The sequence below is a fragment of the Nitrosomonas nitrosa genome (genome assembly GCF_003051105.1).
Classification (GTDB): Bacteria; Pseudomonadota; Gammaproteobacteria; order Burkholderiales; family Nitrosomonadaceae; genus Nitrosomonas; species Nitrosomonas nitrosa.
The window spans coordinates 1-57,671 of the sequence record NZ_QAOO01000004.1 but is presented as its reverse complement, the minus strand read 5'-3'; the positions used below and the strand labels follow the sequence as shown (position 1 = coordinate 57,671).

The 57,671-nt window shown below is 47.9% G+C and carries 49 protein-coding genes, 2 pseudogenes and 1 CRISPR repeat array (1 of these 52 running past the window's edge); of the genes and pseudogenes, 46 read left to right on the top strand and 5 right to left on the bottom strand.

The features are described from left to right. Positions 1 to 359: the end of a ChaN family lipoprotein gene (locus tag C8R30_RS02835; protein WP_107784286.1), read on the top strand. The gene continues 892 nt to the left of window position 1, outside the view; 359 of the gene's 1,251 nt are visible here — the last part of the coding sequence; its start codon lies off the left edge, out of view; its stop codon occupies positions 357 to 359. Positions 360 to 499: 140 nt separating this feature from the next. On the opposite strand, the gene C8R30_RS02830 is transcribed toward C8R30_RS02835, so the two are convergent. From C8R30_RS02830 to nadB, 4 genes are all read right to left on the bottom strand, one after another. Then, on the bottom strand, positions 500 to 1,879 hold the full coding sequence (locus C8R30_RS02830; protein WP_107784287.1) for a sigma 54-interacting transcriptional regulator: 1,380 nt from the start codon (positions 1,877 to 1,879) through the stop codon (positions 500 to 502). Between the two features lie 11 nt (positions 1,880 to 1,890). After that, positions 1,891 to 2,436 carry a hypothetical protein gene (locus C8R30_RS02825; protein WP_107789500.1) on the bottom strand — a complete coding sequence of 182 codons (546 nt, stop codon included), beginning with the start codon at positions 2,434 to 2,436 and terminating at the stop codon, positions 1,891 to 1,893. Continuing rightward, entirely contained in the window at positions 2,433 to 3,944 is a 1,512-nt protein-coding gene (locus tag C8R30_RS02820; RefSeq protein WP_107789499.1) for a HAMP domain-containing sensor histidine kinase, read from the bottom strand. The genes C8R30_RS02825 and C8R30_RS02820 overlap by 4 nt, the downstream gene beginning before the upstream one ends. 181 nt (positions 3,945 to 4,125) lie before the next feature. Next, positions 4,126 to 5,736, bottom strand: coding sequence for an L-aspartate oxidase (gene nadB / locus C8R30_RS02815; protein WP_107784288.1), 1,611 nt, complete (start codon positions 5,734 to 5,736; stop codon positions 4,126 to 4,128). 266 nt (positions 5,737 to 6,002) lie between these two features. Here nadB and rpoE point away from each other — a divergent pair, with 266 nt between their 5' ends. The 20 genes from rpoE (at position 6,003) to C8R30_RS02715 (ending at position 25,379) form a co-directional block, all read left to right on the top strand. Beyond that, a complete protein-coding gene (rpoE, locus tag C8R30_RS02810) occupies positions 6,003 to 6,605 on the top strand; it encodes an RNA polymerase sigma factor RpoE (protein ID WP_090668344.1) in 603 nt (200 codons plus the stop codon). A 15-nt stretch (positions 6,606 to 6,620) separates the two neighbouring features. Continuing rightward, a complete protein-coding gene (locus C8R30_RS02805; RefSeq protein ID WP_107784289.1) occupies positions 6,621 to 7,154 on the top strand; it encodes a sigma-E factor negative regulatory protein in 534 nt (177 codons plus the stop codon). 154 nt (positions 7,155 to 7,308) lie between these two features. Beyond that, positions 7,309 to 8,709, top strand: a complete 1,401-nt coding sequence (locus tag C8R30_RS02800; protein ID WP_090668336.1) for a DegQ family serine endoprotease — start codon at positions 7,309 to 7,311, stop codon at positions 8,707 to 8,709. A 20-nt stretch (positions 8,710 to 8,729) separates the two neighbouring features. Next, entirely contained in the window at positions 8,730 to 8,987 is a 258-nt protein-coding gene (locus C8R30_RS02795) for a glutaredoxin family protein (RefSeq protein WP_107784290.1), read from the top strand. Positions 8,988 to 9,084: 97 nt separating this feature from the next. Beyond that, the gene (gene lepA / locus C8R30_RS02790) at positions 9,085 to 10,875 is read left to right on the top strand and encodes a translation elongation factor 4 (protein WP_107784291.1); all 1,791 of its coding nucleotides are present in this window, start codon (positions 9,085 to 9,087) and stop codon (positions 10,873 to 10,875) included. Between the two features lie 95 nt (positions 10,876 to 10,970). Continuing rightward, complete coding sequence (gene lepB / locus C8R30_RS02785) at positions 10,971 to 11,774, top strand: signal peptidase I (protein WP_090668330.1); 804 nt, start codon at positions 10,971 to 10,973, stop codon at positions 11,772 to 11,774. Between the two features lie 32 nt (positions 11,775 to 11,806). Then, positions 11,807 to 12,181, top strand: coding sequence for a DUF4845 domain-containing protein (locus tag C8R30_RS02780; protein ID WP_107784292.1), 375 nt, complete (start codon positions 11,807 to 11,809; stop codon positions 12,179 to 12,181). Continuing rightward, positions 12,178 to 12,897, top strand: a complete 720-nt coding sequence (rnc, locus tag C8R30_RS02775) for a ribonuclease III (RefSeq protein WP_090668323.1) — start codon at positions 12,178 to 12,180, stop codon at positions 12,895 to 12,897. Before C8R30_RS02780 ends, rnc begins: the two co-directional genes overlap by 4 nt. Before the next feature lie 183 nt (positions 12,898 to 13,080). Then, positions 13,081 to 13,995, top strand: coding sequence for a GTPase Era (gene era / locus C8R30_RS02770; protein WP_420812385.1), 915 nt, complete (start codon positions 13,081 to 13,083; stop codon positions 13,993 to 13,995). A gap of 76 nt (positions 13,996 to 14,071) precedes the next feature. Then, positions 14,072 to 14,797: a pyridoxine 5'-phosphate synthase gene (gene pdxJ / locus C8R30_RS02765; RefSeq protein ID WP_090668321.1), complete on the top strand. Its 726-nt coding sequence runs from the start codon at positions 14,072 to 14,074 to the stop codon at positions 14,795 to 14,797. After that, entirely contained in the window at positions 14,794 to 15,174 is a 381-nt protein-coding gene (acpS, locus tag C8R30_RS02760) for a holo-ACP synthase (RefSeq protein ID WP_090668318.1), read from the top strand. The genes pdxJ and acpS overlap by 4 nt, the downstream gene beginning before the upstream one ends. Then, complete coding sequence (gene nagZ, locus C8R30_RS02755) at positions 15,174 to 16,220, top strand: beta-N-acetylhexosaminidase (protein ID WP_107789498.1); 1,047 nt, start codon at positions 15,174 to 15,176, stop codon at positions 16,218 to 16,220. The genes acpS and nagZ overlap by 1 nt, the downstream gene beginning before the upstream one ends. Before the next feature lie 131 nt (positions 16,221 to 16,351). Continuing rightward, on the top strand, positions 16,352 to 17,809 hold the full coding sequence (lpdA, locus tag C8R30_RS02750; RefSeq protein WP_107789497.1) for a dihydrolipoyl dehydrogenase: 1,458 nt from the start codon (positions 16,352 to 16,354) through the stop codon (positions 17,807 to 17,809). A gap of 285 nt (positions 17,810 to 18,094) precedes the next feature. Continuing rightward, a complete protein-coding gene (locus tag C8R30_RS02745) occupies positions 18,095 to 19,207 on the top strand; it encodes a hypothetical protein (protein ID WP_107784297.1) in 1,113 nt (370 codons plus the stop codon). Between the two features lie 819 nt (positions 19,208 to 20,026). Next, a complete protein-coding gene (locus tag C8R30_RS02740; RefSeq protein ID WP_107784393.1) occupies positions 20,027 to 20,293 on the top strand; it encodes a MalT transcriptional regulator family protein in 267 nt (88 codons plus the stop codon). Positions 20,294 to 20,977: 684 nt separating this feature from the next. Further along, positions 20,978 to 22,093 (top strand): hypothetical protein, encoded by a 1,116-nt coding sequence (locus C8R30_RS02735; protein WP_090668476.1) that lies wholly within the window; start codon positions 20,978 to 20,980, stop codon positions 22,091 to 22,093. Positions 22,094 to 22,269: 176 nt separating this feature from the next. Further along, positions 22,270 to 22,617 carry a hypothetical protein gene (locus C8R30_RS02730; RefSeq protein ID WP_239654154.1) on the top strand — a complete coding sequence of 116 codons (348 nt, stop codon included), beginning with the start codon at positions 22,270 to 22,272 and terminating at the stop codon, positions 22,615 to 22,617. Positions 22,618 to 22,830: 213 nt separating this feature from the next. After that, complete coding sequence (locus C8R30_RS02725; RefSeq protein WP_090668474.1) at positions 22,831 to 23,523, top strand: C39 family peptidase; 693 nt, start codon at positions 22,831 to 22,833, stop codon at positions 23,521 to 23,523. A gap of 19 nt (positions 23,524 to 23,542) precedes the next feature. Continuing rightward, positions 23,543 to 24,010, top strand: coding sequence for a hypothetical protein (locus tag C8R30_RS02720; RefSeq protein WP_090668304.1), 468 nt, complete (start codon positions 23,543 to 23,545; stop codon positions 24,008 to 24,010). A gap of 25 nt (positions 24,011 to 24,035) precedes the next feature. After that, positions 24,036 to 25,379 carry a hypothetical protein gene (locus C8R30_RS02715; protein WP_090668301.1) on the top strand — a complete coding sequence of 448 codons (1,344 nt, stop codon included), beginning with the start codon at positions 24,036 to 24,038 and terminating at the stop codon, positions 25,377 to 25,379. Positions 25,380 to 25,696: 317 nt separating this feature from the next. Here C8R30_RS02715 and C8R30_RS02710 read toward each other — a convergent pair whose 3' ends face one another. Further along, complete coding sequence (locus C8R30_RS02710; protein WP_090668298.1) at positions 25,697 to 26,170, bottom strand: hypothetical protein; 474 nt, start codon at positions 26,168 to 26,170, stop codon at positions 25,697 to 25,699. A 127-nt stretch (positions 26,171 to 26,297) separates the two neighbouring features. Between C8R30_RS02710 and C8R30_RS02705 the strand changes: the two genes are divergently transcribed. The 25 genes and pseudogenes from C8R30_RS02705 (at position 26,298) to C8R30_RS16625 (ending at position 57,420) form a co-directional block, all read left to right on the top strand. Beyond that, entirely contained in the window at positions 26,298 to 29,039 is a 2,742-nt protein-coding gene (locus tag C8R30_RS02705; protein WP_107789496.1) for a PD-(D/E)XK nuclease family protein, read from the top strand. Further along, the gene (locus C8R30_RS02700; RefSeq protein ID WP_219908812.1) at positions 28,993 to 32,463 is read left to right on the top strand and encodes a UvrD-helicase domain-containing protein; all 3,471 of its coding nucleotides are present in this window, start codon (positions 28,993 to 28,995) and stop codon (positions 32,461 to 32,463) included. Before C8R30_RS02705 ends, C8R30_RS02700 begins: the two co-directional genes overlap by 47 nt. Before the next feature lie 288 nt (positions 32,464 to 32,751). Next, the gene (locus C8R30_RS02695; RefSeq protein ID WP_107789494.1) at positions 32,752 to 33,153 is read left to right on the top strand and encodes an HI0074 family nucleotidyltransferase substrate-binding subunit; all 402 of its coding nucleotides are present in this window, start codon (positions 32,752 to 32,754) and stop codon (positions 33,151 to 33,153) included. Further along, a complete protein-coding gene (locus tag C8R30_RS02690; RefSeq protein WP_107789493.1) occupies positions 33,132 to 33,500 on the top strand; it encodes a nucleotidyltransferase domain-containing protein in 369 nt (122 codons plus the stop codon). The genes C8R30_RS02695 and C8R30_RS02690 overlap by 22 nt, the downstream gene beginning before the upstream one ends. Positions 33,501 to 33,538: 38 nt before the next feature. Further along, on the top strand, positions 33,539 to 34,984 hold the full coding sequence (locus C8R30_RS16365) for an SEC-C metal-binding domain-containing protein (RefSeq protein ID WP_107789492.1): 1,446 nt from the start codon (positions 33,539 to 33,541) through the stop codon (positions 34,982 to 34,984). 396 nt (positions 34,985 to 35,380) lie between these two features. Continuing rightward, positions 35,381 to 35,545 (top strand): annotated as a pseudogene (locus C8R30_RS02680) (WCX domain-containing protein); the annotation flags it as partial. A 51-nt stretch (positions 35,546 to 35,596) separates the two neighbouring features. After that, positions 35,597 to 35,854: an HIRAN domain-containing protein gene (locus C8R30_RS16070; RefSeq protein ID WP_218143440.1), complete on the top strand. Its 258-nt coding sequence runs from the start codon at positions 35,597 to 35,599 to the stop codon at positions 35,852 to 35,854. A gap of 209 nt (positions 35,855 to 36,063) precedes the next feature. Continuing rightward, entirely contained in the window at positions 36,064 to 37,011 is a 948-nt protein-coding gene (gene cas1f / locus C8R30_RS02670; RefSeq protein WP_107789490.1) for a type I-F CRISPR-associated endonuclease Cas1f, read from the top strand. A gap of 251 nt (positions 37,012 to 37,262) precedes the next feature. Further along, positions 37,263 to 40,625, top strand: coding sequence for a type I-F CRISPR-associated helicase Cas3f (cas3f, locus tag C8R30_RS02665; protein WP_107789489.1), 3,363 nt, complete (start codon positions 37,263 to 37,265; stop codon positions 40,623 to 40,625). Between the two features lie 32 nt (positions 40,626 to 40,657). Continuing rightward, a complete protein-coding gene (gene csy1 / locus C8R30_RS02660; protein ID WP_107789488.1) occupies positions 40,658 to 41,908 on the top strand; it encodes a type I-F CRISPR-associated protein Csy1 in 1,251 nt (416 codons plus the stop codon). After that, positions 41,905 to 42,804, top strand: coding sequence for a type I-F CRISPR-associated protein Csy2 (gene csy2 / locus C8R30_RS02655; RefSeq protein WP_219908811.1), 900 nt, complete (start codon positions 41,905 to 41,907; stop codon positions 42,802 to 42,804). The genes csy1 and csy2 overlap by 4 nt, the downstream gene beginning before the upstream one ends. Positions 42,805 to 42,806: 2 nt before the next feature. Next, positions 42,807 to 43,832, top strand: coding sequence for a type I-F CRISPR-associated protein Csy3 (csy3, locus tag C8R30_RS02650; protein WP_107789487.1), 1,026 nt, complete (start codon positions 42,807 to 42,809; stop codon positions 43,830 to 43,832). 3 nt (positions 43,833 to 43,835) lie between these two features. Then, positions 43,836 to 44,480, top strand: a complete 645-nt coding sequence (gene cas6f / locus C8R30_RS02645; RefSeq protein ID WP_107789486.1) for a type I-F CRISPR-associated endoribonuclease Cas6/Csy4 — start codon at positions 43,836 to 43,838, stop codon at positions 44,478 to 44,480. Positions 44,481 to 44,621: 141 nt separating this feature from the next. Continuing rightward, positions 44,622 to 44,849, top strand: coding sequence for an AbrB/MazE/SpoVT family DNA-binding domain-containing protein (locus C8R30_RS02640; RefSeq protein ID WP_090668268.1), 228 nt, complete (start codon positions 44,622 to 44,624; stop codon positions 44,847 to 44,849). A gap of 94 nt (positions 44,850 to 44,943) precedes the next feature. After that, a complete protein-coding gene (locus C8R30_RS02635; RefSeq protein ID WP_218143439.1) occupies positions 44,944 to 45,261 on the top strand; it encodes a type II toxin-antitoxin system VapC family toxin in 318 nt (105 codons plus the stop codon). A gap of 138 nt (positions 45,262 to 45,399) precedes the next feature. Next, the gene (locus C8R30_RS02630) at positions 45,400 to 45,816 is read left to right on the top strand and encodes a TA system antitoxin ParD family protein (protein WP_090668265.1); all 417 of its coding nucleotides are present in this window, start codon (positions 45,400 to 45,402) and stop codon (positions 45,814 to 45,816) included. Beyond that, positions 45,813 to 46,397, top strand: a complete 585-nt coding sequence (locus C8R30_RS02625) for an ATPase (protein ID WP_090668262.1) — start codon at positions 45,813 to 45,815, stop codon at positions 46,395 to 46,397. The genes C8R30_RS02630 and C8R30_RS02625 overlap by 4 nt, the downstream gene beginning before the upstream one ends. Before the next feature lie 138 nt (positions 46,398 to 46,535). Beyond that, positions 46,536 to 54,070: direct repeats of the CRISPR family, unit length 28 nt; unit sequence GTTCGCTGCCGCACAGGCAGCTTAGAAA. A 15-nt stretch (positions 54,071 to 54,085) separates the two neighbouring features. After that, a pseudogene (locus C8R30_RS02620) lies at positions 54,086 to 54,895 on the top strand (phage portal protein family protein); the annotation flags it as partial. 186 nt (positions 54,896 to 55,081) lie between these two features. Next, positions 55,082 to 55,972, top strand: a complete 891-nt coding sequence (locus C8R30_RS02615) for a phage head morphogenesis protein (protein WP_107789485.1) — start codon at positions 55,082 to 55,084, stop codon at positions 55,970 to 55,972. 18 nt (positions 55,973 to 55,990) lie between these two features. Continuing rightward, positions 55,991 to 56,290, top strand: a complete 300-nt coding sequence (locus tag C8R30_RS02610) for a hypothetical protein (protein ID WP_107789484.1) — start codon at positions 55,991 to 55,993, stop codon at positions 56,288 to 56,290. Between the two features lie 91 nt (positions 56,291 to 56,381). Beyond that, entirely contained in the window at positions 56,382 to 56,633 is a 252-nt protein-coding gene (locus tag C8R30_RS02605; RefSeq protein WP_107789483.1) for a hypothetical protein, read from the top strand. Then, positions 56,608 to 56,922: a phage virion morphogenesis family protein gene (locus C8R30_RS02600; protein WP_107789482.1), complete on the top strand. Its 315-nt coding sequence runs from the start codon at positions 56,608 to 56,610 to the stop codon at positions 56,920 to 56,922. Before C8R30_RS02605 ends, C8R30_RS02600 begins: the two co-directional genes overlap by 26 nt. Positions 56,923 to 56,969: 47 nt before the next feature. Further along, entirely contained in the window at positions 56,970 to 57,176 is a 207-nt protein-coding gene (locus C8R30_RS02595; protein ID WP_090669741.1) for a 2-oxoisovalerate dehydrogenase, read from the top strand. Further along, positions 57,173 to 57,301, top strand: coding sequence for a hypothetical protein (locus C8R30_RS16360; RefSeq protein ID WP_258191920.1), 129 nt, complete (start codon positions 57,173 to 57,175; stop codon positions 57,299 to 57,301). Before C8R30_RS02595 ends, C8R30_RS16360 begins: the two co-directional genes overlap by 4 nt. After that, positions 57,262 to 57,420, top strand: a complete 159-nt coding sequence (locus tag C8R30_RS16625) for a hypothetical protein (protein ID WP_420812383.1) — start codon at positions 57,262 to 57,264, stop codon at positions 57,418 to 57,420. Before C8R30_RS16360 ends, C8R30_RS16625 begins: the two co-directional genes overlap by 40 nt. Positions 57,421 to 57,671 lie beyond the last annotated feature (251 nt).

The following is a 57,671-nucleotide window of genomic DNA, read 5'->3' as shown; positions in this document are numbered from 1 at the left end:
GGGATACGGATAGACCTTGCCGGCAGTTGGCTGCAGGCTATGCCGATGCCGTTTTTGGCGTTGCACCCTATGCGGCTGAAATCGCTCCCTCACGCCAGCGGTTGGGTATCCGCTATGAAATTGCATTGGAAGCAGGCGGTGCCCGTGTGTTACAGGTCGAAAAAGGCAGCATTGCTGAGGCGGCCAATATGTTGGAAAACGATATAATTACTGAGATCGCGGGGTTATCGGTAAAAGAGATGGGCGATATTATCGCCGTTGTTAAGCGTCATGCCCCCGGTACCTGGTTACCACTCAGAGTTAAACGGGGTGAGGACGAAATAGAAATTGTTGCCAAATTTCCTGCTTTAACGGAATGACAGAACAGCTTTTATGCTAGCGGACAGTGAATTTTTTAGCGAACTTTGGCTTTCACAGCTCAGATAGGGGATTACTCTTATGCGTTAGCTAGCATAAATGGCTGCCCTGGTTCTAATTTCTTGAGTCGCTAACGGTATATTCAGCAAACCCCTCTGCTTTTTTCTTGCTGTTTGTAAAGCGTAAAATCAAGCTGATGCCGTTGGAGCAGTTTGTAGAATTCTGTTCGATTACGTTTAGCGAGTCTGGCGGCTTGCGTCACGTTGCCAGAGGTGATTTTCAGCAACCGTACAAGATAGTCTCTTTCAAACTGCTTGCGCGCTTCTTCGAACGATACAAGTTCGGTTTCTTCCATATGCATCGCATCATAAACGAGTTTATGAGAAATGAGCGGATTGGCGCTCAGTACGACACTTTGTTCTATTACGTTCATCAATTGCCGTACATTGCCCGGCCACGCGGCGCTGAGTAGAAGGTTGATGGCTTCCGGTGAGAAACCATTAATTTCTTTCTCATATTTTTCAGCAAAAGTACGCAAAAAATGATTGGCGAGTAGCGGGATATCTTCGCGACGCTGAGCGAGCGAAGGTATCGTCAAACCAACGACGTAGAGCCGATAGTACAGATCTTCACGAAAATTACCGGATAGTATTTCAGCCTTGAGATCACGATGGGTGGCGGAAATAACTCGGACATCGATGGGGATGGTTTGCGTGGAACCAACAGGCCGGATAACGCGTTCCTGTAGTGCGTGAAGTAATTTTACTTGCAGAAGCAGCGGCATGTCGCCGATTTCATCGAGGAACAAAGTGCCGCCCTCGGCTAATTGGAACAAACCCTTATGATCTTTGACCGCTCCTGTGAAAGCACCTTTAACGTGCCCAAACAGCTCTGATTCCAACAATTGTTCTGGGATGGCGGCGCAATTGATTGTGACGAAGGGTTGACAGCAACGCTTGGATGCATGGTGTATGGCGCGCGCAAACAACTCTTTTCCCACACCACTTTCACCAAATAGCAGAACACTCGCGTTACCTTCTGCCACTCGTTCAACTTTGGTGAGGATATCCTCCATTTCTGCATTTTGCGTAATAATTTCTTTTCGCCAGCTGGTTTGTGATCCATCGCCCACTTCCCCGCTGCCATTACTGCAAGTCAGCCTGAGCGCTTGATTGATTTGATCAAGCAAAGTTTTTGGATCATAGGGTTTGGTGAGATAACCGAAGATTCCGCGTTGAACGGCACTGACCGCATCAGGGATAGTGCCATAGGCGGTTAGAATAATGACCGGTAGCGTAGGGATGACACGGTGGATATGTTCAAAGAGTGCCATACCGTCCATTCCGCTCATCTGCATATCGCTGATGACGAGATGGGGTCGAGCAATATCCAAACAATTCAGTGCGGCTTCAGCGCTGGTCGCGATGATAATTTCGAAACCTGCCGCTGTTAAACGGATCGAAAGTAGTTCGAGTAGATCGTTATCGTCGTCGACAAGTAAAATTTTCTTTTGTTGTATCATATATTTATAACTCAAGGCGTGATTCTTCGAATAGGATTTCTTTCCATGCTTTTGATCGCATCTATTCTTTTCTGTAAGGTTTGAGCTTGTTCTTCCGTATTTTTTAATTTGTACAATAAATTTCTCATACTAGCTCTTGCCGTTTGTTGTTCCGTAAGCAGCGCGATCAATAATTCTCTAAAGCTTGCCAGACTCGGCGATAAACTGATTTCTTGTGGCCAATCGCTCAACAAGGCAAGGGCAGCTTGAATGTCGGTGTGCGCTGTATTGGGCATGCTGATTAGCAAAATATATTTCAGACGTTCTCCTGCATCGGTACTGTCTTTGAAATGATTTTTAGCATAATTGTATTCCCAAGCTAATTGAAAGACCTTCTTCTCGAGTAAAAAGCCATGATATCGCATTAACTCGCCAATAGCGTTATCATCATTGAGCTCCTCACTCTGCGGAGTTTGCTCGGTAAGAATGTCAGGAGGCTGGCGCTCGGTTAGCGCTGTACAACCTGTCAGAACGAGACCCAATGCCAATATCAATTTCAATCCAGTAGAGATGTTCATGGTTGAGTCTCAGGGTCTTGGATGGGTAAGGTAAGACGAAAATGTGCACCTTGCACAGCATGCTCAATAAGCTCGATATTTCCCCCATGCGCAAGCGCATATTCCCGTGCAATGGACAACCCAAGCCCTGTTCCGCGGATGTGACTATTCGGTATTCCACGCCCCTGATAGAAAGGCTCGAATATTTTGGCTTTTTCGCTAGCATCAATACCTATACCATTATCGATGACATCAACTTGAATGATTTCATCGATTTGTTTTGCAGCAATCTTGATGCAGCTTTCTTGCGGGGAAAATTTAATGGCATTCGATACCAGATTATCGACAATAATGCTGACTTTTTGCCGGTCACATTCGAGTAATAGTTTGGGGCAATCTAAATCGATTTTTATTTTTCTGCTCATGATGGAAAGATTTTGGTCTTTAAGTACATTAGCGATAATTTGAGCAAGATTAGCCTGTTGTTTAAGGAGCGCAGATTTGTCGGATTGAAGCGCGCTGAAACTTAATAAATCCTCAATGCGCTTTTGTAATTGGATACTGCTGGTATGCAAGATACTAGCGATTTGTTGCTGTTTTCTGTTTAGATTACCTGCGACGCCTTCCGCCAGGAGGTTGGCACCTTCACGAATGGCGGTAAGCGGGGTTTTAAGCTCATGGGAGACATGCCGTAAGAATTGAATTTTTTGCTCTTCCAATTTGAGTAATCGGCGGCGCATCCAATCTAAGCGTGAGCCTAAATATTTTAGATTCTCAGGGCCATTGACCCGTACAACGTTTGAGAGCTTGCCTTGCCCCATATTATAAATGGCTTCATCAATTTGACGAAGAGGGCGAGCAATGAAAATCGAAAAAATCAGGGCGAGTAGGATGACAAACGGGATGAGTATGAGTAATTCCAATTCCACCAGTGTACGAGCTTGTGTTGCCATTTCGCTCATTTCATTTACCTTTTTCCCTATCACTTCATAATTTTTTGTAGAGAAATCCTGTGCGAGAATGAGTAGAGAAGCGAATCGTTCGAGTAAATCGGGAAAATTCTCTGGGGTGTCATATAAAGTCAGGACCTCGCGAAAAATTGTTGTTTCAAATAGCCGCAATTTCTCCAAGAACAGATGTTGTTCGAGATGGGGTGAAATTTCTAGAAGTTTGAGTGCGATTTTCTCAAAATTGGCGTGTGCTTCAAAATAACTCTCAAGCAAGGACAAATCTTCTAGGATATGCGCGTGCTGGATACTGCGCTCCATGACGATGATCTCGTCGATCAAGATACTGCTGCCATGAGTCATTTGCGTTGCTTGGTAAATTGTCGTGCGGCTATGCTCTGCAAGTTGATCGATGCGTATGGCACTATAAACGAGTGCAATGATGAGCGGTAAGCCAACTATCGAGAAACCTAACAAAATCAATTTCAGGAAAGATTTTGGGTTATGTCGAAACTCTGTATGGTGGATAACCTCTGGTTGATTATCCAATTTTGATGTGACAGAATTTGCTGAAATTCTCATTACATCTATCCTTTATGCATTCAATTAGGCTTGCTTTGCGTTTGTAAAGATCTTGTCCGAGCGATAGCTAGCAGGTGCTGCTTTTCATTATACCGAGGTGGACGTGCTTACTTGTAGAACGTGTCTGAGACAAGCAATAGATTGTTGATTTTACATCATTAGTTGAGTTGGATGGCAGGTATTATTGGAGAGATTTACCTTCCTTCCGGTGTAAGATTGTATTGTGAGCTTGAGGTAAGGTATTGGGGTAATCGCGGCTATAGTGCAGACCGCGGCTTTCATGACGCAACATCGCGCTTTGTACTATCAAATCGGCTGTCGTCACTAGATTGCGTAATTCAAGTAAATCACTGCTTACTCTGAAATTAGTGTAGTACTCATTGATTTCTTCATGTAACAGATTGATCCGGTGTTGAGCGCGCTGTAAGCGTTTGTTGGTACGAACGATACCGACGTAGCTCCACATGAAACGACGTAATTCATCCCAGTTATGTGAAATTACGATTTCCTCATCTGCATCGGTAACACGGCTCTCATCCCATTTGGGGAGTGAAACAAAAGGAATGGGTGTTTGGTTGAGGATATCTTTGGTGGCAGCTAAACCGAATACCAAGCATTCCAGCAAAGAATTGCTGGCTAAGCGATTTGCTCCATGCAAGCCCGTATGAGCGGTTTCGCCGATTGCGTACAAGTTGTTAAGATCTGTCTTGCCATTCTGATCGGTAACGATACCGCCACAAGTGTAATGGGCTGCGGGAACGACCGGGATAGGTTGGCGCGTGATATCGATCCCTAGTTCAAGGCATCGGGCATAGATGGTAGGGAAATGCTGCTTGAGAAACTCTGGTGATTTATGTGAAATATCCAAATATACGCAATCAAGGCCCCGCTTTTTCATCTCAAAATCGATAGCACGTGCCACAATGTCTCGTGGTGCTAGTTCTGCCCGTTCATCATGCTTAGGCATGAAGCGTTCGCCATCAGGTAGCTTTAGCAAGCCACCTTCACCCCTGACGGCTTCACTGATTAAGAAAGATTTGGCATGAGGATGATAAAGACAGGTAGGGTGAAATTGGATAAACTCCATGTTAGCGATTCTGCAACCTGCCCGCCACCCCATCGCGATACCGTCGCCTGTGGCGATATCTGGATTGGTTGTATAAAGATAAACTTTACCTGCGCCCCCCGTTGCCAACACCGTATTGTGGGCGGCGATCGTATGGATTTTATCGGCCTTGATATCTAATACATAAGCTCCATAACATCTGTCGGCTGGTGTGGCGGCATGATGAGGCAATTTAGAACTCACGATGAGATCAACAGCGATATGATGCTCAAGGATGACGATATTGGGGTGTGTACAAACCTTTTCACTCAAGGTTAACTGGACCGCTTTGCCAGTAGCATCATTGGTATGGATTACACGACGGACGCTATGCCCCCCTTCTTGCGTGAGGTGGTAACCTGTCTGGCTATTGTTGTCTCGCGTAAATCTGACGCCTTGAGAAATGAGCCAGCGGACCGCCTCGGGCCCTTTTTCAACGACATAACGCGTAATGGCTTTATCACATAATCCGGCGCCGGCAACCAAGGTGTCATGAATATGGGCATCGGAGGAGTCTTCCATTGACAGAACTGCGGCTATACCACCTTGTGCCCAGCTGGTAGAGCTATCGTGTATTGTTTTTTTTGTAACGATTGCTACCTTCTGATGTTGAGCAAGATTGAGTGCGAGTGTTAATCCGGCTAAACCGCTACCGATAATCAGTGTGTCGAAATGATGTTGTGGCATTGAATAATTGATATTTTGATTTATTTTACAAGCAGAGAATGAAACGATCTTTCAATCATAACTCAAACGCCAAGTTTTTCGTGGAAACGGATAGTACGAATGTAGTGAACTTATCAAGAAGGTTGATTGTCTTTAGACAGATTCAGGATAGTTCACGGTGGTTCCCCGAACGAGGTATACTTTGGTTTGCCTATCACTCATTCTGGAATTTGAGTGATACGTAGTGTGCATAAAGCAATCTATTCATTTTAATTCGGGGAAGTGGCATGGGTGATCGTGAAATCGATCAACAATTAGTGGAGCGTGTACAGCAGGGCGATAAACATGCTTTTGATTTGCTAGTCATTAAGTATCAAAGAAAGCTAGCACGCTTATTATCACAATTTATTCGTGATGCCGCTGAAGTCGAAGATATCGCTCAAGAGACGTTTATCAAAGCTTATCGTGCGTTACCATCGTTTCGTGGTGATAGCGCCTTTTATACTTGGCTGTATCGGATTGGTATTAATACCGCTAAAAATTTTCTTGTATCCCAAGGGAGAAAGGTCCCTACGACAGTAAATGATTTTGATAACGAAGATGCGGAAAATTTTGAGGAAGCGAGTAAATTACGAGAGGTAAGTACACCTGAGAGTGAACTGATGAGCAAACAAATTGCTCAAACCGTTAATCAATCATTAGATACACTGCCTGAAGAACTAAGAACAGCAATTGTTTTAAGAGAAATTGAAGGTTTAAGTTATGAGGAGATTGCGAACATTATGAATTGTCCTATCGGTACAGTTCGTTCACGTATTTTTCGCGCACGCGAGGCCATAGCTGAGAAATTACGGCCTTTATTGGGTACAGGTAAAGATAAGAGGTGGTAATGAAGGGGTAGCAATATGAAAAATAAAATATCTGAATTGATGGATGGTGAGCTAGATACAGTCAATGCTGAAGAAATTATTTTGGCATTAAAAAAACAGGAAGATTTGTTACGTGAATGGGAAACTTACCACGTAATCAGCGATATGCTGCGACAACCGGCAGTGTCAATGCAGGTCGATGTGGCGAGGCGGGTGAGTGAGCGATTGGCGGAAGAACCTATCTTGTTTATGCCAAGCATGTTTAAGCTTTATAAACGAAAGATTGTTACACTTTCTGCAGCGGCTTCCTTCGTTATTTTGGCGAGTGGATGGCTGGTAATGCAAGCATCCGAGATGAAACGAGAAGTGCTCGTCGCAGAAAAAGTAAATAACAAAGCAGTCATTCAAGTCGATCATCCGTTAACTTTTCAACCAACTCCGGCTTTTACTCTTCCACTCATCCCTCAACATTCTGGCGATTATCCATTGATCCATAGAGGGTTTTCATCTCATACCATCATGCATACACCGGTAACAGGTGTTTATCAAGTCGAAGATCAACATGAATGACGGATTGATCGGTAGAGAGCGTGCATGACAAATAGTGGATTACTCACCTTGGTGTCGAGGTTCATTGTTTAGGCAGGAGTTCATTGATATTGCAACTTAGCTAAATCAAGTAAAGATCTTTTCAATCATTCCTTTCGTTATCAAGAGAAGCGACATGCAAAAATTCGTTTTACTGTGCTTATTGTTCATTTCTTCACTCAACATCACGCATGCAAAAGAATTACCCGATTTTACGGGGTTAGTTGAGGAGTACGGAGAAGCTGTTGTCAATATCAGTACAGTCCAGACTCAGCAAATTGCAGGAGGTCAGATTTTCCCAGAAATTCCTAATCTTCCGGAAGATTCCCCTTTTTTCGAATTTTTTCGCAGATATATGCAGCCCTTTTCAGGCCCAAGAAAATATGAATCCAAGTCGCTTGGCTCAGGATTTATTATTAGCAAAGACGGCTATATTTTGACGAATGCGCATGTGGTTGAATCTGCTAATGAGATCACTGTAAAGCTAAATGATAAAAGAGAGTTTAGTGCGGAAGTGATAGGAACAGACCGTAAGACGGATGTGGCGCTCATCAAAATTGACGCAAAGAATTTGCCTGTTGTGACGCAAGGTGATCCAGATAGGCTCAAAGTGGGGGAATGGGTGGTTGCAATCGGTTCTCCTTTTGGTTTTGAAAACAGCGTGACCGCAGGCATAGTAAGCGCAAAAGGGCGTTCTCTTGCTCAGGAAAATTATGTGCCTTTTATTCAGACGGATGTCGCCATCAATCCCGGTAACTCTGGTGGTCCCTTATTCAACATGAGAGGAGAAGTGGTCGGCATTAACTCACAGATCTATAGCCGGACGGGGGGATTTATGGGACTATCCTTTGCGATCCCGATCAATGTGGCAACGGACATAGCGAACCAACTCAAGGCGCATGGTAAAGTCTCGCGCGGTAAAATTGGTGTCATGATTCAAGAAATGACCGAAGAGCTTGCTGAATCTTTTGGTCTATCGAAAGCCCAGGGTGCATTGGTTGTTTCGGTGGAAAAAGATGGTCCCGCTGATAAAGCTGGTATTGAAATTCGGGATGTCATTTTGAAGTTCGGCGACAAAGCTATTGAAGTTTCAAGTGATTTACCGCGTATCGTGGGCAATACCAAGCCGAACACTAAAGTACCCGTGCAAGTCTGGCGTAATGGAACAACAAAGAACATAGCCGTAATTATTGGAGAAATGCCTTCCGAAGAAGGCGAGCGCAGCAGAAAACAGGGTAAAAAAATACCTGATACGTCAAATCGTCTTGGTCTTGCCCTCAGTGAGCTTGCTGACGGGCAGAAAAAACAACTTGGAATTGAGGGGGGATTGTTAGTCGAAGAAGTGCAGCATGCTGGTGTTGCCGCCCGGGCGGGTATACGGCAAGGTGACATCATTCTCGGATTCAACAATCAAGACATCAAAACAATCAGGCAATTTAATCAATTACTCGAAAAAGTCGAAAAAGGAAGAAATATCGCGCTATTGATAAAAAGAGGGGATATGACCACTTTTATCACGATGAAACTTGAGCGCTAAAAAACCCGATGCTTAATTCAATGGGAGTGAACAGACTAATCGTATATGGGCGTGAGGAGTGTCACCTGTGCCAGGAGATGATCGCATCGCTGCAAGCGCTACAGAAACAAATCCATTTTGAATTTCAAATGATCGATATAGACAATGATCCCGATTTGGTCCGTTTATTCAACGACCGGGTGCCTGTGTTGGTATCGGCGGCCCCAGCGCATGAGGAAATTTGTCATTATCATCTCGATGTTGCTGCGCTAGATGCTTATTTTGCTAAAATTCGATAGAATGCTGTCGGTTAGCGGTAACCGACACTTTTTGTTTGAAAGTGATTATCCATAACATTCCTGCAAACACTACTTCATATATAAAGCATCCAATCGAATGCAGCACATTCGTAATTTTTCTATTATCGCCCACATTGATCATGGTAAATCTACTTTAGCCGATCGCATTATCCAGTTTTGTGGGGGGTTGTCTGATCGGGAAATGGAAGAGCAAGTGCTCGATTCCATGGAATTGGAGCGTGAACGCGGCATAACAATCAAAGCACAAACCGTTGCATTGAAGTACCCATCCCTTGATGGCCAGGTTTATTTATTGAATTTAATAGATACACCCGGTCATGTTGATTTCTCCTATGAAGTATCACGATCCTTGGCTGCATGTGAAGGCGCTTTGCTCGTAGTGGATGCTTCCCAGGGCGTCGAAGCGCAGACGGTAGCGAATTGTTATACCGCGATCGAGCAGGGAGTTGAAGTGATACCGGTATTGAATAAGATTGATTTGCCGGCTGCGGATCCTGAACGTGTCGTTGCTGAAATTGAAGATATCATTGGCATCGATGCAAAAGATGCCTTGCGCGTCAGCGCCAAAACGGGAGAAGGTATTCAGGCGATGCTCGAGGCGGTCGTCAAGCGTATTCCTACCCCTAAGGGAGACCCTGATGCCCCTTTGAAAGCGCTGATCATAGACTCGTGGTTTGATAATTATGTCGGGGTTGTCATTTTGGTGCGAGTGGTCGACGGGGTTTTGAAGCCTGGTAATAAAATCATGCTAATGGCCAATCGGACGGCTTATCTATGTGAGCAAGTCGGCGCCTTCCTACCTAAGGCAGAGAGCCGCGATTCATTGGCTGCGGGTGAGGTCGGTTATGTCATTTCCGGTATTAAGGAGTTGAAGTCGGCAAAAGTCGGCGACACGGTTACTTTAGCAGATAACCCTGCGACCGCACCTTTGGCTGGTTTCAAAGAGATCAAACCTCAGGTGTTTGCCGGATTGTATCCAGTAGAATCCAATCAATATGACGCACTGCGTGCCGCGTTGGAGAAATTGCAGCTCAATGATTCGTCGCTGCAATTCGAGCCTGAGACCTCGCAAGCGCTTGGGTTTGGTTTTCGCTGCGGTTTTCTGGGTTTACTCCATTTGGATATTGTCCAGGAAAGATTGGAGCGCGAGTATGATATGGATCTTATCACTACTGCGCCAACGGTGGTTTATCAGGTTGTGCTTCGTGATGGTACAATCACCGAAATCGAGAACCCGTCCAAAATGCCTGATCTCTCAAAGATTGCAGAGATTCGCGAACCGATTATTACCACAACGATTTTAGTGCCGGAAGAATACGTGGGGGTAGTGATGTCTCTGTGCACAGGAAAACGCGGCATACAGAGAAATATGCAATATATGGGCAGGCAAGTCATGCTGGTCTATGAAATGCCTTTGAATGAAGTCGTGATGGATTTTTTTGATAAGCTAAAATCCGTAAGCCGGGGCTATGCTTCGCTTGACTATGAATTTAAGGAATTTCGCGCTTCTGACTTGGTGAAGCTGGATATATTGATCAACAACGAAAAAGTAGATGCACTGTCATTGATCGTTCATCGTGCCAGCAGTCAGCAAAGAGGGCGTGAGCTGGCGCAAAAAATGCGAGAGCTCATTCCACGTCAAATGTTTGATATCGCTGTACAGGCAGCCATTGGAGCACATGTTGTAGCAAGGGAAAACGTCAAGGCGCTGCGAAAAAATGTATTAGCTAAGTGCTATGGTGGTGACATTACGCGCAAGCGCAAATTACTTGAGAAACAGAAAGCAGGTAAGAAACGCATGAAGCGTGTGGGTAATGTGGAAATTCCTCAAGCAGCATTTTTGGCTATTCTACAAGTTGGTAAATGACGGATAACAAAAAGATAAATTCACTCAATGAATGCTATGAATAGTTGCTTTATCCACTCTATTAAAAATGTAATGGATCACTTAAGGAAAATAAGATGAATTTTCCTTTAATATTACTCATCTTGTTGATAGTAACCGGAAGTATTTGGTTGCTCGATATATTTTTTTTAAAGCGTAGACGAGCACAGGATGCGGACGAGCCTTGGTGGGTAGAGTACCCCAAGAGTTTTTTTCCTATCATCCTGATCGTTTTTATTCTTCGCTCTTTCCTTATGGAGCCATTCAAGATACCGTCCGGTTCGATGATCCCGACATTACTCGTAGGTGATTTCATACTGGTAAATAAATATACCTATGGCATCAGGCTGCCTGTGATCAACCATAAGATCATTGAAGTGAACCAACCCCAACGCGGTGAGGTAATGGTATTTCGTTACCCTCAAGATCCTTCAATAGATTACATTAAAAGGGTGATTGGTTTACCTGGTGACATCGTTTCCTACCGTAATAAACGGCTGAGTATCAATGGTGAGCCGGTCAAAATGGAGTTCGAGGGTGACTATAAATATATCGAATCAGGATTGGCTTATATCTATACCCAGCGTTTCAAGGAGTCCATTGGAGAAAATAGCTACGACATTCTCATCAACCTCGATACGCCCGATATGCAGTTGGCGGGCATTCATCATTTTCCCTACAGTGAAAATTGTACTTTTAACAGAGTTGGATTTACCTGTAAGGTACCGGAAGGCAATTACTTTACTCTGGGGGATAATCGTGATGGTAGCAGCGATAGCCGTTATTGGGGCTTTGTTCCAGAAGAAAATATCGTGGGGAAGGCTTTTATGATTTGGTGGAATTTTAGCGATTTAAGCCGGATTGGCATGTCTATAGAATAAACAGCTTGAAATTGAGTTGGGGGTGGAAAAATATGCAAACCCATTTGATAAGAAATAAACAGCGGGGCGTCGGTCTTTCTGGAATGCTCATTTGGTCAGCATTGGTTGTAGTGATCGTCATTCTAGGAATGAAATTGGTCCCCTCATTTGTGGAATATTCGTCAATCAAGCGTGCATTGGTTGTAATCGCCAATGAAGCGAATGCGCAAAATATCCGGCCGGCGGAGATACGCGAATCTTTCAATAAGCGTGCAACAATCGATAATATAAAAGCTATAAATGGCCGGGATATCGAAATTCGCAAAGAAGGCAGCAAAATAGTGCTCAGCGTCAGCTATGCAGTGAAAACACCTTTATTTGCCAATGTTTCTTTATATATCGATTTTAACGCGACAAGCAATCAATGAGTACGCCTAGCCTAGATACGCGCCACATATTAAGCTCGCCTATAAAAGACACCAAAGATCTTTTTAACAAGATTGGCTATGTTTTTAAACAACCAGAACATCTGCAGGAAGCGCTGACACACCGGAGTTTTGGTTCTCCCAATAATGAGCGTCTCGAATTCCTCGGCGATAGTGCGTTGAATTTTGCCGTATCGGTTTTACTATTCAAAACGTTTCCACAATTGCCCGAAGGGAATTTATCCAGGCTGCGTGCAAACCTCGTCAATCAACGGGCGCTATTCGATTTAGCCTTGGCGCTTGGTTTGGGCGATTTAATCAGATTGGGTGAGGGCGAACGCCGGAGTGGCGGACATCGTCGTCCGTCTATTCTCGCCAATGCATTGGAAGCAGTGATTGGTGCGATATATTTGGACGGTGGATTTCGTGAGGTTGAGAATTTTGTAGGCAATCTTTATCGGCCATTATTGGATAAGCTGGATCTCGAGACTTGGGGAAAAGATCCCAAGACGATGTTGCAGGAATATCTGCAGGGCCGCAGAATAGCGCTGCCTGAGTATACGATCGTGACTACCAGCGGAGAAGCACATCGACAGAAATTTCGGGTGGAGTGTGCAATTCAAAAAATTAATATCCGTACCATCGGTGAAGGAACAAGCCGACGCAGAGCAGAGCAAGATGCTGCCAAGCAAGCCTATGATTTAATCACACATCGCTAATGGGCTAATCTTCTTTCAGTAGGCTATAAGAGATATCACTGCGAGAGAGGGATGTTTCGTGAGAAACAGGCTCAGAATTATCCTAGGTGTGATGACGCCCTATTTCTTGCCAGTGTTATCCTCGTCTTGTACCCCTTCATTGTTTTTCTACCTACTCTTGCCTTCGCTCAGGGAATGCGTTGAATGAATGCGGAAATAAAAAATTCTATGGATGCTAAGCATTTCAGAACAGGCTATATAGCCATTGTGGGGCGGCCCAACGTTGGTAAGTCGACGCTGCTTAATCACCTGATTCAACAAAAAATCAGTATAACCTCAAAAAAAGCACAAACAACCCGGCATCGCATTCATGGAATTTTGACCGACACACAATCTCAGTTCATTTTTGTGGATACGCCGGGATTTCAGATGCGGTACCGAAATCAACTCAATCAGATCATGAACCGCGTGGTTACGCAAAGCGTGCGTGATGTCGATGCCATATTATTTGTCATTGAGGCGAGGCGTTTTGACGAACGTGATGAACAGGTCCTTAAACTATTACCCACCAACATACCTGTGATTCTCGTCATTAATAAGGTAGATCGTTTGGAGAAAAAGCATCAACTCCTTCCTTTTATGGAAAATATGGCAAGGAAGTTTGGCTTTGCGGGCATCATTCCTATTAGCGCGGCAACAGGGTCGCAATTGCCAGCGTTGCTTGAGATGGTCCGGCCTTATCTGCCAGAGAGTCCTCCGCTATTTGACGAAGATGAAATCAGTGACCGAAGCGAGCGTTTTCTGGCGGCAGAGATGATACGTGAAAAATTATTTCGCTTAATGGGGGATGAAATTCCTTATTCAACCAGCGTGGTAATCGATCAGTTCACAATAGAAGGCCATTTACGCAAAATCTTTGCGTGTATTTTAGTCGAAAAGGCCAATCAAAAGGCCATTGTGATCGGTAAGCAGGGCGAAAAACTCAAGTTAGTGGCTACTCAGGCGCGGAAAGATATGGAAAAATTGTTCGGCAGTAAAGTGTATCTCGAAGTTTGGGTTAAGGTAAAAAGCGGCTGGGCGGATGATGTTAATACATTGAAGAATCTGGGTTATGAGTGAGTTCGTGAGATTCTTATATTGGCTTGAGCAGCCAATTCTCGATTTTTTGATTAATGCATAAAGGGATGCGGCCATTATGATTGCCCTAGGGGTTAATATAGACCATGTTGCCACACTGCGGCAGGCGCGAGGAACAGTATATCCGAGCCCAGTCGAGGCTGCGCTGATTGCGGAGTCTGCCGGAGCGGACGCCATCACGCTTCACTTGCGTGAAGATCGTCGGCATATCCAGGATCGGGATGTCGAAATTTTACGCGAGCGACTTCGAACTCGCATGAATTTGGAAAGTGCCGTAACGCCTGAAATGATTGCCTTTGCGTGTCGTATCAAGCCGCATGACGTATGCCTGGTGCCGGAAAGACGCGAAGAATTGACGACTGAGGGTGGCTTGGACGTCGTTCGGTATTTCGAACAAGTGAAAACAGCCTGTAGCAAGCTGGCGGAGGCCGGTATCCGTGTTTCGCTATTTATTAATGCCGAGCGCGAGCAGATCGATGCTGCAGTCAGGGCGGGTGCACCCGTGATCGAGATACATACGGGCCATTACGCGGATGCCAAGGATGACGATACGCAGCAAAGTGAACTGGAAAAAATCTGTGCGGCCGTTGCGTATGGCATAGGCCAGGGATTGAGCGTCAATGCCGGGCACGGATTGCATTATCAAAATACTCGCCCCATCGCGGCTATACCGGGGCTTTCCGAACTGAATATCGGTCATGCGATCGTATCGCATGCTTTATTCGTCGGTTTTGCCCAGGCGGTAAGCGAGATGAAAGCGCTGATACAGGAAGCAAGCCTATGATCTATGGGATCGGAACGGATATCGTCGAGTCATCCCGAATCGCGCATTCACTCGAAAAGTATGGTGAGCGTTTTGCACGGCGATTGTTGGCAGAGCAGGAGTGGCCCGATTATATTAAGAATAACCGACCCGCCATGTTTTTGGCTAAGCGATTTGCGGCCAAAGAAGCACTCTCCAAAGCGATGGGGACAGGTTTACGTTTTCCGGTTACGCTAAACAATATTGCCGTCGACCATACGCCGCTCGGTCAACCCTATTTTCAGTTTCACCCTGAATTGGCCAAGTTGCTTCAGAGTGAGGGAATTATCGGTCATCACCTCTCTCTGAGCGATGAAATCAATTTGGCCAGCGCTTTTGTCATCCTGGAGAAGGCGTGATGACATTGGGACCCGTGATGCTCGATATCGCGAGTACCTGTCTATCAGACGAGGACAAAGTAAGATTGCGCCATCCTCTGACTGGAGGCGTCATCTTGTTTACCCGCAATTATGAGTCCTGTGAGCAACTGGCTGCACTGACGGCTGAAATTCACGCACTCAGGACGCCGCCTTTATTGATTGCGGTAGATCATGAAGGAGGACGTGTGCAGCGCTTCCGCCATGATTTTACTTCCCTGCCGGCAATGCGGTCGTTAGGAAAACTCTGGGATGCGCAACCTCACAGAGCACGTCGTTTGGCGCAGCAAACGGGCTTCGTATTGGCGGCAGAGTTATCTGCGTGCGGTGTCGATTTGAGCTTTACGCCAGTACTCGATGTCGATCACGGGCAAAGCTCTGTCATCGGTGACCGTTCATTTCACCGCAAACCGCAGGCCGTTGCAGAACTTGCGCACAGCCTCATGTTAGGGTTGAAATCGGGCGGTATGGCTGCAGTGGGCAAACATTTCCCCGGTCATGGCTATATTCGAGCCGATACTCATCACGAGATTGCCATCGATGAACGCGCCTATGCCGATATCGAAATGAGCGATTTGGTTCCCTTCCGGCAAATGATCGACTTTGGTTTGACCGGCATGATGGCAGCCCATGTTATTTATCCAAGGGTGGATAAACATCCGGCAGGCTTTTCTCACTTCTGGCTTAACACCATTTTGCGTGGCGAATTGAGGTTTGAAGGGTGTATCTTCAGTGATGACTTGAGTATGCAAGGCGCAGCGGGTTACGGTGATATCCGTGACCGTGCGCAGGCAGCATTGCGCGCGGGCTGCGACATGATACTGGTATGCAACGATGCGCAAGCGGCAGATCAATTGCTCGAAACCTTGCAATGGGAAATTCCGGCTGTGAGCCTCGCACGATTAGCGCATATGCGTGGTAGGCGATATGCGAAATCGATGATTCAATTGCGCGCAGAAGGTACGTATGTTCGTGCGGTCAGGGAAATCAGTGAAATAGGCATCAGCAACCAAGCGCTTTTATTTTGATTGAATGAGTCTTAAGTGCTTGAGAATATAGCTATTGAGAGCGAATAGAATGATTGGGAGTATGACATGATAAATCTTCTTCCAATAATAAGCGATCGTACGTTTGTAACCATTAATTTATAGGGTGATGTATGACTAAATCTTTCGATGTGGCCGTCATTGGTGCGGGCCCCGGCGGCTATGTGGCTGCTATCCGCTGCGCGCAGCTGGGATTAAACACAGTGTGTATCGATGAATGGAAAAACGATCAGGGTGTTGCAAGCTTGGGGGGCACCTGTCTCAATGTGGGGTGTATCCCTTCCAAAGCGTTGCTTGAATCTTCTGAAAATTTTGAACGTGCAGCAAAGAAATTCACCGATCACGGCATCAAGCTGGAAGGCCTGTCGGTCGATGTGCCTGTGATGATCGCGCGTAAAAACAAAATCGTTAAGGCATTTACCGGTGGGATTGCCATGCTGTTCAAGAAAAACAAGGTGGCTTCCCTGCATGGCCGGGGTACATTACTCAAGCGAGAGAGCGAAAATGACCCTTGGAAAATACAAGTCAAGAATGGTGAAGAAACAGAAGAAATTCAAGCCGAATACATTGTCATCGCAACGGGATCGATTCCCCGGCCACTTCCGATGATCGAAATCGATAATGAGTGTGTGCTGGATAATGCAGGTGCCTTGGCACTGACAGAGGTGCCTAAGCGCCTTGGTGTGATCGGTGCAGGGGTGATCGGCCTGGAAATGGGCAGCGTCTGGCGCCGACTGGGTTCTGAGGTGACGATATTGGAAGCACAACCCAGTTTTCTGATGGCGGCAGACGAGCAAATCGCGAAGGAAGCGCAAAAAATATTTACGCGTGAACTGGGTTTGATCATTCAAACCGGGGTCGAAATCAAATCGATTGAGCGCAAACAACAACAAATAACGATCGATTACGCTGATGCTAAGCAGGAAGCACAAAAACTTGAAGTGGACAAACTCATCGTGGCAATCGGCAGGATTCCCAATATTGCCGGCCTGGGTGCGGATGAAATCGGTTTGAAGGTGGATGAACGCGGTTATATCGAAGTCGATGCACATTGCCGTACCAATTTGCCCAAAATCTATGCAGTGGGTGACGTGGTGAGAGGCCCCATGCTGGCGCATAAGGCCTCGGAAGAAGGCGTGGCGGTTGCGGAAACGATCGCGTCTCGCAAACAGGAAAGTGGTAGACCAACTGAGGTTGATTTGAATTGCGTACCTTGGGTGATCTATACCTCCCCCGAAATTGCCTGGGTAGGCAAAACCGAACAACAACTCAAGGAGGAAGGGATCACTTATCGGGCGGGACAATTTTCGTTCATGGCGAATGGACGTGCACGTGCGCTGGGGGAAACGAGCGGCTTCGTCAAAGTGCTCGCCGACGCCGAATCCGACCGTATTTTAGGTGTGCATATGATGGGGCCCTATGTCTCCGAAATGATCGCAGAAGCGGTTGTCGCGATGGAATTTGCTGCCAGCAGCGAGGATCTTGCACGAATTATCCATGCGCATCCATCGCTATCGGAAGTACTGCATGAAGCAGCGCTGGCTGTCGACAAGCGTGCTCTACATATTTAACCGCACGAATCCAGCCACTGAGATTGTGATTGAAATGGCTTCATGAGCTGCTTGTTACTTACTCTTAGTGTCGGTGCCTAGAGTTAGGTATTGCGGTAACTGATGTGCTGTAAGGGTGCATTGTATGCAAATGCATTATTGATAGACTGTTCTATATCCCTTAGCATGGCATCACAGCAAAGCAGGATCAGGTTTGATTCAAATTTTTTCCGAATCGTGAGCAGGGATCTGTTTTGTTGCTGATTTTACATGTTCAATCAATCCGATCTCATAGGAGATACTCAAATGGAACAGTTTAGTAAAAAAATCCTGGTGGCGAGCATCGTGCTTGCTTTTGGCATGGCGGGAAATGCCATGGCGAATCCGACCAACACAGCGGTAGAAGTCGTCAATGACCAAACGGCAACGGCTACAAGCGATCAAAGCGGTTCAGGTATCGCTGCGAATGAGTTCTCAACAGCGACCGACAATACCGATAACTCAGCCAATGACAACAGCGACAACAGTAATAACAGCGATAACAGTGCCGCTAATTCGACTGACGCTGCTGCCAATAATTCAAGCACCGCTTGGTCCGATCGCTCTGATAACAGCGACAACAGCGACAACAGCGACAACAGCAACAACAGCGATAACAGTGCCGCTAATTCGACTGACGCTGCTGCCAACAACGGAAGTACTGCTTGGTCTGATCGTTCCGACAACAGCAATAATAGCGATAACAGCAACAACAGCGATAACAGCAACAACAGCGATAACAGCAACAACAGCGACAACAGCGCAGCCCACGCAAATTCAGATGGATCGGCTGCTGCAAATAATGGCAGTACAGCTACTTCCGACAACAGCGACAACAGCGACAACAGTGCTGCCTACGCTTCTGCTGAAGGCTCGGCTGCTGCCAACAATGGCAGTACTTCAACTGTAGATAACAGCGACAACAGTGCTGCAACTGCAACTGACGCCGCTGCTAATAACGGCAGCACCGCCTGGTCCGATCGTTCAGACAACAGCGACAACAGCGACAACAGCAGTGCGAGCGCGAGTGCCGCTGGAGCCGCTGCGGCTAACAATGGCAGTACCGCAACGGTAGACAACACCAACAACAGCGATAACAGCTCGACCTGGGCAGACAATGGTGGAGCCGCTTCCAATGGTGGTAATGCTACCAGTACCTACTCTGTCAACAACTCGGCGCTTGAAGGTGCTGTAACGGGAGCGGGAGTGAGTGAAATTCCAACCACAACAAATGAAGCCGGGGCGATTACCGCCTATAATAATGTCAGTGATTCGTTCAATGGCGCTGCAGGCTTGAATCAAGCTGCACAGAACTTTGGTTCGAGTTCTTTGATTCAGCAGCAAGTTTCATTCCAAGGCAACGTAAACGTCAATCAATAAGTTGCGATAAGGTAACAGCCGTGATACCGGAGCTTACTTATAGTGAGCTCCGGTTATTGATGGGCGCGTGAGTTTGATCTAAACGGCTATTAATTGGCTGTTGGTTTTGCTCGGGCCTACCTCAAATTGACGACGAGCAAGCATGTAATAAAAAGTAAAAAACTACGCGTATCGTTCATCAGCTTGCTATAACTTCATATTCTACTTTTTTGCTCCCAAGCAAATCTTATTTGATTTCTTTCGTGGCGCTCTTTTATAGTCTGATGAGCTCGCTATAAGGCGTGTGGCGATGCATGCAGCTGCCGTGCGTGAAGAAATTCAGCAAGATCACATCTAAATACTGCTCATAAAAACTTTCCCGATTTTCTACGAGAGTTGCAAAAAGGTTTTTCTTTGGGCTTCAGCATGACCCAAACTAATTTCTGTAAAAATTGAAACGCATGTTTCCTTGTTTGCGAGGAAAAGCAACCGCCAGCCTGATTAACTTTTGAATAATAAAAATCTGTCGGAATTTTTTACAGATTACTATATAAGCTTGTAATTAGGCTTTGTAGCTCAATTATAAATTCATTTTTATCAGCTACCTACAACTTCTATCCTATTTCTGGCACATTTTTTGCTTTTTTTAGTATGAGGAAGTTTTAGTCACCAGGTAGTGCAGTGCGCCTTGGGTATATTCGATATGAGTGATATCAAAGTGTGACAGGCTACTGCTGTTTCAGATTCATCAATCAAATTAGTAAACCTTGAATGAAAAGCGGGTAAATTGGGCTTTTGAGAAGTGTTTATTTAGATTTATTGTTGAGAAAGGATAGTTTTATGAGTGTGAATATAAATGATAAAGATCACAATCAAGAAAAAAGACTAACGCCAGCGCTCTATACTTTGTTAGAAGCTTGTCTTGAAAAGAAAACGACCAATACTAAAATTCTTGCAACATACTTGGGACTTTCACCTGCAACGATTAGAACTGAGTTCCAGCGAATCCTTGCCTTTATGAATGTACATTGCAGATATGAGGCATTGCGAACAGCGGAGGAAAAAGGATTGATCCGGCGTAAACCGAGAGCAAAGAAGGTAAGTTAAAGAGCGTATCTTTAAAATCAACGGGACCATGATGTAGGTAATCAATGATCAGTAGAATCGAGAAATGCCATGCCATGAGAATTAATTTTGCTAACGTCATAATTAGGCAGGTTCAATTGTATTGATCATGAAGGATGAAATAATAGGGGGGAGGTTGCGGATTTTTTTCGTCTCCTCTCACTCCCGGTAAGTAAATGAAAATGAAAAATACCTAAATAACGTAGTCTCTATTTTCCTTATCGTTTCTCTTAAATCAACGCTTCCTGTTTCATCAATTCTGGATTCGGATAGCGCCTAACTCTAAGTTGGTTATCCAAATTTATAGCTGTTTCATGCTCTATTGATTTCTGGGCTAAAAACCGACTGTTTTTGGACAGTAGTCTCGCCATTCAATGTAGATGATAGGTGTTTAACGGCTGGTAGAAATGAGCCCGATCGTTCTGCCCGGGGCTTCGCTACTCCACTTATCGCTGAATAGTAGGTGGGAGCAAGACACCGTGTAAGAGCGTTGTATGCAAATGCATTATTGCCCCCCTGTTCTTTATCGCTTAGCATTCCCAGACAGCAATACGGAATCTGCGTGTATCTTTTTATATCTTTTTATCTAAGGGAAAAAAGCTGATCCGTTTTGTTGCTAATGAATTTTACATGTTCAATCAATCCGATCTCATAGGAGATACTCAAATGGAACAGTTTAGTAAAAAAATCTTGGTGGCGAGCATCGTGCTTGCGTTTGGCATGACGGGCAATGCAATGGCGAACCCAACCAATACCGCTGACACGGTCACTAACCAGACGGCAACGGCTGATAGCAATCAAAGCAGTTCAGGTATTGCTGCGAATGAATATTCGACGGCAGAAGACAATACCAACAATTCTATCAATGATAATAGCTATAACGGCGACAACAGCGATAACAGCGCTGCCAATTCGACTGACGCTGCTGCTAATAACTTCAGCTTAGCGACATCTGATCACTCAAACAACAGTGACAATAGCAATAACAGCAATAACAGCGATAACAGCGATAACAGTGCTGCTAACGCGGCTGATGCGGCTGCCAATAATTTTAGTTTGGCGACATCCGATCGTTCTAACAATAGCGACCACAGTAATAACAGTGACAACAGCGATAACAGCGACAACAGCAATAACAGCGATAACAGCGACCATAGCGCAGCTGCGGCCAATGCCAATGGCTCTGCGGCTGCTAACAATAACAGTACCGCCACCTCGGATAACAGCGACAACAGCGACAACAGCTACGCAGATGCTTCTGCGCAAGGTGCGGCCGCTGCCAACAACAACAGTACTTCCACCGTAGACAATAGCGATAACAGTGCCGCAACTGCGACTGATGCGGCTGCTAACAATGGAAGTACTGCTTATTCTGACCGTTCAGATAACAGCGACAACAGTGACAATAGCTTTGCCAATGCGGGTGCTGCCGGCTCTGCAGCTGCCAACAACAGCAGTACGGCAACGGTGGATAACACCAACAACAGCGACAATAGCCAAACATCCGCTTCGAATGGCAGCGCAGCGTCCAATGGTGGAGATGCAACCAGCACTTACTCTGTAAACAATTCTACCCTAGCAGGTACTGTCACCGGCGTAGGCGCAGATGCATTGCCTGATACCTCGAACGCGGCAGCCACGGTTACAGCCTACAATGAAATTTCGGGTTCTTATAATGGTGCTGCAGGCTTGAATCAAGCTGCCCAGAATTTTGGCTCTAATGCACTGATTCAACAGCAAGTCTCATTCCAAGGCAATGTAAACGTCAGCCCTCAACAATAGGCTTGAATGTAAGCTAGCCATAGCTATGAGCGGGATGACCGGAGTAGCTTGCTACTCTGGTCATTGTGAGTGGTAACTCAATGCAGGATAGCTCTGTACTGGCTTCTATCGTTACTTGATTTGGGAGACCTTTTCAAGGCGCTGAAGAATAGAGAATCAGAGAGGGTGGTATGAAGATGATGATAAGAAGTTGCTGTTTTGTGATCATTAGCTTGCTGTCAACCCAGGCGGTTTGGGCTGATTCTGTCGAATCTGTTCCTATTTCTTATCTGACTGAAATAGCAACATTGGAGGAGCTCGATAATGCGCGCGGTCGTGAAGGGATCGATATGAACGTGTTCAATAATATGGATGTGAACGCAGTGCTATCGGGTAATACAGCGACCAACAATGTAACAGGTGTAAACATTATCGACAATGGATCATTCGCTGGGGCCATGGGTATGTTTTCGGTGATCCAGAATTCTGGTAACAACGTCATTATCCAGGATTCGACTATCGTAAATGTGACGGTTATTCCTTGAGGTATTCAATGTGCAGTAATTTTTTGGTTACTTTTTCGCTAATGCCATGAGGAATGGCACATTAGTGATTTAAATAAGTGGTAAAACATGACGGTAAAACTGTCGTAGTAGCAGGGAAAGGTGCTCCAAATGAAAACTAATCGCTGAGCAACCTTGCTGATCTTCATCATCGCGTTCACGCAGTGGGTAATCATGAAGGTATTTGACAGGAATATGAAGAGAATCACCTGTGCTTTTTTAATACTGATACCGGGGGTAGGGTTCGAGGAGGCTGGTGCCATCGATCTAAATGGGATCGCAGGGGGAGGGAACTATTATGTTGTCGGCAAAAGCTATGCCGAACGGCGCTTTAGCACTGTATACCGGCAACAGTTCGATTTCAGTTGTGGATCGGCAGCACTAGCCAGCCTCCTCACTTTTCACTACGACGATCAAGTGACGGAACAAGCGGTCTTCATCGATATGTTCCAGCACGGGAATCAACCCAAAATTCAGAAAGAAGGTTTCTCTATGCTGGATATGAAGATGTACCTGGAGCGCAGGGGATATCGGTCAGATGGGTTTAAGATAAATCTCGATCAATTGCTTATTTCTGGTAGTCCCGCAATTACCATTATCAACGATAACGGTTACCTGCATTTCGTCATCATTAAAGGCGTCACTGAAGAGCGGGTATTGGTGGGGGATCCTGCCGTGGGGGTTAAGATCGTGGGAAGAGAGCATTTTGAGAAGATGTGGGACAACCGGATCTTGTTTATGATTCACGACCAGCGAGATCTCGGCACGAACCGGCTGAATAATGAACGAGAATGGGTAAGCCGGATGGCGCCTTTAGGGGAAGCGGTTGATCGTGCCAGTTTGAGTGACTTTAATGTATTGCATCGCCCGGGACCTTGGGATTTCTGAGCGGCTACGAGGTGAGAAAATGAAAACGACTGCTTTTTATCAAAAATCTATCAGCAGCATATTTTTTCTTGCGCTATTGAGCGCTGCCAACTCAATTATGGCGAAAGATATGTCAGAAGAGGCTATTTTGAGTCATTTTGCGACGTGGCCGCGCGCTACCGATGAAGAACTGGAACAGTTGAGGGGAGGGTTCATTCTTCCGAATGGCGTACATGTCGATTTAAGTCTGGTAAAATCGATTTATCTGAATGGCGTAGAAACGTTCTCGTCTTCCTTCAAGTTTCCTGACGATGGGTTGGTATTGCAGAATATGGGGGTTGACTTAGGGGCTTCGGCATTGAGCTCCGTCATTCAGAACAACCTTGATAATCAGTTAATCAGCGCGATTACAGAGCTCAATGTGACTATCAGTAATTTGAAGGCACTCGATTTGACTAATGACACCAGTCGAGTGTTTACCGATTTTATTGTGCCGGGTGTGCGTTAATTATTTGTGGAGAAAACAACCTGGAATGAAAAGATGCAAAGAGGGGAAGAAATATAGCACTAGCGTGATTACCCAATCACTAGTTTTAGGCGCTTCCCTTTTTCTTGTCAGTGGGAGCTATGCTCAAACTGAAAAACCAGAGGATGTTCTTGAACAGTATAAAAAACTCTTTACCGAGCAGCAAAAAGAATTCGAGAAGCAGCGGCAAATAATTTTAGAGCAAGGCAAGGAAATCGAGCAATTAAAAGCGCGTTTGGATGCGCTCTCACCAGGGGAACCTGACGAAGCCAAAGCTGCCAGCAAGCCTCCAACTCAGCCTGCCGTTTCAGAAGCACCACCGCGACCTGATCGGGTTGCAAACAACCAACCCGTGGAACAACCGCCGATCCAGGTGCCTACGGGGCCAGTCGGACAGGCCCCTCCTCAGTCGAAAGAAGAACCCAGACCCCCCGAAATGCCAAGGTTGAGCGAGACAGTGGGTGGAGTGTTAACCCGAAAAGGTAAGATCGTCCTCGAACCCACATTGGAATATGCTTTTTCTAGCAATAACCGGGTATTCTTGGATGCTTTTACGTTCTTGCCGGCTATTGCCCTCGGTCTGATCGATATTCGCCAGGTTGATCAGCATAACCTGATGGCAAGTGTTGGTGCGCGCTATGGTGTAACCGATCGCTTTGAAGTGGAAGTCAGGGTGCCTTATCGTTTTCGTTTCGATGAGCAGCGTTCACGGCCGGTTAGTATCGGTGCGGGCATTGATGAATCTTTCAATGCTTCCGGCAACAGTATCGGGGACATCGAATTCGCCGGTCGCTACCAACTTAATTCTGGACGAGGGGGGTGGCCAATTCTGGTTGGTAATCTGCTGGCAACGATACCCACGGGCAAGAGTCCATTTGACGTCAATTTCGAGCCAGCCCAAGGTGTACCTGGGGCCGTATATCCTACCGAGGTACCGACCGGGGTAGGTTTTTTTAGCGTGCAACCGAGCGTAACAGCGTTATATCCTACCGATCCGGCAGTCTTCTTTGCTAATCTCAGCTACTTCTATAACGCAGCCACCAAAGAAAACATTGGTAAAGTCGATCCAGGCGATGCCGTCGGTCTTACTTTCGGCATGGGGTTTGCCATTAATGAGCGGTCCTCGTTTAACCTCGGTTATTCACACAGGCATGCTTTTAATTCCACATTGGAACGGCCCGCATTGGGACGGGACAAAATCAAAGGCAGTCAATTAGATATCGGGCAATTGTTGCTAGGATATTCGTTCAGATATAACAACCGTACGACCTATAATTTGTCGCTCGCAGTGGGAACAACCGATGATGCGCAGGATGTCAGGATTAATTTCAGAACGCCTATCACGTTCTAGGATGCTGTCCAAGAATAGACTGATTTACTGCAGCCAACCAATCTCACCCTCGCTACGATCGCTATTCTCGGACAGCCTTAGTGATAGTTCCAGTATGGGCGGGTAAATAAGCCCGATTGAGTAAATGTTGACCAGATGTAGCACTGCCATAAACGTCTGCATTTGCGTAGATTTTCTGTCAGTGCCTGCTCTCTTTAAGGCTTAAGCGATTGAAGGGTTGGCGTTCTAAACGGGTCGTATTGTGTTTTAAATTTACGTGCATTGAATAGCGTAGCAATCAATGAAGAAAAAACACGACCATCAATCAAATAGGCTTCTTAATAATTCACACATTGGTTTTTGTCAGGATTGACGGCGCAAGACCACGTGAGCTGACGGATGCCGGCGGCGTTATTAAAGAGATATTCGGCTTTTTGCATCTTGAGCTGCTCGGCCGAGGGGGAGACTTTTTCGGGTATGAAACGTTCCTGCGTCCAGAATCTGATACGACAGAAATCGGTTGCTTTACCGCAGATTTGATGCATGGCCGCTCCATAGACGGATCTATCCATTTCTTTGGATTGGTCGACCAGTACCATATGCACAAACTTACCTGAATTTCCCATCTCCACGATACGGACGACTCGCCAACCCTGCCCGCTTGGCAATGTGTTGGTTGATTCTGAAGCAGCCGCTTCAACTGTGGAAGTTTCAGAGGATTCGGCTGCTTCTGTATGCTCATCAGATAGCGCCTGAACAGACCATGATAAAATCGCTGTAAGGAATATACTGCTGATCAAATTTTTTTTCATTCGTTCTCCTGGTATTCTTCTCTTTTATGTAAAGGTGTTTCGGTTCGTAATTCTACCTATTTCAACATGATATGAACAGTCAGCACTTGGCGGTGGATTTTTTACAAGAAAGGGCAGGCTACCCCTTATGACGGATTTCCGACTCGATTTGTGCAAGGTGGACGAAGATACACTGCTTGCTTTGGCGAGCCAAGGTATCAGCATCCTGACCGGGAATCGACGATTGACTCATGTACTTCGTCATCACTTTGATCAGGCCACTGCCAACGATGGCAAGACAGTACGGCCTACACCGGATATTTTACCGTGGAACAGTTGGCTGCACCGCCTGTGGGAAGAGGTGCTCGTGTCGGGAATATTGGCCGATGAGTATGGCCAGCTTTTGACGCTTCAACAAGAGTATGTCATTTGGCGGGGCTTGATTGGTGCTGATCTTGATTTCCGGCCCATGAGCAAAACGGCTTCGCAAGTACAAGAAGCCTGGCAGTTATGCCATGAATGGCGCTTGCCCTTGCATGAATCGCTTTTTCAATATAACGAAGACAGCCGTTTATTCTGGCAATGGCAGTCCTCATTTCAACGTATCCAACAAAAGGGCTGGCTATCGACTACATGCTTGCCGGATCTGCTTTGCCAGTGTTTTGAGCGTGGGTTATTGCCTGCACCCGATAAATTAGTGCTGACCGGTTTTGATGAATTGCTGCCGCAGCAGTTGACCCTGCTGGAAACACTGATACGAGCAGGTTGCAATGTTGAGTGGTTACAATTGCAGCCGAAACCGAGTCAAGTGACTCAGATCGCCTGCGCTGATCGTCATCAGGAAGCGTTACTGATGGCGCGCTGGGTACGGCAGAAGCTGGCGGATAATCCTCAGGCGCAAATAGGCGTCGTGGTGCCCGAACTGGCTGCGCACCGCGAAATCATCGTGCATGCATTGGATCAAATATTGATTCCGCAAGTTTTCCATCCTGGGCAGCCGGATCAGGCGCGGCCCTACAATATCTCGTTTGGTAAACCTTTGAGTGCTTTTCCGTTGATCACGGCTGCGTTGAAACTGCTGAATCTGTTTAAACCTGCGATTAGCCTGCAAGATGGTTACCCCTTATTCCACTCGCCATTTATTGCAGGCTGGGAGCAAGAATCGAGCGCGCGTACCTTGTTGGATGCACGGCTGCGCGAAACGGGTGAACCCAGCACATCGATCGACACCCTCCATTTTTATGCTTCACAACCGAATCGCCGCTACACCTGCGTTGTGCTGGCGAAGAAACTCGATGCGTTGAGATCGTGGTTGCGAATTTGCCCAAGAAAAGCGCATCCTGGACAATGGGCGCGAAATTTTGCGCACATGCTCAAGCTGATCGGCTGGCTCGAGGGGTACCGGTTATCGAGTGAAGAATATCAAGTGGCCGAAGCTTGGAATGCGGTATTGGCAGAAATGGCCGCGCTGGATTGGGTGATGGGTACCCTATCCGTGTCTGAGGCGTTGAGTCAGCTCGGGCAGATGGCCAGAGAACGCATTTTTCAACCGCAGACTGGCGAGGCGCCTATTCAGGTGCTGGGCCCTCTGGAGGCACAAGGTGTTCAGTTCGATCATTTATGGATGATGGGATTGCATGATGGCGTATGGCCGCACCCACCCCGCCCCAACCCCTTCATACCCCTGCCGCTTCAACGTAAGCATGGATTGCCGCATTCGAGCGAACAACGCGAATTGTCTGTTACCCGCATGCTGACGCAACGCATCGTTACCAGTGCCGATGAGGTGATCGTCAGTTACCCGCGGCAAGAGGGTGACGAGACCTTGCGAGCCAGTCCCTTGATCAAGTCTTACCCTTCTTTGGCAGTGGACGCCCTTTCCGTGAGTTCGATTGCCTTATGGCGCGATTGCGTACATCACGCTGCGCAATTGAGCGAGTGGCCCAGCGATGATGCACCGCCGCTGTTACAGATAACAGCGGGTGGCGGCAGCCGTATCTTCAAGCTACAGGCTGCATGTCCTTTTCGGGCATTTGCTGAATTACGTCTGGGCGCAACCTCCTTGGGCGAGCTTCAAATCGGCTTGAACGCCATGGCGAGAGGTACGCTGCTACATCTTGCCATGGAGAAAGTATGGGGTAAGCTGGATTCGCATGCGCAGCTCACGGCGCTACCGGATGATCAGCTCAGTACGCTGGTATTGGAGCAGGTCGAAATGGCCGTCGATGAACTGGCGCCCCGTTACCCGCAAACATTCACCCGGCATTTCCGCGCCATGGAAATCGAGCGGCTGCATGGTCAGGTACTGGAATGGTTAGTGCTTGAAAAAAAACGCCCGCCTTTCCGGGTCATCGAAAAAGAACGGAAGTATAGCGTAACCGTAGGAAAACTTGGTATTCAGCTTAAAGTTGATCGTATCGATGAAATTGCCGATGGCCGCCGATTGATCATCGATTATAAAACGGGAAAAGCCGAATCCAACCGGTGGTTCGGGAATCGCCCCGATGAGCCACAATTGCCGCTGTACAGTTTGATTGCCGAAGAAGCGCTCGCAGGTATTACTTTTGCCCAGATCCGGGCAGGCAACATGGTATTTCAGGGAATCGGAGTGGAGGAGGGGATTGTTTCAGGTATGAAATCTGTCGAACAGCTTGCACAAGCGCGCGAGTTCGGGGGATGGCCGCAGCTTCGGGCACACTGGCAAGCTACGCTGGAAGCACTTGCCGACAGTTTTTGCCGTGGCGAGGCAGCAGTCGATCCCAAACAATATCCCGTGACCTGCGCCTCGTGCACATTGCAGCCGCTATGCCGCATCAACGAACTGACCGTACTGGATGAAGCCGATGGCGACAGGGTGGAAGGGGGGATGGATCTTGGCACGAATGTCTGAGGTTGCCGACCAGGCAGAACGGCTGCGCGCGCTCGATCCGCAGCAATCCTTTATCGTTCAGGCCCCTGCCGGTTCAGGTAAAACCGGCTTGCTGACTCAGCGCTTTCTGGTGCTGCTGGCAGGCGTGGATTCACCTGAAGAAATCGTGGCAATTACCTTCACCCGCAAGGCGGCCAGCGAAATGCGCCAACGGATCTTGCTCGCGTTGACCACAGCACGGGATACGACGCCACCGGTTGACGAATACGCACGGCAAACCTGGCTGCTTGCCCAGCGCGTGCTGACGCGCGATCAAGCTGAGGATTGGCGTTTGCTCGAGAATCCGGCGCGTTTGCGCATCCAGACGATCGATTCACTCTGTGCCCAGTTGGTCAGTCAAATGCCGGTTTTATCCGGTTTCGGCGTGTTGCCGTCGATTGCCGAGGATGCCTTCGATCTTTATCAGGACGCTGCCCGGCAAACGATCGAAGCGGTGGAATCGGATGGTGAGTGGTCCGATGCCATAGCGCACTTGATCGCGCATTTGGATAATCAACTGGATAAATTGCAACAATTGATCGCAAGCATGCTCGCGCGCCGCGACCAATGGTTGGTTTATCTTGCCGATCCTCATGCTGAAGGTCTCATGCGCCATCAACTGGAAGCAGGACTGGCCGAGTGGGTGACCAACGCCTTGCAAGCACTCGTTGAGCAAGCCGCCGCCGTTAATTATCAGGAAATTGTCGCCTTGGCAAAATTTGCTGCCAATCAGCCTGAGACGAGCGATTCACTGCTCGCGCCGTGCCAGAATATGGAGGCTTTACCTGGTAGTCAAACCAACGACCGTCCGCAATGGGAAGCGCTCGCCTCGCTGCTGCTGACCAGCAAGCGTGAGGTACGAAAAAAAGTCACCAAAAAGGAAGGGTTTCCGTCACCAAGTGAGATAAAAGACCCAGTAGAAAAAGCACGCTGTCGCGACATGAAGCAACGCATGGAGGCTTTGCTGCAAGCTCTTGCGGAGGCGCCGGAATTTATTATGCGATTGGCCGAGGTACGGGATCTTCCCGCGCATTGCTATCGCGAAGCGGAATGGGAAACGTTAGAAGCTTTGTTCACTTTGCTCAGGGTAGCGGCGGCCAATCTGGAATTGACGTTTTTGCAGACTGGGCAAGTTGATTTTCCCGCACTGACATTGGCCGCTATCCGGGCTCTGGGTAAGCCCGACGCGCCGACCGATCTGGCGCTGGCGCTCGATTACCGTATCCAGCATTTGTTGATAGATGAATTTCAGGACACTTCGTTTAACCAAGCAGAACTGCTGAAACGGCTAACCGCAGGGTGGCAGCCAGACGATGGCCGCACCTTGTTTCTGGTGGGGGATCCCATGCAGTCTATCTACCGTTTCCGACAGGCCGAGGTCGGACTATTTCTTGAAATCCGCGATCAGGGCGCGTTTGGCCACATTCCGCTCGCGTTTTTACGCCTATCTGTCAACTTTCGCTCCCAGCAAGGGATCGTCGATTGGATCAATCGGCATTTCCCGGCCATTTTGCCGTTGGAAGATGAGATTTCTTCAGGAGCGGTATCTTACGCACCCTCGGTCGCATTTCATGCGCTTTCAGCAATTGATGCGGTGACTTTTTATCCTTCATTAGGACGAGATGAGAAGGCCGAAGCGCAACAAATCGTCTCTATCGTGCAGCAGGCAAAAACTGCTTATCCCCAGGGAACCACCGCGATCTTGGTTCGCAACCGCTCTCACCTCATAGGCATCATCGCTCAACTCAAGCAAGCCAATTTACGTTTCCAGGCGGTCGAGATCGAGCGGCTAACCCACCGCCCCGTGATCCAGGACTTGCTCGCACTGACACGGGCCTTGTTGCATCATGGTGATCGTATTGCCTGGCTGGCATTGCTGCGGGCGCCTTGGTGCGGACTGACTTTGCAGGATTTGCACAGTTTGGCAGGAGGAGATTTACAGCAGACCATCATCGATCTGCTGCGGCAAGCGCCCCAGCACGCGCAACTCAGCGCAGATGGTCGGCAGCGGCTTGATCGCGTGCTTCCCGTCATTGAAAGTGCAATTATTCAGCACGCCAAACGTTCTTTGCGCAGGAACGTCGAAGGCACCTGGATTGCGCTGGGTGGCCCCGCTTGCGTGACAGATCAAACCGATCTCGATGATGCGGAAGTCTATTTTCAGCTGCTGGAAAAATTGGAGGAAGCCGGTCAATTGCCGGATATCCAGACGCTCCATGAGCATGTCGGCCGGCTCTATGCCTTGCCGGATGTGATGGCCGATGGCTCGCTGCAGCTCATGACGATACACAAAGCGAAAGGGTTGGAGTTCGATACGGTTATTTTGCCTGGACTGGGCCGGAAGGGTAAGCATGAGGATCCCCAATTGCTGAACTGGCTGGCGTATCCATCCAAATCGGGTGATCCTGCTTTGCTGCTTGCGCCCATCAGCGCAGCCGGTGAGGAGACCAATCCCATTACGGCTTGGTTGCGAAAGCTCGATCGTGCGAAAAGTAATCAGGAAGAGAGCCGGTTGCTTTATGTGGCAGCCACCCGCGCAAAACATCGCCTGCATCTGTTCGGGCATGTCAATCACACGGATTTGACGGCGCAGGAAATCAAATCTCCTCCCGACAATTGCTTGCTGGCACGGCTATGGCCGGTCGCCAGACCACAGTTCCAGGCACTGCTCGGCATCCAGGCGAAGGAACAAGAACAAGATTCGGGAAAAAGTGCCTCGCAAGAGCTGCCTGCGCAGTCAGCGCTCATACCGGCAAAACGATTCCGCCTAGCTACAGATTGGCACCCTTCGCCTCCGCCTGATTCAATCAATGTGGTCATCGCTGCGTCGCGTCCAATCACGGAAGATTCGATCGAATTTGACTGGGCGGGAGAAGCCGCTCGCCAGATTGGTACCGTGATGCACCGATTGTTGCAATACATTGGGCGGGTGGGCATCGAGCAGCTTAGCCCGCAGGATTTACCTCGTCTGGAACGTGCCGGCCAAGCCTTGCTGATACAAAGCGGAATGGCGCGCGCTGACATCGACCCGGCCATCGCGCAATTGGCGAACGCACTCAAAAAACTGTGGGAAGATGAAAAAGGCCGATGGATATTGAGCGGACAACATGCCGACGCGCACTGCGAATGGGCGCTGAGTGGTCTACGCGAAGCGGGGATCGATCATATCGTCATGGACAGAGCCTTTGTCGATGCAGCTGGAATACGCTGGATCATCGATTACAAAACAGGCACGCACATGGGAGGAGATATCGAAGCCTTTCTCTCGCGTGAACAACAACGCTATCGTCCGCAATTGGAACGCTACGCCGGCTTGGTGCAACAAATGGAGCAGCGGGCTATCCGACTGGGACTGTACTTCCCAATGATCGGTGCATGGCGGGAATGGGCGTTTTGGGATGAATAAACAATTTGTAGGTCATTTTTCTGGGTGATACAAAATAGGTATCAGCCAGAATCGCTTGAAAGATTATGGGCTGCACGCCTCAAAATTCGTCATCTATACTTTCTACTCGCTGGGCTGGATGAGGGATGAAAAAAACCGAATTTTGAGGTGCGATGAGTATAAATGAGCAAGTTGAATCGTTAGAATGTGTTTGTTATAAGCTCATTTAGCCAGCTTCGTTGAATGCTAAACAATTAAAACGATGTACTGAACGTAGCTTTTCACGCATCAGTTGCGCAAGGAGAATTTATGTACCGGGACCGACTGCAAGAACGAATAGCGGACTATCTCAAGGCTGTGCGCCAATTGGAGAAAGCTGTACGTCAACCCGAGGATGAGTTCATTCGTGATTCGGTTATACAACGTTTTGGGTTTACCTATGAACTGGCATGGAAAATGCTTAAATTGCAGTTGGAAGCCGAAGCCATTATGGCCGCAACCCCGCGGCAAGTACTGCAAGAGGCTCTGCAAGCTGGGTTTATGCACGACGGGAATGCATGGAGCCAATTACAAAGCCGCCGTAATTTGACCAGCCGTACTTACGACGAAACGCTGGCAAAGGAGATTTATCAATATATCGTGAAGCAAGGGCTGCCTTTGTTTCAGCAGTTGGCAGCGGAAGTCGGCACATGGCAAACAAAGCTACCCTGACTTTTGGATTGGCGCCCGATATTATCGCAGACTTCCACCGGGTCTTTATGCATTATCCAGAGATAAACCGTGTGCTTATCTTCGGTTCGCGAGCTAAAGGGATAAATAAGGACAGCTCTGACATTGACATGGCAGTCATCGCCCCGACCATGGACCATGAAACGTTTAATCATTTATGGCGTGCCATTGATGATTTACCCTTGATATTTAAAGTTGATCTAGTGCACTGGGACAAGTTGACCAATGCGCGATTCAAAAACAAAATTCAGATGGAGGGACGGTTGTTCTATTCCCGTGAGCAACAATCAAAAGGTGGTAATGCAGATAGTTTTCAAACGAGCTGTTAGCATGATTGGCTAGAACATTGTATTCAAAAGGATGTGATATGAAAGCAGGACGCAATGATCCATGCCCTTGCGGGAGTGGAAAAAAATACAAGAAGTGCTGTATGGGAAAAGACGAAGTGGTGAATCAAGAGACTTTCTTCTGGCACAGGGTGAAACACGCGATTCAGGATATGCCCGAGAAGCTGCTGAAATTTACTGAAAAACAGTATGGACGAGATGCTTTATTGCAAGCCTGGGATGAATTCATCTTTCTGGAGGATGAAGATTTTTCGGTTAAATCTCCGCACTTGCAAGTGTTTATGCCCTGGTTCTTTTTCGATTGGCTGCCATTTCATGCTGAAGCAGCCGATGAAGAAAGCGAGTTGCGTCCAATCGCTCAATTGTTTCTGGAGAAACAGGGTCATCAGCAAGACCCGTTGCTGGTGCGCTACCTCGAGCAATGCTGTGCGGCCCCTTTCAGTTTTTACGACATTCTTTCGGTGCGCCCGGGAGAGGGCTTTGTTTTACGCGATATCTTTACCGGAGAGGAGCTGGATGTCACTGAACACTCTGGTTCTCGCCATGCGCAGGCAGGCTATATCCTGTTTGCCAAAGTGGTCAAAATCGATAACTTGGCCCTACTGGAAGGCAGCGCGTCGCTATTGTTTCCGCCTACCGAAAAATTCAGCATTCTTGAATTACGCCAGGAAATTGAAGATGAATGTGGTTCGCTAGACCCGATTACTCTTAAGGATTTCGACGATGAAATGCTGCAGATTTATCATGAAATATACTACCGGCTCCATCATCCCAGCATGCCGCGACTGCAAAACAGTGAGGGCAGCCCCTTGTTGTTTCAGCAGCTGATCTACGATATCCCGTCACCGCAAGTTGCATTTGATGCGTTGAAATCTCATGTTAATGATATGCGGGAGGATGAATTACTGGCCGATGCGCAATTCAGCCCGGAGGGAGAATTACGTAGCGTCGAATTACCCTGGCTCAAACAAGCCGATGGCAACGACCCATCCCTAGGCAAGAGCGTGCTTGGGCATATCAAGATCGAAGGAAAGCAGCTCACTGCCGAAGTCAATTCAGAAAGCCGCGCCCTAAGGTTCCGCCAGCTCATGGATAAGTTGCTGCCAACGGCACATTACAAAACCAGCGTCATCGAATCCCCTCAAGCGATGCTCGCGCAGGCAAAAAAAGGGAGCAAAACAGCGCATGCCAAGCAGCATCGGGAAGATTTGGATCAACTGCACGCCCACCCCGAAGTGCAGGCACAGATAACAGAAATATTACGCGAGCATTATCGCCGATGGCCGGAAGAAAAGCTCCCAGCGCTGAAGGGAAAAACACCGTTACAAGCGATCAAAACCAAAGATGGCAGGGAAATGGTCGAAGCCCTGATCCGCGACTTCGAGCTGAGTAATCAGCATGCAAAACCCCCCATCGATCCCGCCATTTTCACCGAACTGCGCGAGCGGCTCGGGTTGAAAGAATGAATCCGCAAATTTAAAGGCTCTTTTGGTAAAAAGCACAAAGAATCATGCCATGAATAGACGAAAGTCAGCTATATCCTCATCTAACTGATATCGAACATGACCCCATCATCTATGGCCTAGCAAGAAAAGACGCCATTCAAATTCAGAATTAACGGCTAAAAGGGCAGGGATTTGGCCGTTTAGATCCAAGTTGCACCATGCTGTAATAAAAGCAAACACGTTTGCCCGGCACGGACCACCTGTAATACATGGATAGGTTACATCAAATATTTTTTTCTGTGCGCTACTCTGTGGCGTGGTGGCAATTTGAACAAAAATTTGGATGCTTAGCTGCGACGATCAAGTGAGTGGACTATGTTTACCCCGGTAGGAGGGTAAACGGCCGCGAATGGCAGCTATGAACTGCGCATCCCCTATGCCGACGCCAGCGAGCTGGTGATGGATATTCTGAAGCATGGTGCGGGGGTAGAAGTGTTAGAACTTGCCGATCTTCGCCAGGAAGTCATCCATCGATTGCAAGCAGCGCTGCAAAAATACAGTAGGGACAGGCTCAGATTTTGAGCCTGTGGGTAGGGATAATCGAATCAGACATTTTAGACAAGGAAAAAATTCATGTCGCGGCGCGTATTTCTGCAATCACTAGTGGCATTGCTGGGCGGAGTTGCGCTATCTGCAATGGCGCAAACAAAACCGAATTCGTTATTCAAACCGCCGGATGCCGATTGGAAAATCCTGCAAGTCTCACCGGTGGCGGGATTTCAATATTACCAGGGTGAGGCGCTGTGGCCGCAACTTGCCACCGGCCAGCCGATCCCGCTGATACGGGAAACCGGCAATCCATATGACAAACGCGCAGTGCGCATCGACTGACAGGGCAAAAAGCTGGGTTATATCCCGCGGATCGACAACGCCGCAGTAGCGCAACTGATGGACCGCGGCGAAACATTGTCAGCTTTGATAACAGGGTTGAAGAAAAGTAATAATCCGTGGGAGTGGATAGCGGTGGAGGTGAGATGGAAAGTGTGAGAGAACATCTTTACTTCACTGTTCTGAAATCAAGATAAAAGGTTGCGTAAAAAATGGAACAATTGACAGACCTGAAAGCGATATTACATTCCAAGCGGGCTAATATTTACTATCTCGAGAAATGCCGCATCATGCAGAAGGATGGACGGGTGCTGTATTTGACGGAAGCCAAAGACGAGCAGTTGTATTGGAATATACCGATTGCCAATACCACTGTCGTACTGCTGGGCACCGGTACATCAATTACACAGGCTGCGGTGCGCATGCTGGCCTCGGCAGGTGTGCTGATCGGCTTCAGCGGGGGCGGCGGCACGCCTCTGCTGATGGGAACAGAAATTGAATGGCTTACACCACAAAGCGAATACCGGCCCACGGAATATGTTCAAGGATGGTTAGCGTTCTGGTTCAATGAAACGCAGCGCCTGAAAGTCGCCAAACATTTCCAGTTGCTTCGCATCGAATATCTGCAAAAAGTTTGGGCCAAAGATAAGGATTTGAAAAATGAAGGTTTCTTTATTGACGATCTCGACATTCAGCAGGCATTTTCAGGTTATTCCAGCAAGGTAGAGCAAGCCGGTAACGTAACAGAATTATTACTGATTGAAGCGCAACTCACCAAAAACCTCTACAAATCCGCCGTCAGCCGCACCCAGCATAAAGACTTTGCTCGTAATTACGATGGCGCCGACAGCGCGAATGCCTTTCTGAATCACGGCAATTACCTGGCCTACGGCCTTGCCGCAAGTACGCTTTGGGTGCTGGGGATACCGCATGGTTTCGCCGTGATGCACGGCAAAACCCGCCGCGGTGCATTGGTGTTCGACGTGGCTGATCTGATCAAAGACGCCATCGTCCTGCCTTGGGCTTTCGTTTGTGCCAAGGAAAAAATGAGCGAACAGGAATTCCGCCAGCAAATCCTGCAAAAATTTACCGAACACAAAGCCATGGATTTCATGTTCGAGCGTGTTAAGGAAACTTGCATTAATTTTACTACGTTATAATAGGATGAAATTTATGCTAAGATTGCTCCAGTTAAATACTACCGGAGTCTCAATACGTGCTAAAGCGTATTCTTTGTTTTTTGATACTCATTTTGCTCTTTGTTTACTCGAGCTCGGCATATTAGCAAAACTATGATTAAATTCTCAGTACTGCTGTACAAGCAGCTTAGAAATATTAAAACGTTGTATTTACTGCCGCACAGGCAGCCTAATTTATATCTGTATCTCTCTACAACAAGGTTGACCATATTATGATGGTTACCTTCATCAGCCAATGCGAGAAAAAAGCGCTCAATCGCACCCGGCGGGTATTGGATGCCTTTGCCAACCGTATCGGCAACAACACCTGGCAAACCGTGATCACGGAAGAAGGTTTGATCGCTGTCAAAACCCTGCTGCGCAAAACTGCAACGAAGAATACTGCCGTTTCCTGCCATTGGATACGCAGCCGGAGTCGCAGCGAGTTGGTCTGGATTGTGGGGAATCGCAGGCGATTCAATGCACAAGGGATTGTTCCCGTGAATTCCACGGCTAAAAACCTGCTTAACAATCAATGGGAGAATAATTGGAGCTATTTACCCGCTATCAAGGCGTTGGTAGCTGTCTCTGCTTTGTTGCATGATTGGGGCAAGGCAACCGCTTTGTTTCAAACCAAACTCAAATCCGGAACCGCCAAGGGCGATCCCTTACGTCATGAATGGATTTCATGCCTGTTATTAAATGCCTTGGTTCGACATGCGGGTAATAGCGATGAAGCCTGGCTAAGCTTATTGCAATCGGGTGAATTGGATGAGCAAGCTTTAAAAACAATTGTCACGCAGAATGTTACCAAACCCTTGGCGGATTTACCGCCGCTGGCGCAAATGATTGCTTGGTTGGTGGTTTCTCATCATCGTCTTCCTTTCCGCGTAAAGCCAGAATATGAAAGTGTTTCAGAACGTGATCAAAGTTCTTATAAGAAGCGGGATACAGTTCAGCGAGTTTTGCAAAGCATCATGCCGGAGTGGGGTTATCAAAACAAATTCGACGAAACGGAGTATAAAAAACGCGTGGCCGATTGTTTTGAATTTCCCGATGGCTTGCTTTCTCAATCTTCGCAATGGCTCAAATACTTGAAAAAATGGTCAAACCGTTTATTGCAAGCGCAACCGCAAATTCAGCAATTACTCGACAATGGCGGCTATCGGTTGTTATTGCATCATGCGCGCTTGTGCTTGATGCTGGGCGATCATTATTACTCTTCCTGTCCGGCGGATAATGCTTGGCAAAGTTCTGTAACATTGTTCGCTAATACCGATGAAAAACGTAATTACAAACAAAAACTCGACGAACATCTGGTTCGTGTTTGTGAACATGCGTTGAGAATCAGTCAGACCTTGTCGCGTTTTTCATCGGAAATGGAGTCCGCCTACGATATTAAAGCGCTAAAACAAAAAAGCCCTGCCGGATTTGAATGGCAGGATAAAGCCGTTGAAAACATCAAACAATTCAAGACGCAACATGAGGCTTTGCAAGAGCAAGACTATGGTTGGTTTGTTGTGAATATGGCCAGCACCGGGTGCGGTAAAACCATTGCCAATGCCAAGATCATGCGCGCCTTGTCCGATGATGGTGAAAGCTTGCGCTACATTCTGGCTTTGGGATTGCGTACTTTGACACTGCAAACCGGTGACGAATACCGCTATCGTATTGGTTTGAAAAATGACGAACTGGCTGTTTTGATCGGCTCGGCAGCAGTTAAAGAGTTGCACGAGCAGATACAGACAAAGCAAGAGCAAGAACCGGTTTTTGAGGAATTAGGCGCGGAATCACTGGAACAATTATTAGAAGAAGATTTGGATTATGGCGATGCGCCTACCGCAGAATTTCTGGATGTGTTGTTTCCTAAAAAACAACCGAAGCTCGCTGAAAAACACAAAGCGTTTTTATATAAACCGGTACTGGCTTGCACCATTGATCATATCATTGCCGCCACCGAGACTTTACGTGGCGGGAAGTATATTCTTCCCTGCCTGCGGTTGCTGTCATCGGATTTAGTGATTGATGAGGTCGATGATTTTGACGGTACCGATTTGGTCGCCATCGGCCGCCTGATTCATCTCGCCGGTATGCTCGGAAGGAAAGTTATGATCTCCTCGGCCACTATCCCCCCGGCATTAGCGGAAGGTTTTTTTAATGCCTATCAGGCTGGATGGCAGTTGCACGTTCATTTCAAGCAAGCAAGCCCCGTAATTGCCTGTGTGTGGATTGATGAATTCACTGCCCGCGTGGAGCGAGTCGATCAAAGTGATGCAGAGAAGCGTTGCAGCCAGTATCAGAGCCTGCACCGGCAATTTATCGATAAACGGGTAGCCAATTTGCAGCAACAAGTGGTTAAGCGCAAAGCTTTTATCGTACGGTGCGACGATTTGCTCGCGGAAAAAAATGATGAATTGTCACGGCAACAGCGCTATTTTGAAAAAATCCGCCAGACTATTTGTCATCTTCATGGCAGTCATCATACGATTGATGAGAAAACCGGCAAGAAGGTGTCTTTTGGTGTCATCCGCACAGCGAATATTTCACCTTGTGTGGCGCTAACACAATTTTTACTAAAAGCCGAATGGGAAGAAGGTTGCGCACCCAGAATCATGGCTTATCACAGCCGACAGGTTTTGCTTTTGCGTCATGAACAGGAAAAGCACCTGGATAAGGTATTAAAGCGCAAGGAAAAACCCGGCAAAATACCGGAAGGATTAAAAGATCCACTTATTCGGCATCACCTTGATAAAACACATGCCGAGCATGTCATGTTTATCTTGGTAGCTACCCCAGTCGAAGAAATTGGGCGGGACCACGATTTCGATTGGGCAATCATCGAGCCGTCTTCCTTCCGCTCCATCATTCAATTAGCCGGACGCGTGCGACGACACCGGCAAGGCGGCGTCGAGCAAGCTAATATCGCTGTCATGCAATACAACCTGAATGCATTACGCCAGGATGACAGACCGGCTTATTGCCGCCCCGGTTACGAAACGGCGAAAACGCTACGGTTGACAACGCATGACCTTTGCCAATTGATCGATGAAACTGCTTTAAACCATGTAGTCAATGCCGTTCCCCGCATCCAGCAACCGGAATCCATACAACCCAACCAACGCCTGGCCGATCTGGAGCACCAGGCAATGCATCTGGCATTAACGCGATATGACCAGAAAGGCCCGCAATGCTTACAAGCATGGCTTAGCGAATGCTGGTGGCTGACTGCCGTGCCGCAACAACTGAACCGATTTCGTGAGAGCGAACCGGACATGAATTTGTATCTGGTTTTGCGAGACGGTAAAGCGGTGTTTTGTGAAAAGGACGAACGCGGCGAATTGATTTCTCGTCAATCAAGAAATGACATTACCAAACATGATGCAATGACGGAAACAATGCGTTCCAGGTTGTGGCTGGAAAGAGATTACCGGCAAGCATTGCTTGAACAGATTGATACCGAAAATCAATTCGATAATGACATTGAGCAGTTAATTGCAAAAAAATCGGAGCGCTATGGAGAAATTACGTTTCCCAAACGCGATAACAATGATCGCAAGTGGTTTTATTCGGATCAACTGGGTTTGTTTCAATTGTAAAAAGCGCAACGCAATTACATAGGAATCTTATTATGAATCAATATATTCAATCATTTTTTGAAGAACGAAAGGCAAACTGGTTGAAAGCTCGAGTAAAAACGTCAATGAGTGATGAGGAGCAAGGAAATCTTGTTGCGGAAGCAAATGAGAAATTTTCTCTGACTACTTGGCTGCCGGATGCGGCCAAACGTGCTGCTTGGTTATCGATAGTCAGTCACCCAGGAAAATTTAGCCATCCAAGCGCAAAAACAACTTCAATTATCGCAATAGGTAAATCAGGACAGGATGGCTATTTGCGAAGTGGTAATGTCGAATATGAGCTTGATGTGTTCGGTAACGCGGCGGCAATGGATGTATACAAATTTCTCACTTTACCAATGGGAGATGGACAAACAGTTTTGCAACACCTTGAACGCAATAGTGCGGAGATTCAAGCTTTATTGTCTGTATCAACTGCCAGTTATGAAAATTTGAAAGAAGGCTTTATTACAGTCAAACAAATAGATAATGAAAACAAAACTGATCAATTAGTCAAACAAGTCTATTTTCCAGTTAAAGAAAAGTATCACTTGCTTTCTTTGCTAACGCCATCCGGTTTGTTAACAAAATTGAAAGCGCAGATTGATGTTATGCGCTTTTCCGAAGCAATCCAGCAAGCCAGAGAATTTCGCAAAAAAAATGAGTATCACGAACATGGTTATGACGATTTGCTGGAGTTAACAGTTACTGCGTATGGCGGCACTAAACCGCAAAACATCAGCGTTCTCAATAATCAAAATGCTGGATTGGCCTATTTACTGCCAAGCATTCCCCCTACATTGCATCAACGCCAGATTCGACTCCCCACAAGCAATTTTTTTAGGAATAGCTTACGGCTGTGGCAGTTCCAGGAGAGTTTCCAGACCCTGGATCGTCTCATCAAATGCGGCATCAATAACAAGCCGATTCGAGACGGTATTCACAACACGCTTAAATTTTTGATTGATCAGGTTATGCAACGGGCTTTCCATATTCGGGCGACCGGTTCAGGTTGGTCGGAGGTGGAGTATTACCAAAATTTACCACTTGCTCAACGAATATGGCTGGATGATGCCAAGCTGGAACAGCGACAGAATCAAGATGATTGGTTGAAGGAAGTTGCAGCAGCTTTTGCCAGATGGCTATTGGATAGCCATGAGTATCTGCACAAAGACACTCAAGTGAAACTGAGTGACGACGAGTTGCTTGAAGTGAAAAAACTCATATTGGAAGCACTGGATAGCGATAAGGAGTTTTTCAAATGAACATGAGACGTTTTTTATTAATTCCGTACCTTAAAATTCACAATGCCAATGCCATGAGCAGTCCGTATACCATTGGCTTTCCGGCAGTGACAGCGTGGTTAGGAGCGGTGCATGCTTTGCAGCGGCATCTTCGCCAGCAAGACTTGAATGAGGTTGAGTTGATCGGTGTCGCAGTGAGTTGTCATCGATTCGATTTGCAAACTTACAAAGGGACGGGTGACTTCGTGCATTCGATTGTCGGAACGGCCAATCCATTGGATAAAGACGGCAGTCGCCCGGCTTTCGTCGAAGAAGCGCGCTGTCATCTGGAAGTTTCTTTGCTGGTCGAATTTCACGGGCTGGACAGTGATGATCATGATCGTTTTAAAAATTTAGTTGATGCCCAGCTTCAACGTATGAAATGGGCCAGCGGCGATGTATTGACCGTTAAGCCGGTTGAAGTCCTGCCGGTGGATGAAGATAACGAGCACGAAAAGAAAAAATTGCTCAATCGCTTGATGCTGGGGCATGTGTTGGTCGAACGCCGCGATTTGATGCGGAAAGCTATGCAGGAAGAAAACAAAGATGCTCTGGATGCATTGCTCGATCATTTAAAGATCATGCATCGCAGTACTCAGAATGAGAACGGTAAAGTCACCTGGAGCAGTCGGCGCAAAACGACGGGCTGGGTAGTGCCAATTGCCATCGGTTTTCAAGGCATTTCCGAGCTTGGCATAGCCAAAAATCAACGAGACCGGAACACACCGCACCGTTTTGCTGAAAGCGTGATCACATTGGGCGAATTCAAGATGCCTTATCGTATCACCAAATTGGACGACATGCTTTGGCAATACCGTGTTGTACCTGACCAAAACTTATATCTTTGTCAAACCTTATCATCAATCTATGGAGACTGAACATGGCTGTTAAAAACGACGCAACCGTATTGGCTTTTGAAAAGAAACTGGTATCTTCGGATGGCTATCTGTATGGCACAACATGGAATGAACGCCACCAGAAGGATAAAGCGATTGCATTGAAACTGAATGAAAAATCCGTGCGTGGCACGATTTCCAATCGATTAAAGCCAGCACTGCAGAGTGATCCATTAAAACTGAATGCTGAAGTGGAAAAACCTAATTTGCAAACTGTCGATGCTTGCGCATTAGGTGAGAATCAAGATACCTTGAAGCTTCATTTCACACTGAAAATTCTTGGTGGAGTAGAAAAACCTTCAGCCAGTAACGGCCCTAAGTTTAACGAGTCCTATCCGAAAGTTGCGCAAAACTACATCGAGCATGAAGGTTTTAAGGAATTATCCAGGCGTTATGCCACTAACATTGCCAATGGACGGTATCTATGGCGCAACCGGGTAGGCGCGGAAAAAATCGAAGTAATTGTCGATACCGGAAATGCTAAGACACTCACCTTTAACGCCAAAGACTTTGCACTAAATCGCTTCGATTCAAGTAATCCGGATCTACAAGAACTCGCAGATAAAATTGCCGAAGCATTATGCGGACGCTTGCCCTATCTACTCATCAGCATCGAAGCCTTTGCACTGGTCGGAAAAGCGCAGGAAGTTTACCCTAGCGAAGAACTGGTTTTAGACAAGGGCAAGGGTAGCAAAAGCAAAATCCTGTATGAAGTTAATGGTGTAGCGGCAATACACTCCCAGAAAATAGGCAATGCCTTGCGCACAATCGATACTTGGTATCCCGGCTATGACAGTTTGGAAATTGGTATTGGGCCAATCGCTATTGAACCTTACGGAGCCGTAACAAACCTTGGAAAAGCTTTTCGATCGCCTAAGGACAAAGCTGATTTCTATACTTTATTCGACAGCTTCGCATTGGGTGAATCGCTTGCCGATAAAACTCAGCAACATTACGTCATGGCTGTTCTGGTACGCGGCGGAGTTTTTGGCCAGAGTGGCAAGGACTAGACCATGAGGTGCTATCTGGAAATTACTTTGATTCCCAATGCAGATATCAATCGGCATTTCCTCTGGTCCAAAACCTTTCAGCAAATCCACCTTGGATTGGTTGAAATGCAGGATGATCAAAAACGCGTACCAATTGGTCTATCGTTTCCCGAGTACAAAATGGGTGAAAAATTCGGTGTCCTGGGCAGCAAGCTTCGGTTGTTTGCTCCGGACGAAGCTGCGCTGACACGGTTTGATGTCGCCAGACGATTAAGCCGCATGAGCGATTACGTGCATTGCACCGGTATCCGCCCAGTGCCAGACGCAGTCAAAGGTTATGCCGTTTATCAACGTGAACAACCTAAAACAAGCAAGGAGCGCTTGGCGCGACGCTATGCTAAACGGCACAACATGGATTATGAGGCTGCGTTGAATAGTAAAGTTGAATTGAGTGTAAAGCTTGAAGCAGGAATGAAATACGAGAAAACGTTGATGAGTTACAGCGAAATGCCCCATCAAACCATCCCGACACCGTTTATTCGGCTAAAAAGTTTGAGCAGTAGCAACACGTTTTGCTTATGGATCAAAAAAAGTGAAGTTGAAAATAGCAATGATGGAACGTTTACAACGTATGGTTTAAGCGCCACAGCAACCGTTCCCGAATTTTAGGTTTTGGCTGGTTTGGTTATCCATGTTAGCAACCTAAACACCTCGAATAAAATAGTTAATACGGCGCATTACGGATCAATCGACGCTACCCAATACAATTGCATAAACCCATACAAGTATTACTCATAACAGGAGAAAGCTATGCATGTTACCCGCAAAGGTCAAGTCACTATTCCGCAAAAAGTCAGAGAAAGCATGGGAATCATTCCGGCGGAAACTGAAGTGGATTTTTTACAGGACGAGCAAGGACGATGGTATCTGTCCAAAACCGAACCTGGCAAAGAAAAAGTCAGTCGTTTCAGGACCGCATATCAAAGCGCAAAATTAATTATGAGTACGGATGAAATCATGGCTTTAACTAGAGATTAGAGATGGCCTGCATTATGATCGATACCTGCATTGTTACGGATTTGGCTGATCCACTAGCCGATGGTTCGAATGGAGCGCATCTACACTTGAGCAATTGGATCGACAACACACTTTTATCATTAACCCAATTATTTATGCCGAATGCTCTGTCGGTTTTGAAACCATTGAAGAAGTGGAAGCTTTGTTTGAGCACTTGGGGTTTGCATTACAATCGCTGCCGAAAGAAGCGTTATTTCTGGCCGGTAAGGTTTTTCTCCAGTACAAAAAGAAAAAAGGCGTGAAAAGTAATGTCTTGCCAGATTTTCTAATCGGCGCGCATGCGGCGGTGTCCGGTTACCGGTTAATTACGCGTGATAAAGGACGGTTTAGCACTTACTTTCCGCATATAGAACTGATTATACCTGAATGCTGAAACTGGAAATCCAATGACGTGCAGACGAAACAGTGATAGCAATCCTCTGTTTTGCTCAACTACAAATACGAAAATCTTTAGAAGAATTGTAGCAAATTGCTACAATTGGCTTGCTTAACTTATTAAATGAGGTGCACATTGGCAAAATCGACATCCCCTATTCGGTTGCAAGAAGAATTGATGAAGGCGGCAGAGCTGACGGCTGACCGTTTTCATCGCAGCACCGCCGAACAGATAGAGTTTTGGGCGGAGCTTGGGCGTTCTGTAGCTGATACACTGGATCCTGATGTGATGTTATCCGTCAAGTCGGGGCTTTCAAGAATAAAAGTGGAACCCGTCTATGGCATTCCGGTCGATCCGGATGAAGTTTTTAGAACACTTGAGAGCGACCGGAAAAACGGAACGTTGTCCGGGCGCGTTACATCCGCAGCGATCCGTTATCAGGCTTCATCAAAACATCCGGGGTATCTGGAGCGTATCGATCAGCAGGGCAACATCGCAACCGGCCGTTTTCAGAACGGCCAGTTTATACCCTTGACTGAAAGCGCTGCTTGAGAAAGGAAAAACAACTCTGGCTGCTTGCAGGTGGCAACGGTGCCGGAAAAACCACGTTTTACCGGCTTCAGCTTGAACCGCTCGGCATGCCTTTTGTCAATGCGGATGTGCTGGCGAAGCAGTTGCATCCTGATCAACCCGAACAACACAGCTATGAAGCCGCCAGGCTTGCCGAAGCCATTCGTTTGCGGCTTTTACAGGAAGGACGCACATTCTGTTTTGAAACCGTTTTTTCGCATCCTTCTAAAATCGATTTTGTCGCCAATGCAAAAGCGCTGGGTTACGAAATTGTGCTGGTCTTTATTCACCTTGAACAGACACAACTCAATCTCGCGCGTATAGCGCAGCGGATGAGCGAAGGCGGCCACGCTGTGCCGGATGAAAAAGTTAAGGCGCGAATCCCCAGAGTATTGCAATTGATAAAACAGGTTTTACCATTATGTGATCAAGCATCGATCTTGGATAACTCTCGTGCGGATAATCCGTTTCAGCAAATAGCGGTAATACGCAATGGGTGCCTTGAATTAAAACAAGCAACTGTTCCAGAGTGGTGCCAGGAACTGCTATCGGATTATTTGTAAGTTTTATACCCATTTTTTTTCGCTCTTTAACAATACATACAAAATCAGTTACTTATTGATGCTGGAAAAATATTGGGATTTTTGCTTGGTTTCATATTAAACGATTGCTGCTTATAGTTCTTTGGATGCTATACTTCAGTTCGCTGCCGCACAGGCAGCTTAGAAAAGTTGTTTCGACTCTTGTCGATTGGGAGAAGGGTTCGCTGCCGCACAGGCAGCTTAGAAAAAAAACGTGATTAACAAAATAGTGCCGCCTCCGTTCGCTGCCGCACAGGCAGCTTAGAAATGGATTAGATTTTCGTTACCCTGGCCATCCACGTTCGCTGCCGCACAGGCAGCTTAGAAATACCGTTCGCCATGGATGCGCAGGAGATCACCGTTCGCTGCCGCACAGGCAGCTTAGAAATTGGTGGAATCTCGTTTAAAGAATCGAGTGTTGTTCGCTGCCGCACAGGCAGCTTAGAAAACGATCAGCCAGGGCATGACACGTGCGTTAAAGTTCGCTGCCGCACAGGCAGCTTAGAAATATCAAGAAAACAAAGGAAAGCTACACCCGCTGTTCGCTGCCGCACAGGCAGCTTAGAAATATGAGAGATAAATTCCTTCATCCTGATTACCGTTCGCTGCCGCACAGGCAGCTTAGAAATTCTGGCAACAAATTGCAGACCCTTTCTCTCAGTTCGCTGCCGCACAGGCAGCTTAGAAATCCAGACCAATCATATTCAGCGGTGAGATGGTAAGTTCGCTGCCGCACAGGCAGCTTAGAAAAGAAAATTACCGATTTCAATCAGTAGCAAAACGTTCGCTGCCGCACAGGCAGCTTAGAAAATCGCGCCAGGCGTTTCAGCATACCGCTTGCTGTTCGCTGCCGCACAGGCAGCTTAGAAACCTGAATTCCTCAAGGCATGCCGCCCATCGTTGTTCGCTGCCGCACAGGCAGCTTAGAAAAGCCTAGCTCGCTCGCTCTTTTCTGCGAATAAGTTCGCTGCCGCACAGGCAGCTTAGAAACATGGATGATAGGAAATGAAGGGAAGAACGTTGTTCGCTGCCGCACAGGCAGCTTAGAAATGATAAGAACAAGGCGCTCGAGAATCTAGCTAGTTCGCTGCCGCACAGGCAGCTTAGAAACTAGGAATGCTGAATAGGCAAGAAGCTCTATATGTTCGCTGCCGCACAGGCAGCTTAGAAATCTGGAGGGATTACGAGCCTTTCTGCGCTTCGGTTCGCTGCCGCACAGGCAGCTTAGAAAACTCGCAAAACGGGTCGTTGTGGGCCTTGGTCGTTCGCTGCCGCACAGGCAGCTTAGAAAGTCTGCGGTTACAGTTGGACAGTCAGCAGCAAGTTCGCTGCCGCACAGGCAGCTTAGAAATATGTAGTAAAACAAACGTATCACCTAATTCCGTTCGCTGCCGCACAGGCAGCTTAGAAATTAATCACCCAAGCGCCGCACTTGATACACAAGTTCGCTGCCGCACAGGCAGCTTAGAAAATGAGGTTGAATCAAATGTTACCGGATGCTCTAGTTCGCTGCCGCACAGGCAGCTTAGAAAATTCATACCGGACGAAGAACGCGAGCGGGATCGTTCGCTGCCGCACAGGCAGCTTAGAAAAGAAACCTGTAGAAAAGCGGTCGAGGCCGGATGTTCGCTGCCGCACAGGCAGCTTAGAAAAACGGATCAACGCCCGAGCCTGTGATTCGCTAGTTCGCTGCCGCACAGGCAGCTTAGAAACATGACATGAGTCCAGTCACAATTATCATATTGTTCGCTGCCGCACAGGCAGCTTAGAAATAGTAACACTGTAACGATGTTCATTCGACTTTGTTCGCTGCCGCACAGGCAGCTTAGAAAATACGGCAAAAACGGTTTTACCTCCGCCTGGGGTTCGCTGCCGCACAGGCAGCTTAGAAATAAGAATGATTAAAACCGGTAGAAGGGGCCTTGTTCGCTGCCGCACAGGCAGCTTAGAAACAGTGCTTCGGCTTTACCGAAATTCGTTTTAAGTTCGCTGCCGCACAGGCAGCTTAGAAATAAGAAGTTTAGCCTCACAGGCAACTCTTTACGTTCGCTGCCGCACAGGCAGCTTAGAAAATATGCTCAAAGCTTACATTAAACATATCGAAGTTCGCTGCCGCACAGGCAGCTTAGAAAAGTAGATATTCATGAGTTGAGAGAACATCTAGGTTCGCTGCCGCACAGGCAGCTTAGAAATCCCCCCCATTTCTTTGATGAGGGCATTAAGTGTTCGCTGCCGCACAGGCAGCTTAGAAAAAAGCATTGGAAGAATTGATTGATGAATTGGTGTTCGCTGCCGCACAGGCAGCTTAGAAATCAAGTTCTTGCTGTGCTAGCCATTGCTCGTAGTTCGCTGCCGCACAGGCAGCTTAGAAAGATGCCGTGCTTCGAGAACGAGCCTCCCTAGAGTTCGCTGCCGCACAGGCAGCTTAGAAATCTAGTTGAACATCGCCGACCCCATCAAAGCTGTTCGCTGCCGCACAGGCAGCTTAGAAAAAAAGATGCATATGGCCTTTACAGATCTGCAAGTTCGCTGCCGCACAGGCAGCTTAGAAAAGAATAATAATGCTACGATTACGATTTTAAAAGTTCGCTGCCGCACAGGCAGCTTAGAAAATAGTTCCAACGTCTGTTACTGCGGTATCAATGTTCGCTGCCGCACAGGCAGCTTAGAAAAATATCCAAAGCTGGCTCAATTCTGAGGGTCAGTTCGCTGCCGCACAGGCAGCTTAGAAATGCATGCCCACAAAGAAGAAGAGTTCTGGTTAGTTCGCTGCCGCACAGGCAGCTTAGAAATGCGAGACAACGCATTGTCGTGCTGGCTGGGCGTTCGCTGCCGCACAGGCAGCTTAGAAAACCGTTAGTTTATGTTTAGCCCATTTTTCTTCGTTCGCTGCCGCACAGGCAGCTTAGAAATAAGATGGATATAGTGTACAAACTAATTGATGGTTCGCTGCCGCACAGGCAGCTTAGAAAAGAAGAACTGGAAACACTTGATCATGATGTAAGTTCGCTGCCGCACAGGCAGCTTAGAAAATCAGGGTTAGCATTGCGCGGGAGATCATGAGGTTCGCTGCCGCACAGGCAGCTTAGAAACCTTACGCCACGCCAGCATAGCTTTATTGGTTGTTCGCTGCCGCACAGGCAGCTTAGAAAAACCGATACATCAAACGCCTACGCAGATGAGCGTTCGCTGCCGCACAGGCAGCTTAGAAATTAGAAAGCGCGAAAGGTAAATTGGGGTTGATGTTCGCTGCCGCACAGGCAGCTTAGAAACAGGCCAAATGACCACAGTACAGCACCGCTAGGTTCGCTGCCGCACAGGCAGCTTAGAAACCCTGTCGGGTTTTCCGCGCTGGCTTGTGATAGTTCGCTGCCGCACAGGCAGCTTAGAAAATCAAGAAAGGTTATAAACTCCCTACACAAGCGTTCGCTGCCGCACAGGCAGCTTAGAAAACAACTAGAATGCACATGACTATTCTCTTTTAGTTCGCTGCCGCACAGGCAGCTTAGAAATCTGTAGGCGCAATCATGGAACAAGCGATCGAGTTCGCTGCCGCACAGGCAGCTTAGAAATGGGCGAAATCTTCGCAAAACCCGAAGCCGGAGTTCGCTGCCGCACAGGCAGCTTAGAAATTAGGGGCGTTTCTATGTCTCCTTCACAGAATGTTCGCTGCCGCACAGGCAGCTTAGAAAACATGACTAGAACCTCCCCTGCGTCATACCTTGTTCGCTGCCGCACAGGCAGCTTAGAAAACCCGATCATCGGTATCGACGGATAAATATCGGTTCGCTGCCGCACAGGCAGCTTAGAAAAATGACCACGGCCACGGCGATCAACCAGGGGCGTTCGCTGCCGCACAGGCAGCTTAGAAAGCTACTGGGTCAGTCGATTCGTCTATCGCGCAGTTCGCTGCCGCACAGGCAGCTTAGAAACACCCAAGGGCCGCTCGGTTTTTCAGCGCTAGGTTCGCTGCCGCACAGGCAGCTTAGAAAAGCAGCGGATACCCGTTATTAACCGTGACGTCGTTCGCTGCCGCACAGGCAGCTTAGAAAAGTCCGGCGCCAGCGCGCCCGTTTATGTGCCAGTTCGCTGCCGCACAGGCAGCTTAGAAACAGCACCGCCGTAGCGAACAAGCCACGTTTTAGTTCGCTGCCGCACAGGCAGCTTAGAAATCGCAAAACGGCGCTTTTTCATTCAACACCGCGTTCGCTGCCGCACAGGCAGCTTAGAAAAGCACGTCGTAAATCCCGCCCGCTGGCCTATCGTTCGCTGCCGCACAGGCAGCTTAGAAAGGCGTCATACGGCGCATCTATCTGTACGGTCGGTTCGCTGCCGCACAGGCAGCTTAGAAATCACTCAGAACGGCTCGTCCGTTTTACCTATCGTTCGCTGCCGCACAGGCAGCTTAGAAAATTTTTTAACCCTCGAAGTTAAAAACCCCGCCGTTCGCTGCCGCACAGGCAGCTTAGAAAGAAGCGGGGTTATCGATGTATGAATGCGCGTTGTTCGCTGCCGCACAGGCAGCTTAGAAATCTGGTATCTGTTGCAGCTGTTCCAGCGGCTGGTTCGCTGCCGCACAGGCAGCTTAGAAATGCACCTGGTGCGGCGGTAATTAGTAGGATACGTTCGCTGCCGCACAGGCAGCTTAGAAAAGATGGGGGAACAGCAATTACTTGCACATCCAGTTCGCTGCCGCACAGGCAGCTTAGAAAATTTGGGCATCTTGCCGAACTTGGCAACATAAGTTCGCTGCCGCACAGGCAGCTTAGAAAATCTTGCTGAATCGCGCTCAATTGCACAGGACGTTCGCTGCCGCACAGGCAGCTTAGAAAATTTGGGCATCTTGCCGAACTTGGCAACATAAGTTCGCTGCCGCACAGGCAGCTTAGAAATCAATTTATTATTATTTTCCGCCTGACCCTGGGTTCGCTGCCGCACAGGCAGCTTAGAAATTCGACAAATCCCATTTGGGCATCTTGCCGAAGTTCGCTGCCGCACAGGCAGCTTAGAAAACTAGAACGGGGTTTTCAGGGTCAGGGCACGTGTTCGCTGCCGCACAGGCAGCTTAGAAAAGTTATGAGAGTTAGCATTATTGTCCACCTCCGTTCGCTGCCGCACAGGCAGCTTAGAAAATATCGCGCCCATTGTTTTACCGCTGCCTGTTGTTCGCTGCCGCACAGGCAGCTTAGAAAACAGCCAAAACAGTCGGATCGTTACGCTCTAAGTTCGCTGCCGCACAGGCAGCTTAGAAAAAGTGACTTGGTACTTCCCTGCCCATGAACTTGTTCGCTGCCGCACAGGCAGCTTAGAAAATAGCCCCTCAATCTCATCGCGTGAGCTTCCGGTTCGCTGCCGCACAGGCAGCTTAGAAATGTGGTGCCCACCGCAATTGGTACTAGCGATAGTTCGCTGCCGCACAGGCAGCTTAGAAACATAATAAAAACGTGTATTTCTGCAAATTCAGGGTTCGCTGCCGCACAGGCAGCTTAGAAAATAGAATAATCGCTACAATACCAATCACTGCGGTTCGCTGCCGCACAGGCAGCTTAGAAAAAAAAGTGCAAGCAATTCGAGCACAGCCGCACGTTCGCTGCCGCACAGGCAGCTTAGAAAATAAATCCCCCATCACTATAAAGGTTTTCATCGTTCGCTGCCGCACAGGCAGCTTAGAAAGCCAGGCAGACACGTTTTAGTATTGTTAATTTGTTCGCTGCCGCACAGGCAGCTTAGAAAAACTTTTTCAACGGCAGAAACGGCAGAATCTAGTTCGCTGCCGCACAGGCAGCTTAGAAAACTCGTCAATCTCTTCGTAATAGTTCTGTACTGTTCGCTGCCGCACAGGCAGCTTAGAAATGCAAATCCCCCTACTCATTCCTGCAAAGCTAGTTCGCTGCCGCACAGGCAGCTTAGAAAGAGGTGCGGGTAACAAGCTCGCTGCAATGGTTGTTCGCTGCCGCACAGGCAGCTTAGAAACAGGGGGTAGTCAATAATGCTAACTCTAATTAGTTCGCTGCCGCACAGGCAGCTTAGAAATGCTGTCTCATTCGCTGCTGTACCTGCTGACGGTTCGCTGCCGCACAGGCAGCTTAGAAATATTAGACCTCCTTCGGGATTTGTAACATTTAGTTCGCTGCCGCACAGGCAGCTTAGAAACTGAAGAATGGCAGCAGGCATTGGCAGAACATGTTCGCTGCCGCACAGGCAGCTTAGAAATGTTACGGCATTACGACCGACTACACCTGAAGGTTCGCTGCCGCACAGGCAGCTTAGAAAAGATAAACCGTTCCTGATAGAGTCCCTATCGAGTTCGCTGCCGCACAGGCAGCTTAGAAAGATAACAGAATCTGCCGGAACGGACACTTTCAGTTCGCTGCCGCACAGGCAGCTTAGAAATCCCGAAAATCCAGATGACTGCCCGCCAGGTAGTTCGCTGCCGCACAGGCAGCTTAGAAAATTTACCCCGATTTCAGGCGTGGGCGATGCTAGTTCGCTGCCGCACAGGCAGCTTAGAAAGCCGCCAGCCCATTCCCGCACCCCGACAACTAGTTCGCTGCCGCACAGGCAGCTTAGAAAGGAAAATCCTCGATGCGCTGGTTATATTGATCGGTTCGCTGCCGCACAGGCAGCTTAGAAAACCTTAAATCCGTCTATTTCTCCCGTTTTTTCGTTCGCTGCCGCACAGGCAGCTTAGAAAAGTAGATATTCATGAGTTGAGAGAACATCTCAGTTCGCTGCCGCACAGGCAGCTTAGAAATATAACCTTATTTGACTTAGGGAAATCTGAACGTTCGCTGCCGCACAGGCAGCTTAGAAAAGTTATCAGCCCGTATTGATTCGCTTTCAAATGTTCGCTGCCGCACAGGCAGCTTAGAAAGATGTAATGATTGGGCAATCCGCCGCTATCAAGTTCGCTGCCGCACAGGCAGCTTAGAAACAGTACCAAATAAAGCGAAAATTTAACCATTTTGTTCGCTGCCGCACAGGCAGCTTAGAAATACCAGCACCCAAGCCAACAGCGGCAGAACGCGTTCGCTGCCGCACAGGCAGCTTAGAAAATAAAGGAAGTGAAGCGCCTGATCGAATATCTGTTCGCTGCCGCACAGGCAGCTTAGAAAAGCATTTACGGGCTTTAGCGGTGCCATTGTCAGTTCGCTGCCGCACAGGCAGCTTAGAAATATTTGATAGGGCCCAGTAAAGTTAAATGTAGGTTCGCTGCCGCACAGGCAGCTTAGAAATGTGTGCATAGCTATAATGATCGATTTACTAGGTTCGCTGCCGCACAGGCAGCTTAGAAAACCGTCTAATGTAACTACAGCGTGCCATTGTTGTTCGCTGCCGCACAGGCAGCTTAGAAACTTCCTGCGTTTTATCCTGTATATACCCCTTTGTTCGCTGCCGCATAGGCAGCTTAGAAAAGCACAGAAAACGGCAACGGCCGTTGAATAAGGTTCGCTGCCGCACAGGCAGCTTAGAAATATACGGCGTCGACTGGGGGCAAATTTAATAAGTTCGCTGCCGCACAGGCAGCTTAGAAATATGGTTATTACCAGCGGTTACCGCCATCCGAGTTCGCTGCCGCACAGGCAGCTTAGAAATTACCGGTTGTTTCTGATCGTGCTGATTGGGAGTTCGCTGCCGCACAGGCAGCTTAGAAAAAGGCAGAGCAAGAAAAACTGCTCGCCGCATTACGCGCCATGCAGCGCGATTCCGCCACAGTCATCCCGCAAGGCATGGAAGTGGCGCTGGTGGAAGCGCTGCGCAGCTCGGCTGCCGATCATAAAACGTTTGTCGAGAACATGAACGAAGGCATTTTATTGGTTTGCCTGGGGCAAAGCGGCACGGTCAAAGGTACGCTAGGGAAACTGGGTGGAGAAGCTGAACGGGAAAACGTCAAGGACGCCATCCTCAAGGCTGACTCGGATCTGTTATCCGAGAGACTGAACCGCACCCTCGTGAAGTGGCTGGTGGAATGGAATTTCCCGGGCGCTGTACCGCCCCGGGTTTACCGGGTATTCGACGATGAAGACCTGGATGCGCATGTGGCACGCGACAAGACGATCTCGGAGATGGGCTACAAACCCACCTTGAAATACATCACCGACAAATACGGTGGGGAGTGGGAAGAACGCCAGCAGGCCGAACCCCCCGCCGAAAATCTCACGCAATCCGGGCCGGGGGCACCCTCACCCCAACCCTCTCCCAACAACGGGAGAGGGAGTTTTGCGGAAGGCGAGAGCGAAGACCCCACCCCCATCGATCCCATGACCGAGCAAATGATTGATGAAACCGCCCCTGAATGGATGGGCATGATGGATCGGGTAAAGAACATGGTCGACCAGGCAGAAAGCCTAGAGCAGCTCAGGGATAACCTGCTTGCCAGTTATGGCGATCTGGAGATCGGGCAATTGACCGAGATCATGGCCATGGGATTTGCTGCGGCGGAGCTGGCCGGGCGCTTCGATGTGAATGAAGGGTCGTAAAAAAACAAGATCGATTGAGAGGCGCTACAATCGATTATTTTTGCTCGGGACATATAAAGGTATTGCTGAAAAAAAATAATCAAAATTGAACCGGTATTGAACCCCACTTTTGGGGGTGTTTGAATTGAGGATGAAGGGCGGATTTTTAAAAAATGGTGAGAAAAGCGAAAATCAAGGGTGTTTTGCATGGCTGCCGCCACTGATCCGTCCATTCGCGGGGTATTCCGTCAGCCGTTCAAAGAGCAGGTCGATTTCTTTCGCAAGAAGCTCAACCTGCCGACCGAACGTTATGACGATATCAGGAAGAGCGCGCACGACCGCGCCTACATCGTGGCGGGCGCCGCCAAGGCCGATTTGCTCGACGATCTGCGTGATGCGACAGACAAAGCCATCGCTCGCGGCGAATCAATCGGCAAATTCCGCGAACGGTTTCGCGATATCGTCAGGCGCCACGGCTGGCACGGCTGGACCGGGGAAGGCAGCAAGAAGGGTGAAGCCTGGCGCACGCGCGTGATCTACCAGACCAACCTTTCCACCAGCTATGCCGCTGGCCGCATGCAGCAGCTCAATGACCCTGATCTGGCCTCCCGCCGTCCTTACTGGAAATACATCCACAACGACACCGTCTCGCACCCAAGGCCCTTGCATGTGAGCTGGTCAGGTCTGGTGCTGCACAAAGATGATCCCTGGTGGCAGACACATTTCCCGCCCAACGGTTGGGGCTGCCGTTGCCGCGTGACGGCAGTGCGGCCTTCAGAATACAAGGGCGACAAAGCGCCGGATGACGGCACCACCACCAAGAAAGACAGCCAAGGCACTCTGCACACTGTACCCAAAGGCATCGATCTCGGATTCGATTATGCGCCAGGTGCAAAAACAGATACCTCGTTACGTACCCTGGTGCAAAACAAACTGGTCAGATACCCCCAGGCTATCAGCAAGGCGTTAACCAGGGATATCAACCGCTACATCAATGCGACGGAGGATGTCGCTGGATTTGCGGCTAGAGTAATGGCAGATAAACAGGTTAAAGAAAACCTGTGGCTGGGTTTTGTTGAGAATGCGGAACAAATGTAGCCAATCATTAGTGAAGATTTGACGGGTTACCTGGTGTTGTTACCGTCTGATGGCGTTAGGCATGTAGAAAAAAGCCGGGCTTTCGATGGTGGGAAGCAACGGCCAATACAAGCCGAGGATTTTACCGGGTTAATGGATGATCTTTTGTATTACGAGAAAATTGCTGAAAGCAGAACAACAAATCCAGGTAATAAAACATTCGTCGTGACCCGTATGGTAAACGGAGAACAGCGCAGGATTGTTTTTGAGATTATGGGAAAAAAGATAAAAGCAATTTCGCTTTTGTCGATGGTGATCAAGAATGCCAACAAGAGATAGGCAGGCGGCGCTATCAATGCTGCCGGTTATCCGGCCCCCTGAGCGACACGTCCGAAACGTTTCCGCCTCTGAAACTAGAATATAACATAAAATGGCAATGCAAACCCGCGAAAAATGGTTGCTTGAACTGCAAGGCGCAGAAGTCGACACGGACTGCAAGCTATTATTAGAGCTGGCAAGCTGGTTCGATCGTGGCGGACGTTTCCTGCAAGGCGATATCATGCGCCGTGTGGCAGACCGGCACGCCAGGCTGTTCGACGACTATTGGAAAAGCTGCCTAGGTGAAGAAGTCAAACGTGAATTGATAGTGTTGAATCATGAAAATAGTCATCGAGATCGATAGCAAAAACGTGCTGGATGCATTGAACCGGCTGCAGCAGGCTGCCGCTCGCCCCCGTCCGGCGTTATTGGAAATCGGCGAGGAATTGGTGGAATCGACCAAAGAGCGTTTCAGTGCGCAAACGGCTCCGGACGGCAGCCGCTGGGCGCCCAATTCTCCCGTCACCATCGTGCGTAGTTCGCTGCCGCACAGGCAGCTTAGAAGATTGCTTACCGTTGAGAATTTTTCTCTGCTGGTTATCCAAGGTCTCATCAAGGTGGGTTACGATGTTCTTTCAATTAAATGCCCATGAAATGACTGCTAACCATAGGAAAGGATAGGTAAAAGGGGTGAATTACTATGAATGAAATCTTATTCTTAGTTGAAGAAGTACCGGAAGGCGATTATATCGCCCGCGCATTGGGTGAATCGATTTTTACCGAGGTGGATGATCTTGCCAACTTGCATCAGCAAGTGCGCGATGCCGTACATTGTCATTTTGATGAAGGAAAAGCACCGGAGATGATTCTCCTGCATTTTGTGCGTGAGGGAGTGATTCAGGCATGAAACTGCCGCGCAATATATCCGGTGTGCGGTTGATTAAAGCATTGGGTCGGCTTGGGTATGAATTACCCGGCAAACCGGTAGTCATGTGCGGCTGGAATGCCATTTGCCGAAAAAGCATCATTTGACGATACCTTTGCATGATCCATTGCGTATTGGCACGCTGGTATCCATTTTGACCGACGTGGCAAAGCATCATTCCTTATCAAAAGAGGATGTGATTTTCAAATTATTCGGGAATGACTAATGGATGCAGCAGAAGTTGATGACCCTATCATGCTCTCCGCTTTACAGCATTACAGTTATTGTCCGCGCCAGCGTGCGCTGATTCATGTGGAGTAGGCTTTTGACGAGAATGTGCATACCATGCGCGGCAACGCAGTGCATCAACATGTCGATGAACGTGTGCCACGAAGGCGCACAGGGGGTGAAATTCCCTCGTGCAGCTATGCTGCACAAGAGATGAGGGTAGGTCCCTCGGAGTCGCCGTACAGGCGG

Excerpts from the sequence above, each read along its gene's own strand:
- csy1 (WP_107789488.1), top strand. The coding sequence starts at position 40,658 with ATGAATCAATATATTCAATCATTTTTTGAAGAACGAAAGGCAAACTGG.
- C8R30_RS02595 (WP_090669741.1), top strand. The coding sequence starts at position 56,970 with ATGAATGAAATCTTATTCTTAGTTGAAGAAGTACCGGAAGGCGATTAT.
- nagZ (WP_107789498.1), top strand. The coding sequence starts at position 15,174 with ATGACATTGGGACCCGTGATGCTCGATATCGCGAGTACCTGTCTATCA.
- C8R30_RS02730 (WP_239654154.1), top strand. The coding sequence starts at position 22,270 with ATGATGATAAGAAGTTGCTGTTTTGTGATCATTAGCTTGCTGTCAACC.
- C8R30_RS16365 (WP_107789492.1), top strand. The coding sequence starts at position 33,539 with ATGAAAGCAGGACGCAATGATCCATGCCCTTGCGGGAGTGGAAAAAAA.
- C8R30_RS02780 (WP_107784292.1), top strand. The coding sequence starts at position 11,807 with ATGCAAACCCATTTGATAAGAAATAAACAGCGGGGCGTCGGTCTTTCT.
- C8R30_RS02710 (WP_090668298.1), bottom strand. The coding sequence starts at position 26,170 with ATGAAAAAAAATTTGATCAGCAGTATATTCCTTACAGCGATTTTATCA.
- era (WP_420812385.1), top strand. The coding sequence starts at position 13,081 with ATGAATGCGGAAATAAAAAATTCTATGGATGCTAAGCATTTCAGAACA.
- C8R30_RS02820 (WP_107789499.1), bottom strand. The coding sequence starts at position 3,944 with ATGAGAATTTCAGCAAATTCTGTCACATCAAAATTGGATAATCAACCA.
- lpdA (WP_107789497.1), top strand. The coding sequence starts at position 16,352 with ATGACTAAATCTTTCGATGTGGCCGTCATTGGTGCGGGCCCCGGCGGC.
- C8R30_RS02715 (WP_090668301.1), top strand. The coding sequence starts at position 24,036 with ATGAAAAGATGCAAAGAGGGGAAGAAATATAGCACTAGCGTGATTACC.
- C8R30_RS02695 (WP_107789494.1), top strand. The coding sequence starts at position 32,752 with ATGTACCGGGACCGACTGCAAGAACGAATAGCGGACTATCTCAAGGCT.
- C8R30_RS16360 (WP_258191920.1), top strand. The coding sequence starts at position 57,173 with ATGAAACTGCCGCGCAATATATCCGGTGTGCGGTTGATTAAAGCATTG.
- C8R30_RS02605 (WP_107789483.1), top strand. The coding sequence starts at position 56,382 with ATGGCAATGCAAACCCGCGAAAAATGGTTGCTTGAACTGCAAGGCGCA.
- C8R30_RS02705 (WP_107789496.1), top strand. The coding sequence starts at position 26,298 with ATGACGGATTTCCGACTCGATTTGTGCAAGGTGGACGAAGATACACTG.
- C8R30_RS02745 (WP_107784297.1), top strand. The coding sequence starts at position 18,095 with ATGGAACAGTTTAGTAAAAAAATCCTGGTGGCGAGCATCGTGCTTGCT.
- C8R30_RS02640 (WP_090668268.1), top strand. The coding sequence starts at position 44,622 with ATGCATGTTACCCGCAAAGGTCAAGTCACTATTCCGCAAAAAGTCAGA.
- rnc (WP_090668323.1), top strand. The coding sequence starts at position 12,178 with ATGAGTACGCCTAGCCTAGATACGCGCCACATATTAAGCTCGCCTATA.
- C8R30_RS02600 (WP_107789482.1), top strand. The coding sequence starts at position 56,608 with ATGAAAATAGTCATCGAGATCGATAGCAAAAACGTGCTGGATGCATTG.
- rpoE (WP_090668344.1), top strand. The coding sequence starts at position 6,003 with ATGGGTGATCGTGAAATCGATCAACAATTAGTGGAGCGTGTACAGCAG.
- pdxJ (WP_090668321.1), top strand. The coding sequence starts at position 14,072 with ATGATTGCCCTAGGGGTTAATATAGACCATGTTGCCACACTGCGGCAG.
- cas1f (WP_107789490.1), top strand. The coding sequence starts at position 36,064 with ATGGAACAATTGACAGACCTGAAAGCGATATTACATTCCAAGCGGGCT.
- lepA (WP_107784291.1), top strand. The coding sequence starts at position 9,085 with ATGCAGCACATTCGTAATTTTTCTATTATCGCCCACATTGATCATGGT.
- C8R30_RS02735 (WP_090668476.1), top strand. The coding sequence starts at position 20,978 with ATGGAACAGTTTAGTAAAAAAATCTTGGTGGCGAGCATCGTGCTTGCG.
- C8R30_RS16070 (WP_218143440.1), top strand. The coding sequence starts at position 35,597 with ATGTCGCGGCGCGTATTTCTGCAATCACTAGTGGCATTGCTGGGCGGA.
- cas3f (WP_107789489.1), top strand. The coding sequence starts at position 37,263 with ATGATGGTTACCTTCATCAGCCAATGCGAGAAAAAAGCGCTCAATCGC.
- lepB (WP_090668330.1), top strand. The coding sequence starts at position 10,971 with ATGAATTTTCCTTTAATATTACTCATCTTGTTGATAGTAACCGGAAGT.
- C8R30_RS02825 (WP_107789500.1), bottom strand. The coding sequence starts at position 2,436 with ATGAACATCTCTACTGGATTGAAATTGATATTGGCATTGGGTCTCGTT.
- acpS (WP_090668318.1), top strand. The coding sequence starts at position 14,794 with ATGATCTATGGGATCGGAACGGATATCGTCGAGTCATCCCGAATCGCG.
- C8R30_RS02615 (WP_107789485.1), top strand. The coding sequence starts at position 55,082 with ATGGCTGCCGCCACTGATCCGTCCATTCGCGGGGTATTCCGTCAGCCG.
- csy3 (WP_107789487.1), top strand. The coding sequence starts at position 42,807 with ATGGCTGTTAAAAACGACGCAACCGTATTGGCTTTTGAAAAGAAACTG.
- C8R30_RS02690 (WP_107789493.1), top strand. The coding sequence starts at position 33,132 with ATGGCAAACAAAGCTACCCTGACTTTTGGATTGGCGCCCGATATTATC.
- C8R30_RS02830 (WP_107784287.1), bottom strand. The coding sequence starts at position 1,879 with ATGATACAACAAAAGAAAATTTTACTTGTCGACGACGATAACGATCTA.
- C8R30_RS02740 (WP_107784393.1), top strand. The coding sequence starts at position 20,027 with ATGAGTGTGAATATAAATGATAAAGATCACAATCAAGAAAAAAGACTA.
- C8R30_RS02725 (WP_090668474.1), top strand. The coding sequence starts at position 22,831 with ATGAAGAGAATCACCTGTGCTTTTTTAATACTGATACCGGGGGTAGGG.
- csy2 (WP_219908811.1), top strand. The coding sequence starts at position 41,905 with ATGAACATGAGACGTTTTTTATTAATTCCGTACCTTAAAATTCACAAT.
- C8R30_RS02700 (WP_219908812.1), top strand. The coding sequence starts at position 28,993 with ATGGCGACAGGGTGGAAGGGGGGATGGATCTTGGCACGAATGTCTGAG.
- nadB (WP_107784288.1), bottom strand. The coding sequence starts at position 5,736 with ATGCCACAACATCATTTCGACACACTGATTATCGGTAGCGGTTTAGCC.
- C8R30_RS02800 (WP_090668336.1), top strand. The coding sequence starts at position 7,309 with ATGCAAAAATTCGTTTTACTGTGCTTATTGTTCATTTCTTCACTCAAC.
- C8R30_RS02805 (WP_107784289.1), top strand. The coding sequence starts at position 6,621 with ATGAAAAATAAAATATCTGAATTGATGGATGGTGAGCTAGATACAGTC.
- cas6f (WP_107789486.1), top strand. The coding sequence starts at position 43,836 with ATGAGGTGCTATCTGGAAATTACTTTGATTCCCAATGCAGATATCAAT.
- C8R30_RS02720 (WP_090668304.1), top strand. The coding sequence starts at position 23,543 with ATGAAAACGACTGCTTTTTATCAAAAATCTATCAGCAGCATATTTTTT.
- C8R30_RS02795 (WP_107784290.1), top strand. The coding sequence starts at position 8,730 with ATGGGAGTGAACAGACTAATCGTATATGGGCGTGAGGAGTGTCACCTG.